This window comes from Candidatus Berkelbacteria bacterium (assembly GCA_016432625.1).
Classification (GTDB): domain Bacteria; phylum Patescibacteriota; class UBA1384; order 2-12-FULL-50-11; family 2-12-FULL-50-11.
In genome coordinates, this window is the sequence record CP066697.1 from 388,757 (window position 1) to 446,292 (window position 57,536).

Consider the following 57,536-nt stretch of genomic DNA (forward strand, 5'->3'; position numbering starts at 1 on the left):
TGCTTAGGATCGATCATGACCGCTTCAAACTTGCCTTTGGAGCCACCACCGCCCGGTACAGCTGAAGTAGCGACGCTGCCGGAACTTAGCCTGACTGTGGCTTGAAGTGTCTCGTCGCCTCGCGAGTCGTGGATAATCTCGCCGACGACGCTTTCAATAGTTGCTTTGTTTGTCCCCTCCATGCTGGTCTTAGAGCTTCCCCAGCTCTTCCTTTAGAAACTTAATCGGCTCAATTGGTGATGGGTCGGCGCCGTAAACGCCGGCCAGATAAAAACTAAGCAAGTCGCCAAAATAGATTAGCAGCCATTGTTCCGCCAAAAGCGAGCCAGATTTTACCGAAAGCGGCACGAAAGGAATATGCTCTTTATCGAACCATTTGTGCAAGATTTTGTGGCGCGCGTTATTACGAGAGAAGCCGTATTTTGACTCCAGGTAGAGAATCATCAACTTTTCTGGCACCGCAAACTCAGTCCCGACAATGGTGTTATGACAAAGCTCCGGCACCACACCCGCAAAAGCAAACGTTTTGCTATTTTCGTTAAGTTGGTTTACCCAGCGCTTTGCCAGAGAAGCGAGAGGGGAATGGGCAAAAATTAGTGGGATCTTATTATTCAAAGAGATGGCGAGCTCTTCGGCTTTGGGCGGAAAGATTTTTTTGTCGACGGTTTTCTTCAACTCATCTAGCGCCTGGAAATAGTTATTTTCTTTTACGCCAACGAGCTCCAGCTTAGCCATAAGCGTTAACAGAGATCCGTACAGCCAACCAATCGCAGCACGCGGCGACGATTCGTAGGTCACGCTAACGATGGGGAAATTGTGAATTTTGCTAAGCTCGGCTAATTTGCCACCACTCGTAATAGCAGCGATGCGACATTTCTTTTCTACGGCAACTTTTACCGCATCAAGCGTTTCTTCGGTATCCCCAGAGAAGCTGCAGGCAATAACAAGAGTGTCTTCGTTAACCCAACCAGGAAGTGAGTAGTCTGACCAGACGTGAATCGGCACAGTTGAGGCCTCACGCGTCAATTCTTGCAAGAGGAGTCCGGAGATGCCGGAGCCACCCATGCCACAGATAATTACGTTAGTTACTCCCTTAATGTTTACGTCGACATCTTTAGTCCATAGCGACGTCCAGGCCTTCTCGAACTGGTTTGGTAGGTCATGAATCTTGCCGAGCATCCCGCCCTCGTCAAGGACTACAATTTGTTCGCTCATGAATTCAGCGTACTACAGATCGGATGTTTGTTAAACGAGTGAAGCCCTTGCAACTTGGCAAGGGCTTCGGTTTTGAGCTGAACTCAGGAGATGAGTAGCAGCTCGTCGAGAATCGCCGTCAATTGCTCTCGCTTATCGACGTGATTCGGGTGAAGGTAGGCGTGAACGAACGGGTACTGCTCGCCGTGCGGCGGTTTGTAGTCGTGCCCGTCAGCGGTCACTATCCGGACGTTCGAGAGGTCCTTGACCCCCTTGTACCGCCCCATATGGATGCAGACATTTTCCGGCTCGATCTTGAGTTCACTGGCAACCCTATCGGCGAAAACCTGCTGGTTCGGTTCGTCGGTGATGATCGAGAGCTGCTCGGCAGTCGGCCAACGAAAGTGTCCCAAATAGACCCGCTCGTAATGCCGGTTGTTCGAAGCGCACTCGGTCAACGACCGTGCCTGTGGACAGCTGCAGCCGAGCAGAAACTGCGCTGCCTCGCTGTCTTTCATGTCGAAGAACGCTCGATCGAGCAGCCCTTCGCAGAAGGCGAAGTGAGCAGCACGAGCCACGAGCACTTCAGGACCCTCGATGTCCACGCTATAGATAAGGTCGAAGATCTGACGACGGGTGTCGCAAGCATTCTTGACTTCCACGGCGAGGTTGTAGGGAACAGTGTCCCGGTCTCGAAGCATCAGGCGCCCGTTATCGTCTTGTTCAACGCAGTAGCTGATGGCCTCCGGGCAGTACGGTCGCCCGTTCCGGTTGTACTGCATCCGGGCGTAGTGAAACGTCCCGGCATTCGAGTCGGAACCGAACATCGAGTGAAGCAAATCGTTTACCATCGGAGTAGGATGTTTCGCCCTAACAGCTTTGGCAGCTTCATCGAAATCCAGCCCGAATTCCCGGGCAATCTCACCAATCTCCTCATCGGCCAGTTTGGCGACAAGTTCTTCGTGATCACCGCCCAGAACCAGCTTTTGAGTCGGTTCGAGGCTGTGGGCAAACGGCGCCTTTTCACTGTCATGCGCCAGATCAATCAGCTGTTGAAGCAGACGATACTGACGCAACTGGGCTGTACGAGTGGTGATGAGACCTTGATAGTAGACCCCCAGCGTATGCTCGTAGACAGATCGTCCGCTGTTGATCGCTGCCATGCCAGTAAAGAGCCCCTGGATAGCAACGTGCCTGGCGCGCTGCATCCTTTCGGTTGAGAGGATCTTGTCGGCAAAATGAGTCACTGGGATTGGGCCGTGATCGTTATCTGGCCAAATCCACGCAATGTCAGAAATCTTCAACCCCAATTCTTTGGGGATGTCGGCGTATTGTGCTTCCGTTACCATTTCCCCTCCGTCGGGTTGTAAAAGTCCAAATGCCGTCCCTAGGGAGCGGCTTAAGGCCAGTTGTAATGTACAAGAAAAGTCCTGTATGTAAAGAAGTTCTAACTGTTAGGACATATTCTATGGCAACTAGTTGAGTATCTTCTGAACTATTTCTTCGCCGATCAACTTGTAGCCCTCGTCATTTGGATGAAAGCCGTCTTGGCCAATATAATCCGTCTCGCCGTGCAGGCGGTTTTGAGAAAAACTATAAAAGTTAAACATTCGCATATTCGAGTAACTATTGGCGATATTGTCGATTTTGTTGTTGTAACTTCTTGTCCGATAGTCAGCGATACTCTGAATACTTTTAGGGACAATCGGAGTATTGGAAAACTGGGGAATGTTTGCCAAGACCACAACATCTGCCTTTGCGGTAAGTATTTTGGCAATAGCGTCGTAATTGGCCTCGAATTTCGAGGGGATAACTAAATGAGTAATATCGTTTGTACCGATGAATATCACCAAGGCCGCGTAATGCTCGCGCTGGAGTTTTGTCAGCTGGTCGTTTAAAACATCTTCGGTCTTTGAGCCCGGGACAGCTTTGTTCTCGGATGTAAACTCGCCGTAACGAGGACGGAGAGAATCGGTGATATAAGTTTCGAGCGTATTGTCGTTCTCAACCGATCCGACGCCCTGCGCAATACTGTCGCCGAGAATCAAAAGATTAAACGGTTGGGATGGACTAGGTGTAACTTGGCGACTTCGCCAGTAAAAATAGCCGCCGGTAATAATTCCGCCTAAAACGATAACCGCCACAAGCCACAACAAAACGCGCTTCATTAGGTTGATTCTACGCTTAATTACAAGGAAAGGTCCTAGCGAGTGTCGCTAGGACCTTAGTAGGAGATCAGCTCCGATGTCGCGACGGTAGTGCATACCTTCGAAACTTATCTTTGCCACTCCTTTATATGCATTTTCCAGGGCTTCCGGCAGTGTGTCGCCAACGGCCGTAACGCCTAAGACACGCCCTCCAGCGGTGCGCAGGCAGTCGTCGCGCCTGGTGCCAGCGTGGAAAACCACGACACCGGGGACTTTTTCCGCATCCTCAATGCCACGGATCTCAAAACCCGTCTGACAGGAAGGATCGGGATAGCCGCCCGACGCGATAACGACGCAAACCGCGTAGCCACGTCGCCAGCTCGTCGCAAAGGACTCAACCCCACCCTCGACCGCCGAGTCGAACAGGTCAAAGAGGTCGCCGTTGTACGATCGAACGTAGGCCTGCGTCTCTGGATCACCGGGCCGGGCGTTACACTCCAAGGTTTTGATGCCGTCCTCAGTGATCATTAGACCGGGGTAAAGACAGCCCACAAAAGGCGCTCCCAGGTCGGCCAGAGCCTTTAGAGCCGGCCCAACAATGCTTGAGCAAATGGGCTCGAGATCGTTGTACTTAAACCCAGGAACTGGGGTAACGCTACCCATGCCGCCGGTGTTTTCGCCACAGCCGCCTTCGTTGATCGTTTTATAGTCTTTCGAAGGTGGGAAAAGAGTCGCGTGTCGACCATCGCAGATGGCATGAATCGAAACTTCCTCACCAATAAGAAAGTCCTCGACAACCACTGTGTCGCCAGCGTCCCCATGGATTCGCTGGATCATGATCTTATTCAACGCGTCCTCGGCCTGAGCTGTTGTATGGCACGGATAAACTCCTTTGCCAAGCGCCAGGCCGCTCGCTTTCACAACCAATGGCCCATTGCACTCACGAATGTATGAGAGCGCTTGATCGAACTGGCGGAAACTTCTGAAAGAGGCGGTTGGTATCCCCGCAGTCTCCATCAATTGCTTCGCGAAGACTTTGGATGATTCGATTGCGGCTGCTCTCTGGGATGGTCCAAAGATCCGTAGGCCGCGACTCATAAAGACGTCAACGATCCCAGCCGCTAACGCATTGTCCGGTCCGACGACTGTCAGGCCGATATTGTTCTTCGCCGCAAAAACTGCAAGTTCGTCGATTGACAGGGCCGAGATCGGCACGTTTTGGGCGATTTGGTCGGTGCCGGCGTTGCCGGGCGACACAAAGACTTGATTGACCTTGGGCGATTGACAGAGTTTCCACGCCAGCGCGTGCTCTCTGCCGCCGCTGCCGACGATTAGGATATTCTGTTTCAAGGCTTCCTCCGTTGTTAAGACTGCAACCCAACAACACAGCAACCTTAACGTATTTGTGGACCTGGCGCGAGAACATTAGACACCTGTTAGCTTGATGCAACGCTCTAGCAGACTGCTTCACTCGCCGACGACTCACTATTATTGCTCAAGTAGGTATTAAGCTCGTTTAGAGTAGAACACACTTTGTTTTTCGGGGCTTGGTTTTGTCCACCAATCGACCAACCTCCTTCCGTACGTTCTATGTGATGCCATAAGACCTCTGCGTTCTTTCTCCACACCAAACAAGTCTGAAGCATAGACCCAACAGTCGGGTCTGGATTCTCGGTTATTTCGAAATATACAGTAGTTGCTAAGCTCCTGCCGAAGCCTCCAGGGTTGTTAACCTCTAGTTTTTCAGCTGGATGCAAACTACTTGCGTCATTTAATGACGCTATCTTATCTCTGTGTATATATGCACCCGAGCCTATAGAATCCCACTTTCGAGCAAGTGTATAGTTAGCTTCAAATTTCGGCGACCGAAGCGTGACTAGAAATGTTTTGGCCATGCCCGGTATACCATTATCGGTAGAGGGGTAGGCCATTAGAATCTGTAAGGATGTGCTGCGTAACTTATCAGGAACGTTCTTTTTCTGCGCCTCCCACACCTCCCTTGCTGTCGAATTCCATTTAACAACATATTCTGGATCCCAGCCGCAACCACTAGGAAGATGAGCAAGATAAAGCTTGAGGCTTTCTATCAGGGAGAATCCCAACAAAACATTTCCAGCAAAACCAGCGACGATACTACCGCTTATTGTATGGAGCTTCTGGAGGCAGTCAAAATAACGACCGTCTCGTAACGAAATGCGTGTATCCGACACACCCACCGTGTATCCATACATAGTCGGAGTTGAAACTATCCATGTCATCTCTCGCGCAAATGTAGCAACTATAATCAGCGATTACTAATCTGAGTGAGCCTTTGGTTTATCAATCGAGCTGCTTACATGACCTTTACGACGTGGTTTATAGCTGATCGACACACAATCAAACGCCGTGTTCTTTTAGCAAATTCTTTAAAAAGCCCAGTGCTTCACTCTCAACTAGCTGCGGAGTGATTTCCTTAAGCGTATACTCGCCCCTTGAACCGGCATGGCCTCCATGTCCTTGTCCAATCGTTGATTCATGGGACCAAATCTTCTTCGTTCTCCTATTAACACGGAAGCCAAAGCTTGGAACATCCCTGAAGCCATAATTTGGATCTCGTGGATCTTGAGCCTTTTTTAGCTCGATTTTCAAAGTAATACTTGGTTCTACGGGTAAGCTCTTAACAGAATCCCAGCCAGGATCGTCCTTTATGATATAGGCCTGGTGACCGCGTCCTTCAAGCTGCGATTTAAACTTATCCAGTGCCGGTTCGATTACTTCGTCTCTCGCTTGGACAAAATCCTGAATGAATTGATCTTCTTCGCTAACTTGAGCCTTGATCTCCTCGGCTCTCTGAGAGGTCTTGTCATCGTATTTGTCTAGTAGCTCGTCAAGTGAAGCATTGGCCATGTGTGAGTTGTATCTGATTCACGAAAAACGGTCAAGGGTGTGTCCTAGTAGCTCGAAACCCAACGAGAATCTCACTCTATGTAGAACGCGCTTAATAGGTTGGAAGTGTTTTCCCTTATTGTGGACCTGAGGGGAGTCGGACCCCTGATCCCTACAACGCGAATGATGAAATGTGGCTGTGGACCAGGCGGGAATTGAACCCGCTACTTCCTCAATGCGAATGAGGCGTTCTACCGATGAACTACTGGCCCTATTAATATGCTCTTCCGGGGCTCGAGCGTTGTAGGTATGCAACAGGCTCTCGCCCGCCGCAAAGGCTCGAACTAAAGCAGTTTAGTTCTCGCTGGCTCTGCGGCCCAGCTGAGCTAACGGCCCTCGTTTCCAGCGCCCCTATCTTAACAGATGTGGGTTTCGAGAGTAAGATTGCTCCGAACAATGTTTGTGCGCAAAATTGACGTTAATTTGCCAGATCAAAGCGTCATTGAGTACGCCGCCAAGTTGATTGATGGCGGCGGCGTTGTGGTTTTCCCAAGCGATTCCTGTTACGGACTGGCCGCTGACGCCACTAACAGATCGGCAGTCGAACGCCTCTACAAGATTAAGCAGCGCCCGTTCGATAAACAAATTAGCTGCATATTCCGTGATCTCGAACAGATTGAGCAGTGGACTGTCGTAGGTAAATCCCAACGAAAAACCCTGGAACGAAACTTACCTGGCCCATTCACCTTCGTCTTGCAGGCCAGAGTGGGCTGTCCGCTAGAAGGGGAGACTGTCGGTGTCAGAATTCCCGATAATTCCATTACCAGGGCCTTAGCGCACACCTTAGGCAAACCGTATACGGCGACGAGCGCGAACATAAGTGGGGAAGAGGTGACCTACGACCTTGACGAGATATTTCGTAATTTTGAGCGACAGATATATCAACCTGACCTTATCCTAGACGCTGGCAAGTTGCCACAATACCCGACTTCAGCAGTAGTCGATATCCGTAAAAACCGCCCGGTCATCATTCGTGAAGGCGTCGCAAAAGTCAGGTAAAGTACCTGAAATTTCTCCATATATCTGATAAAATTTACAAGTGATTTGCCGAAGTGGCGGAACGGTATACGCGGAGGTCTCAAAAACCTCTGGGAGCAATCCCTTGTGGGTTCAAGTCCCACCTTCGGTACAGCATGCCTATTAAACAAGTTACCTTCAACGAGGAAGACATTCGCAAGATTTTCGAATCAGAGACTGCTGGTAAAAAATTCAAGCGCCTTTTTATCCGTACAACGCGCCAGATACTCGCGCTTGGGTTCTTGTTTGTTTTTTTCTTTACCCTTATTAACTTCGGCGCTTTTTGGACCAAACTAAAGTATTCTATTGCCGCCCCAACCGAAACTACGCAGTCCGTACCAATTGAGCCACCAAAACCCGTTGTTAATTACGCTCCGGAGTTAATCATCCCCAGCATCAACATAACTGCTCCGATAGCGTTGAACATCCAGCCTAGCCAGGTTGTAGAGCAATTACGTAACGGAGTCGTCCATTACGCTGACACCGCGCTTCCAGGCGAGATTGGCAATGCGGTTATCATCGGCCACTCATCTGACTACCCATGGAGTGTCGGAAATTATAAGAATATCTTTGCCCTTCTAGACAAACTTGTAATCGGGGACAAAATCACCGTTCCTTACGGCTCACAGCGTTTTGTATACGAGGTAACCGAATCCAAAATCGTTAAGCCATCAGATTTATCGCCGCTTAAGAAAAGTGACGCACCAAAACTGACGCTCATAACCTGCTATCCCGTTGGTACGTCGCAGAAGCGTTTGGTTATTTCCGCCAAGCTCATTGAAGGCGAGCCAACGGGCTATCAACTATCTGAGCCGTTTTTGGAAGAATTACCGCGCGCCCGTTAGATCTGCGGCTTGTCGAGTTCTAACTTGTGAACCACGCCGCCTTCTTCGATGAGTATTTCCCAGGACGACGCTCGAAGCATGATACGCGCCGGCATCTCTTCAGCCAAATTATAAATAAGATAATCCTGCGGTCCTTCGGGGAAAAATAATCGTATTTCGTCTCTGATCTGGTAGATGTAGCCGGGCCCAAAGCGACGAGCTTGCGTTGGTTGGGTGACAAATCGGCTAACAAGTGCGTTGTAATCAAGCAGTTCGCCGCTCTCGCTAAGGCTTAAGCCGGTGTCAAAATACGGCTCCACTGTCATTTCGAAGTCTTCAACGATGGTACCTTTTGGATGAACTGCAACTAGGCGAAAATCTTTTATCAAACCCACCTCCGCTGCTGAGAGTTCAAAGCGCTGCCGCCAATCCTGGAACCCCTCTTTTTGTAGTAGAACCTCGTAGTTACCCGGCAAAACGCCACGTTTTTGATACGGCACTTCGCGGGCAATTAATTCCCCGTTTAGATAAAGTGAGACGCCGATATACTCCTGTTTGCTTTCAACGGCGACGACAACCGTCTGCTCAAATCGCTTGGTTTCGGGGTTAAAGCGTAGGCCGTTGGCCCAGACAACTGCGATCGACGAAAGAATGAAGAATGATGCAACGGCAAGGGCGCCAGCAAGGAAGGTTAGCATCTGACGTCGTTTACGACTCATGGTCTTACAATGATATCGCCAAAAAGGTTGGCGGGCTATGGGCGCGTCGTTGAATAATACTTGGGAATTGCTAAGATACCCGAGAATAGTAATCTCTAGATTCGGAGCAAACTCATAATCCGACGAATTGGCGTGGATCTGGGCACAACCAACATCTTAATCTTCGTGCCTGGCCGTGGCATCGTCATTGATGAACCAGCCGTTGCCGCTATCGACGCTTTTGATAATAAGATTGTCGCGTTCGGTGAAGAAGCCCGCAAAATGCTCGGCAAAACTCCAGATTCGATTATCGCGGCTCGTCCGCTGAAAGACGGAGTAATCGCTAGCTTCAAGATTACCGAGGCAATGTTGCGCTACTTTATTAACCGACTCAGCGGCCGTCTACGTCTATTTCGCCCGGATATTATGGTCGCAGTGCCCGTTGGGGCCACTTCCACAGAGCGTCGAGCAGTAACGGATGCCTGTATCGCCGCCGGTGCTAAGAACGCTTTTTTAATCAAAGAACCGGTTGCCGCGGCCTTGGGCGCCAACGTTCCTATCGCCGCTGCTGAGGGACATCTTATAATCGATATCGGCGGCGGGACAACCGAAGTAGCTGTGATTTCGCTTGGCGATGTCGTCGCGGCGACTTCAGTTAGAGTTGGGGGTAATCGAATTGACGAGGCCATCGCGAGTTTCATCCGTAAAAAGTACTCCTTAATTATCGGCGAGCAGACCGCCGAGGATCTGAAAGTACGTATCGGAACGGCGATGCCGCTCAAAAAAGAAATGACTCATGAGCTCTCCGGTACTAACTCGGTTACTGGTTTGCCGGAATCGGTTTTAGTCAATTCAACAGACGTTATGACCGCGTGCCAAGAGGAACTTAAAGAAATAATCGGTGCTGTTAAAGCCGTTCTGCAGAAGACCCCACCTGAGCTTGCGGCTGATATCATGGATAAAGGAATGATCATGACCGGCGGGGGATCACTACTTCGCAACTTGGACCAGCTATTCACTAAAGTCACTGGTGTGCCGTGCCAGCTTGCTGAAGACCCACGACTCTGCGTCGTCAAAGGCACTGGAATTGCCGTCGAGCACCTAGACGAATTCCGCCGCTCCGTTCTGTGGGCCAAACGCTAACAATAGATGGATCAGGATACTATCGCGGCATACAACGCTCAGGCTTCCCGGTACGACGAGCAGACGGAGGATTTCTGGGAGCGTTTCCCGGTGAACTTCATCGATAAGTTTTCCAAACTAGCGGGGAACAACGTGATAGACATAGGTTGTGGCCCGGGACGGGACGCGTTAATTCTAAAGAAGGCCGGCCGCGACATAATATGTATCGACGCAAGCCAGACTATGGTCAATATCTGCCGCAACAAAGGGTTAACAGCTGTGGTTGCCGATCTCCTGGCTCTCCCTTTTGAAAACGAACAGTTTGATTCTGCTTGGGCATATACTTCGTTCCTCCATCTTCCAAAAACGGAGATACTTAAAGCGCTAAAGGAAATGAAGCGAGTGGTCAAAACCACCGGCGTATTTGCGCTTGGAATGATTGAGGGCGATGGGGAGGGCTACGTGAGCAGCGAAAAAATCACATTGCCGCGTTATTTTGCCTACTATCAGCAGAAGGAATTAGAAGAGATTATAAAAAAAGCTGACTTTAGAATAACCCACCAAGTGGTTTTCGAGCCTAATAAGAGGCGATATCTAAACTACATCCTGAAAAACCCTGATTCTCAAGTATAATATGCCTATGACAATTGGGATTGACGCTTCGCGAGCCGTTAAGCAAATTCGCACTGGCGTGGAGCAGTACTCTTGGGAAGTTATCCAACAGCTTCTAAGGCTCGACAAAACGAACAAATTCATTTTATACGCGCCGCACAATCCAAGAGATCCATTTCCTCTGGGTAGCCGCGCTGAGTGGTGCATTATTAAACAACGTCGTCTATGGTCACAAATTGGCCTGGCGCGGGAGCTAAAAAAGAGCCCACCCGATGTCCTTTTTGTGCCGTCGCATGTTATTCCTTTTGCCAGCCGTGTGCCGGCTGTTGTGACAATTCACGATACGGCATATAAGTACTTTCCTGGTTCATATTCGTACGCCGAGCGTAACTATCTTAACTTCACTACTGCCGTTTCGATTCGACGAGCAAAAAGGGTGATCGTACCATCGACTTCGACTAAGCGTGATGTCATAAAAGAATATCCGGAGAGTCAGAATAAAATCGTTGTCATTCCTCACGGCGTCGACCACGTTACTTTCAATCCGGATATCAAAGCTGACCGTCCAATCAAAGACCCGTACGTATTTTTTGTTGGCCGGATCGAGGATAAGAAAAATGTCAGGTTACTGGTCGAGGCGTTTGCCTTACTTGCCAAGGAGCGCAAGAACATCCGACTCGTACTGGCCGGAAGTAACGGCTACGGATTCGAGCGGGTTCAACAGACCATTCGCGCGCTGCCAAAACCGGTGCGCGACCTGATACTTCAGCCGGGTTATATTCCGCGCTACGACCTAACGCGCTACCTCAAACATGCCCACGCCTTCGCCTTTCCAAGTATTTACGAGGGGTTTGGCATGCCGATGCTGGAGGCGATGGCCATTGGCACTCCCGTTGTTTGCGCTGACGGATCGTCATTGCCTGAAGTAGCGGGTGATGCAGCCGTCCTCTTGCCGCCAAACAACCCGTTAGCCTGGGCCGCCGCCTTGAGCAGGATTATTAACCAACCGAAAGTTGCCGACGAGCTTCGACGCAAAGGTTTTAAGCAGGCAGCAAAATTCACCTGGGAAAAGACCGGACAAGAAACACTTGATACGATCATTGATGTGGCAGCCTGACTTCGTACAAATTCTTGGTGTTCGTGTCGATAATATGACCTGGAAGGCTGTCGACAGTTTCGCCCTAAAAGCCCTTTCTGGGAACGAGCCTAATCAGATTGTTACCGTGAACGGCGAGCATATTCTGGCGGCAAGCAATAATGGGCGACATCGAGACGTTATTAATAATGCCGATGTGGTCGTTCCTGATGCCACAAATGTTGTTCTGGTAAGTAGGCTCAAAGGAAGAGGTTTGCACCAAACTATTCCAGGTGTTGATTTGGTTTTATGGCTTGCCAAGACCGCCGCCGAAACTAACCACACCGTTTTCTTACTTGGGGGCGGCACTGATATTGCGAAAGTTGCAGCGAGCAAATTGCAGAGCATTTTTCCTGGACTTAAAATATCCGGTACCAGTAGCGCCGATCCTGACGAGTTGGAGGTTATTAAGGAAATTCGTGACGCCTCCTCCGATATTGTTTTCGTTGCTTATGGCGCCCCGAAGCAGGAATATTGGATCGCTGAACATAAGGCAGCGACCGGCGCTAAAATTTTGGTCGGAGTTGGCGGGACGTTCGATATGCTATCAGGCGTTTTGCCCCGAGCACCAAAACTAATGCGATCACTGCACTTAGAGTGGTTATGGCGCCTTATCATCCAACCAAGCCGAATTGGTCGAATTTGGAACGCGGTTATTGTCTTTCCCTTTAAAGCCCTTACTACAAAATAGCAATTGCATTACCGCGCTGCTTGCGATAAGATGTATTTACCAGGCTAATCGAGCCTGGGCTTTTTAAAGACAATTACGTTAAACTAAGCATAAGGAGATCAAAAACAGATGGCCATTTCACCCTTCGCTGCAGCAATCAACCAATTAGCCGATGAGCGTGGTTTACCACGTGAAACTGTCGTGGACTCAATTCAGGCCGCTGTCGCTGCTGCTTATCGTAAAGAATACGGTCATCAAGAGCAGGAAGTACGTGCCGAGCTTAACGAGGAATCCGGAAAATTTCACGTATTCCAGCAATTCGAAGTAGTTGAGCCAGGCGAAGAGGGGATCGAGAACATTCACGCCCAGTTGACCGAGGAAGACGCTCAGAAGATTAAGAAAGGCGCCAAAGTCGGTGAAATTGTCGAGATCGAGCTTGAGCCACACGAAGAGTTCGGGCGAATTGCCGCTATGACCGCTAAACAGGTTATCTCTCAACGCCTACGTGAAGCAGAGAAGGAAATTCTCTTTGCCGAATATAAGGATAAGGAAGGCCAACTAATTAACGGTTACGTTCAGCAAGTCGAGGGTCCAAACGTTATTCTTAATATCGGCAAACTAAACGGTCTAATGATCGCGTCCGATCAAATCCCAAATCAAAACTATTTCCCGGGCCAGCGACTTAAAGTTTTGGTCTACACCGTTGAGGAAACCGCCCGCGGACCTCGTGTTCTCGTGACTCGCTCAAGTGCTGATTTCATTAAGAAACTTTTCGAACTAGAGGTTCCAGAGATCGCCGCAGGTTCCGTTGAAATTAAAACCATCGCCCGTGAAGCAGGTACTCGTACTAAAATGGCCGTCATCTCCACTCAACCAGGGCTTGACCCAGTCGGCTCCTGCGTGGGCCAGCGCGGTACTCGTGTCCAAGCAGTATTAAGCGAGCTTGGCGACGAGAAGATCGACATCATCCCATTTATAGATTCTGATGAGGAGATGATTATCAACGCTTTGTCTCCAGCAAAAGTGGAAAAAATCATTTTGAAGAAGAAGGCGAAAATTGCCGCGGTCGTTGTCCCTGAAGATCAGTTGTCGCTAGCCATCGGTAAAAACGGCCAGAACGTCCGTTTAGCCAGTAAGCTGACCGGTTGGGAAATCGACATCGTCAAAACAGACGGGACTAAAGCTAGTGCCAAGAAACCTGTCGAAGACGCGGCAGAGCTAATCGAAAAATCTGAAGAACACACCGAAGAAGAAGCGAAACAACTTGCCGACGCTGCCGTTGATATGCCCCAAGCCGAGACGGCTGAAGTGGTTAGCGAGCCAGAAACAACCATCGCTCCTACTGATGCGCCTGCTGAGACGCCTTCGGAAACGACCGAGGAGCAGAGCGAAACCTCTGCCTCAGACACCGAAGAAAAGTAAACTTTACAAGCCTGTCAAGTTTGCTTTACATTTATTTTGGCCCAACAGGTTAGATTTGGCAGTTCTCACGCCTGACATGGCGGGTGATATCTGCTAGAATGCTATAAAACATGAGCAGAGAATTTAACGCTTTTGACAGACTCAGCGAAACGGCTCAGAAAATAATCCACGACTCTGAGGCGATTGCCCGTTCGATGGATACCGGCATCAATACCGAGCATATTCTCGCGTCGTTGGCGAACAACCCTGGGACAATCTCTTATGATGTCTTGCGAGAGTTGATGATCAGCCCGGAGCGGATTTCTTTCGTACTCCATAACCGCAACGCCAACTTAAAACCATCGTACGGCATGTCGCCCGACATAACTCGTATCCTCAAAACCGCATTTCAAAAAGCGTATTCATACGGGACTGCCTCCGTCGATACTGAGCACCTATTGCTCGCCATGACCCTAACCAAGGACTGTAACGCTTATCAAGTTTTAAGTGAGTTAGATATCGATCCAAAGATCCTACGCGACCAGCTAGAGCAGTATTTCGAACAGCTCCGCGCCGGTGAAGAGCAAGGAGCAAGTGAACATGAAGAAGGCGCTGAGGGAACGACGCCAGAGACTCAACTGCCGCAGTACCCACAAGAACTAACTCGGGGCGGGGGACAGAGCAAGGCGAAAAGTGCCATCGATTACTTTACAACCGACCTAACCAAGATGGCCAAGCAGAACAAGCTTGACCCAACAATTGGCCGCGACAAAGAGATGCGACGGATGATTCAAATATTGATTCGCCGGATGAAAAATAACCCAGTTCTAGTTGGCGAGCCAGGAGTAGGAAAGACCGCGATTGTCGAGGGTTTGGCAACGAGAATCTCCCGAGGCGACGTGCCACAACAGCTCTCTGATAAACGAGTTCTGAGTCTCGACTTAGCCTTACTAATTTCTGGTACGACCTATCGGGGCCAATTTGAGGAGAGAGTTAAGAAGCTTGTTGATGAGATTATTAAAGCCGGCAACGTCATACTCTTCTTAGATGAAATTCATACTATCGTTGGCGCTGGCGCTGCCGAGGGCTCAATGGACCTCGGGACCATCTTTAAACCCGCCTTGGCACGCGGCCAACTACGCTTAATTGGCGCTACAACCCTTGATGAGTATCGTAGATATATCGAGAAAGACCCGGCGCTAGAACGTCGGTTACAACGGGTTGTCGTTGAAGAGCCCTCAGCCGAGGAATCAGTAAGAATACTCGATGGCCTACGCCAAACTTACGAGAAACATCACAGCGTCACGATTGATGCCGACGCAATTGCCGCGGCCGTTGAGCTCGGTAAGCGCTACATCAACGATCGTTTCCTGCCCGATAAAGCCATCGACCTGATTGACGAGGCTGCGGCCGCAACTCAGCTTGAGAGTAATCAGCTGAAAACCTCGAACAAACTCCTTCAACTGGAAGGTGACCGAAAGAAGGCGGTTGATGAGCATAAGCTCGCCGCGGAGAATTTTGATTACAAAAAAGCCGCCGAATGGCGTGTTCTCGAACTGCGCCTAAATAACGAGATTGAAAAACTAAAAGGCAAACTGCCTAAGCGAAGTAAGCCCCGCGTCATTACCCGCGAGGATATTGCTCAAATCGTCTCGATGTGGACTGGTATTCCGGTTACCGCTCTTAACCGAGCCGAGAAAATACGCCTGCATGACCTGGAGAACGCGCTTCGAAAGCATATTATCGGCCAGGATGAGGCGATTCAATCGATAGCTCAAGCGATCAAGCGCTCAGGCGCCGGTGTCGCCGATCCGAACCGTCCACTGGGCTCGTTTATTTTCTTAGGCCCAACTGGGGTAGGGAAGACTGAGCTAGCTAAAGTGCTGGCACGTGAAGTTTACGGTCGCGAAGAGGCGCTCGTCAAAATTGATATGAGCGAGTTCATGGAGCGCCATAACGTTTCACGTCTCGTCGGTGCGCCGCCCGGATACGTCGGCTACGAGGATGCTGGCAAATTAACTGAAACCATCCGTCGCCAGCCATACTCCGTAGTTCTTCTTGATGAGATTGAGAAAGCTCATCCAGATATCTTCAATATGTTGCTACAGATTATGGAAGACGGCTACCTGACCGACGCCAAGGGTCGCCGCGTCAACTTCCGTAACACAATCATTATCATGACCTCGAATATTGGCATGGCTGAACTTAACCGACAGGCAGCAATTGGTTTTAAGGTTGGAAAAGAAGCCGATGTTAACGCCCGGTACGAGGAGATAAAGTCGCAGATTAACGACAAGCTAAAAGAGAACTTCCGTCCTGAATTTCTTAACCGGCTCGACCGAGTCGTGGTCTTCCGACCGCTTTCCAGCGAAGACGTCAGCAAAATAGTTCAAATCCAAATCGACAAGCTTTCCAACCGCTTGCTTCCAGAAGGCATCCAGATAGCTGTTGAGGAGTCGGCTCGTGAGTTCCTAGCCGAGAAGGGTTTCGACCCGCAATTTGGTGCTCGTCACGTTAGAAGGGTTATCACTGAATACATAGAAGATCCGCTTTCCGAGCTGTTACTGAGCGGCAAACTGAACAAAAAGTCGCCGATCCGCGTTTTACGTAAAGGCGCAAAATTGACCCTGGTAAAATAACCGCCAAAAAAATAGCCCACGAAACACGCTTAGTAAAAGCGGCGTCTATACCTTGACTTTCTCGGTTAGACCTGTTAGTGTAGGTGCGAACTGCACAGGAGGTGCATGTACCTATGAAACGGATATCAGACACATTCTTCGTCATCGCAGTCGTGGCGTTTGCCGCCGCTGTTCTCTATGAGTACGGTGAACGGACCCAGCCTTATCTCGCTACTCGCTGGGCAAGCTATGGCCATCAGGCCTGGCTCGTTTTCGCCGTTGCGGTTGGGCTTGGCTGTTTCTTCGCTGCCATCCAGTGGCTCGTCGAGTCGGTCAAACGAAAACGCCAGCACGATGACGAAACGCTCGTGGAAAAGACCCGAATCGCTGTTCTGGCCGAGGAGACTGCAAAACTTCTCGAGACAGAGAGCAAGCGAGCCAAGCTGTTCGCCCAAATGGGCGTAAACGGCGCCGGCCAGGTTATCTCACGACGTTAGCGACTTTATCCCTCGCGACCCTCACCGAGTCCCCCGTCAATTCTGGCGGGGGCTCATTTTTTTATCTAATTTCGGAGTTCGTTCGGTTTTACACTTTTCCACAGTTTCTTGGTTAAGTTTCGGCTTGTGTTTGGGGATAAGCCGCGAGTGAACACAGCGGCGCACCACAGTGAACGGGAAAAGTATAATTACCCCCCCCCTCGACTTTTCACCGTGAACGAGGACTTCCTTATATAACTGCCGCCTTATCAATAAGGTTTGAAAGAGGGCCGCCAGATTGGCGGCCCGTCCATGGGTTACTCACTAACGACATGAGGAGGAATCTGCCAGACAATCATGCCTCTTAGATCAGCCGCCTCGAGCGCTTGCTTGAGCGTGGTCGCGTTGAGCTCGCGATACAGCGCCATACGCCACTTCTCGATCTCCTTTTCTTCAAGGCCGAGGGATTGGGCGATTGCCTTGTCGCTTTGGCCGTTGAAGATCGCCGCGTCAATTACTCGATTTTCGTTCATATACCACCTCCGTGTGGTCAACCTATTTTAACAGATTAGCCGCCTCAAGAGGCGGCTATCGTGGGTAGGCTCGGCGTTGAGCCATTTGCGCGTCATCCTCGACACGCGGTACGTGATCTAGCGGGCGAACGGTTCGAACGGGATTAAACCCAACCGAGTCGCTGCTCGGAAGGCTTGAACCCTGTTGTGCACCTGAAGCTTGTCGTAGATATTCGCCAAGTGGAAATCTACGGTTCGCTTAGATACATAGAGAGCATCGGCAGCCTCCTTGCTGCTATTGCCCTGAGCGATTAGGCTCAGAACTTCGATCTCCCGTCTGGTCAGCCTGACACCTCTTCTGCAAGGGTCAGGCTTGGAGACGAAAGGGCTTTCACCCTCGTCCCTCTGGAACGAGCCGTTTTGGCTAGGAACACGATTCCCGGCAGGCGCAAAGCCAACCGGACGAGCTTGAAGTGCAGTAATCAAACAATCCCTCCTGGGTATTCTCCGCGGCATCTAGCACACGGATTCTCTAGTTTATAGCAACTAACCATTAGTGTCCAGTAGCCAAATCCCCACATTTTTGCCGTGGCTTAAAAGCGAACAACCCTTTGCAGGAACTTTTCGGAGGATGCCAGCATGGTCTGTGAGCGAAGCTCACAGTGGCATCCGAGAATAAAAGCTACGAGTCCGCTGGGACGAGGAGCGGTTCCGAAAAGGTTGTTGTGAGCGCACCTTGACTGTTCGGTTTTTGTTCGCCATATTAAGAAAAAGGAGGGTAGTATGGAAGAAGTTAAAACGACTCTGGGGGAACCAGTTAAAGTTATCGCCAGTTTCTCGCCGCATAAGTTCAAGATTCACTTTTTCAACTGGAAGGAACGAACTTATCCAGTCGAGTCGATGAATTTATTCCATATTGAGCGTGATGGCAGTAAGAAGCTTTATCATTTTGCCGTTAGCAGCCGCGGCAATTCTTATGAACTGGTTTTCGATCCAGTAACTCTCGACTGGGTTTTGGCTGATATGGTCCAAGTATAAAACTGTGCCCGGCGAAAACGCCGGGCACTTTGACCAGGAGGAAGGGGCGGTTATTAGCCGACCGCGACCCTCTCTGGTGGGGGAGGAAGCACCTCAGGATGAAGACGGGCCAACTCCTGGAAGAAATTCTGGCGCATACGCGCCAAGGTGTCCTTGAGGGCGTAACGCTCCAGACGCTTGAGGGCATGGAGAAGCTCATCAGCCTCCACCCGGCCGTGCTGCTTCATTAGCAGCTGTCCGGAACCAAGGAGTAAGGCGCCATGAACATCATCGTGATAGATGCGTTCTTTGACTCGGTGGAACGCGTTTTGCGCCATACCGACCATCAACTTACTCCAGAGCTCACTTGTGACTTCCTGCTTGATCACGTTGTTGAGCGCCCGTATTGAGGTTTCTGCTGTTTTGAGTAGGGTGTTGCCGATCTCGCCATTGCGGACCACCAGCACCTGGATACCGCCGCTAAAGGCGACCTCAGGTTCGGCGATCCTGACGGTACGGCCACGTCCGTTCCCCTTAAGGAAGTCGTAGATCTTGGCCGCCTCTGGATGAAGCTTGTGAGTTTCACCACCAATCGAGTGGATGCCGTAGATCGGGTACAGACTATTGTAAGCCGCCCGGTGATAGCTGCCGCAGAGCAGTGCCCCTATGGCAACCTGAAACCAACCGATCTCGGCGTGCGCCCCGGCATCGTTCAAGATGAAGTGCTTACCCTTCTCCACGGTCGGTAGCACCGCCGCCAGCGGCGAGAGCAAACGCTCTTGCTTACCGGTTTCAGGATTGATCAGCCAGATCGGCTCGATACCGCGGGCAATGGCGACCAAGTCGCCGCTTGTTGCCGCTGATAAAGCGCCAGAGGCGTTTTTGGGGTCGTGACGCGGCAGCAATAGCCGCCGTTTGATCTCCGGCAGGGATTCAACACCCTCGACGTTCATTCCTTCCTTGACTGCCAGCTCCACGGCGGCTTTGGCAGTAGTAGGGATATGGGTGTCGTGGCCAGAACCCTTAGTGTGGACGAGTAGTTTTGGTCTCATAATTGCTGTCTCCGGTTTCCAGAACTGGAAAGTACGTTGGACAATTATACAACGAATCTTGTCCGAGATTAAGATTTCCGCCTCTTGTTTTTCGGTTTTTGTTCGCCTTAGATAGAAGTATGCGCAAGATACTTCACGTCGACATGAACAGTTACTTTGCGACGATGGAGCAGCAAGCTTACCCCAATTTGCGAGGGCTACCGATCGGCGTGGCTGGCAAGGGTAGGGGAGAGCGAACAGTCGTAACCGGCGCCTCGATTGAGGCTAAGCGTTACGGCGTTAAATCAGGTATGTCCACGTGGGAAGCCTTGAGGCTTTGTCCCGGGCTAATAATCGTTCCAGCGTGTTATGACCGCTACATTTTCTCCTCAAAACGGATTTTCGCTCTGCTCGAACGTCTCAGCCCAACAATTGATGTTTTCTCGATCGACGAAGCGTTTGCGGACCTGGGGGAGGATATAACCTGGGAAGAAGCTGCCAAACTTGCCCAGCAGTTTAAAGCACTAATAAAAAGCCATATCGGGTCGTGGGTAACCTGTTCGATCGGTATCTCTTACGGTAAAACACTCGCCAAACTCGCCTCGGAGCTAAAAAAACCTGACGGCCTGACCCTTGTCCGTCCTGAAGATTTTGCGGCTATCGCCGAAAAGACTGCCATTGAGGAGCTCTGCGGTATCGGCTATCGTTTGCGGCCTAGATTGAATCAGATGGGTATTTTCACGATCAAAGAGCTGGGGGATATGCCAAAAAATATGCTACTAGAAGCTTTCGGAGAGTTTACCGGCACTTGGCTGCATAATATTGGCAACGGCATCGACAACAATCTTTTGCGTTCGTTTCGCTCCTTGCCTCAGGAAAAATCAGTCGGCCACTCTTACACCTTGCCACAAGACGTTCATACCTTAGGAGAAGCTAAAAAGGTTTTATTGCTGCTCAGCGAGCGAGTCGGCGTCCGTTTGCGCCGCAAAGGCTTGATCGCCCGGGGTGTGGCGGTTTATCTGCGTTTTTACGACCGAAGCGGTTGGTCTAAAAGTGCCTTGCAAAAAAGCTTTTTTAATGACGGACGAGAGATCTACCAAGCCGCCGAGCAATTGCTCGAAATATTCAACAACTCCATCAAACCGGTTCGCCTCGTCGCCGTGACGGCCACAAACCTGGTACAACAGACCGAAATAACCCAGTCTTTATTCACGGAGGATAAGGAGTACGAGGAGTTAATTCGAGCCGTAGATAAGGTTAACAACCGCTACGGCGAGTTTACGGTGTTCCGGAGCAGCTTAGCGACAATCAAACGGAGGATTTTCAACTTGCCCGACGGTCGTAATAAACGGATCTACTTGCCACAAATAACTGAAGTGAATCCGTTTACTAAACGGATCTAACCGACTACCACACCCTTTCCAAGCCACTAATTGCGCGGTATGCTACCCCCTGCCTGAAAAGGAGTTCCTTCTATGCCGACTGATACTGAACTTGCTCGTCCATCAGATTCCGCCAAGGTTTTGAAGATCGTGCGGAACACGCCCGGTCAAAAGTACCTCATTGGCGAAGTTAACAACCTGTTTGTTGCGGCAGCGGTTCGCGAGAGCGACGGCCAGCTGCTCATCTGCCAGATGCCACACGAGGCCAACAACAACTTGCGAGGTGCCCCGGTGCTGCCAGCTGTACGCACCGACACACCCGCACTGAACGGCGCCGCACTGCTCGCGGCACACCTCAACGACTCTTTCGGTCTTGAGGCATTTCCGATCCAACCGATCGGACACCACATCAGAACTGGCCAATGCCGGTTCCACCCTGAGGGCCCGCGCGACGTCTTTCACACCTTCTGGATCTGCGTGATCGAGGGGGACCAGGACATCCGAAGGCTCTACGGCTACCAGTGGGCGAACTTTTGCCGTCCAAAAGACTTTCGAACGCTCGTGCACGCCGGTGGTGTTCCAACAGAGGGCATTCTCGACCAGATCGAGTTCAACAACCTTGGCGTCTCCGCCGACCGTCACCCCTTCGACGTTCTAAGCAACATCGCCAAATACGCCGAATCCATCCACGACGGCGAGCTACTCAAGTCTATCTTGTAGGGCTCGTCCCAACTTCACGAAAGCCGCCTGGAATTATCCAAGCGGCTTTCTCCGCATTCAGATCGCCAACAGATACTTGTTGTCGAGGTACATGTAAGTGCTATTGACACGTTCGGTTTTTGTTCGCTACGTTAGTACTAACATGTTAACACCAAAGCAAAAGCAGATCTTAGATTTTATTGAGAGTTTTATTGATGAGAACGGGTACTCACCAAGTTATCGAGAGATCGCTGAACATTTCGGCTTCTCTTCGGTCGCGACCGTCGCTGAACATGTCGAGAATTTACGATTAAAAGGCTACTTGTCCAGCGAAGCCGGTTATCGTTCACTCCAGGTAAAAGAAGTCGCCGTTGAGCCAGACTCAGGTTTTGACGTTTTGAATATTCCGCTTATGGGCGCGATTCAAGCCGGAAAGCCGATTGAGGCGATCCGGACCAGCGAAACTCTAGAGATTCCCCGCGATATGATGGCACGAAACGTTTTTGCCCTGAGGGTAAAAGGTGACTCGATGATCGATGATGGTATTTTAGACGGTGACTATGTTGTAGTTGAGCCGTGCCAGAGCCCCAAAAATGGTGACATCATTGTCGCCTTGATAGATAAAGACGATGTAACGCTAAAGCGCTTTTATCGGGAAAAGGATCACATACGTTTGCAGCCAGCCAACAAGAAGTACCAGCCAATTCGAGTTAAAAAAGTAACGATTCAAGGTAAGGTGCGAGGTGTCATTCGAAAATTTCGCGGTTAAATAAGTTTTTAGCGAGTACAGCTCAGAGATTTAGGGAATAGAAAAAGGGCCGCTCCGAGGAGCGGCCCTGCCAGTCAACCTGTCCTGGCTTGCCCGTGCTGCATCCGAATCAGCTTGGTTTTACCCCGTAGTCCAGCTCAACCTAACGGGGTGAGGGTAGGAAAGAAACCGTGGGGGTCGCGCAACACCTGGAAATTCCTACAAGAGGAACCCCCGAAGCGTATATAGCGACCCAGCCTCGGGCCAGAGACCCCCTATGAAGAGGGCGTATGTATGAGGGGGTCTGGCTGAGCTAGCTGGCCTTGACTCGTAAGCCAAGTACTCCTTTGACCGCAATAGAGTTTTACCGGCTGCTCACATCGAGATTTTGCCTTGGTTGGCATGTTTTCGGATGTTTGTATAAGGAACGAAGCCAAGCCTGCTGGAATTGCTGAAGGCCTGACGCGACTCGCTATGATTGCTTGGCAACACAGCTAGGCAATAGTATGGCGGATGCTCGTCGACAAGTCAAGTAGCGTACTGTCGATAATTTTCGGAATTGAATACTTAAACGGCGCTGTGGTATATGTCAAAGGTGAATGGCACGCAAAGGCGAACGAAAATTGTTTTTGTTTGGTAGATACTCCTTGGCCCTCCTACTACCTAAACGCTGGCTTACAGAGCTTGGTGCCAAAGCAGGTACGATCGTCTCACTAGAAATGGACAGGGCGCGTAAACGAATTGTCGTGCGCTTTGGCGCGGAGCAACCAAGTATAAAATCGAGGAAGTCAGCAGATCATAAAAGTAGCGACGAACCAGACTGGGAACCGATCAAGGAACTTTGAGACTCACGACAACTTTCCCTAGGGACATTAAGTCCCGGCGGGTATACTGAATCCATGGCACGCGACATGGATTTTCGAAGACCAACGCGGTCGGTGGTAAATACTGCCCCCACCACACACGGAAAAAAACCTCGCCGCACGACGTGGCCAATGCTGATGCTAGTGGTCGGGCTCGGCCTTGCTGCCGTTGGTCTTTTTGCTAGTTATTACAACAGCTCCTCCGACTCCGTTAAGCCGACGACTACAACGGACACACCCGTAACCTCGGATGAACCTAGCGGTAATTCAGCCGATGTATTTTCAAATAAAAATACTGCTTTCGAAGTCAAGATCTACGACTCGGGTGCCGGCGACGAAGCGGTAGACTCTACCACGGCACTACTAACTGAAAAAGGATACACGGTTAAAAAGCTGGGCAAATCACAGTTTGTTTACGACAAGACTTACATTTGGCACATTCAAACTAGGCTGTCCGAGGCTCAAACAATCGGCGCTTTATTGCAGGGTAGGGAAGTCAGTTATAAAGAATCGCAGAACTCAGGTGGCTTCGAATTGTTAATTTACCTGGGCAAACAATAGCTTTTTAAGGTAAACTGAATACATGTTAGGTCTAACTCCACCAACAAGTTACGCCAACCAACGAGTCGGCGTTTTCACTGCGAGCAAACCTTCGCGAGAAGAAAAACGCTGCAACGAGTCAAGAGGGAATAAATGCTCGGTTTGACACCTCCGACAAGTTACGCGAATCAACGCGTCGGCGTTTTTATCGATATCCAGAACATGTACTACAGCGCCCGGGCGATGTATGACAGCCACGTCAACTTCGGCAAAATACTTGAGCACGCCGTTAACAAGAGGCAACTTATTCGCGCTATTGCTTACGTCGTTCGTTCAGACGCGCCGAAGGAGCAAACTTTCTTTGACGCTTTGGAGAAAGTCGGCCTAGAGATCCGTTCTAAAGACATCCAGATTTTTCCCGGTGGTGAAAAGAAAGGCGACTGGGACGTTGGCGTTGCCGTTGATGCAATTAAAATTGCTGACCGTCTCGACGTGGTTGTTTTGGTCACCGGCGACGGAGATTTCTTACCGCTGGTCACATATCTCAAGGAGAATAAAGGGTGCCGCGTTGAAGGCATCGCGTTCGGTCGTAGTACTTCTTCCCGGCTAATCGAGGCTCTCGATCACTTTTACGACCTGGACGCAAACGCTAAAGATTATTTGATCAAAACGAAACACTAAAAAATGCGGGGGGACAGATGCTTAAGGCACGAGAATTAACTGTTTTTGATAAGGCGATTCCTGTTCTCACGAACATAAACTTAGAGATAAAACGTGGCGAAGTAGCGGCGTTTATCGGCCCAAACAACGCTGGCAAGTCGGCACTTCTTCGGGCACTAGCCGGTGGTTTCGAGCACTACGACGGAGAAATTCGAGTTGGCAGCTACTCTTTGAAGAACAGTGAGAAGGCAAAAACGCAGCTCGGCTACCTGTCATCTCCAGTTGCCTTCGAGAACTATTTGACTGGACTCGAATGGCTGGAAGTAGTAAGCGCCGCTTATCATTTAGCGCCGCCTAAACGAATCGAGGCAATTCTAAATTTGGCCGATAAGTTGAACTGCAAAGATAGTCTTTACACCATCTTAGATAGCGCTGATGAGTCAACTAAACAAAAGGTTGGACTGATCGCCTCGCTCTTGCATCAGCCGTCAGTTGTACTCTGGGACGAGCCAATAAACAGCCTTGATCCAACGTCCCAACAGGAGGTTTCCGAGTTGGCGCGGCGGGTGTCGAGTGATGGCGCTGCCGTTTTAATTGCCACCAACAACTTGCCTTGGGCCGAGCGTGTTGCCGAGAGATTTTTCATTATGGATCAGGGTGAAATTCTATCTGACGGCACTTTATCGCAGCTAAAAAGCCTTTCCCGTGCTGAAGATCGAGATTTATTGACAATTTATAACAGCGTTCTACATGGGCAGTGAGAAGATCTTGTGGCGCCTGCACGCTCGTCGGTTTCTACGGAGTTTCAACGAAGAGCCTTTCCCTAGGTTTGTTCTACTTATACTGGTAGCTGCAGCGGCAGCATTGGTAATGGCGGGATTTTACTATATCGGTGCTTCGGCCGTGGGAGAGGGCAGCACCGCCTTCTTGAGCGTTAACCTGGCGCTACTAATAACGATCGGCTTCTTTGTTGGTATTACGCCTCTAAGAACCTCGATGGCCATAACGCAGCTCCCTATTAGTCGCCGAGCAATTCAGTGGGACGGCATTATCGGATTGATGCGGCTGCCTTTAGTAATCACTTTAGTAATGACAGTCCCATTTTATGTCGGCAGGTCCTCAAACGGTTATTACTCTTTTGTGGAAATTTTACTGTTAATTTTAAGTATCCTGGTGGTGGCGTTGTCGTGTTATATCGCTGCGAACAGCGCCTCTCAGCTACTAAAAGCCTTAACACACAACAGTTTCGTTCGTTTTATGGCGATGATAAGTGTTCTAATCCTGATGTTGGAGTTTTTTTCCAGGTCGAACCAAGCCGTGAGCGCCTTAGAGCGGACTTTCAACTCGATTAGCTCGGGGGAAGCTTTGCTCGTCATACTGGCTTCGGTTGGAATAATCGGCGCTGCTGTTACGGCAATTGAAGCTAGCGAACCAGTAATTACCAAACATCGTCGTTCGCCATTTTGGAGTCTTATGACCCACCATCGAAACTTTAACAATATTCCTAGTCTAGGTGAGTCCGTATTTATTAGAGAACTGCTATTTTTCCTTAGAAACGTTACAACCCATTTAATAATCGCCGTGATTCTTGTGTTGTTTCTACTCACCCAGGCTTTGGGCGCTAGCTTGTTTAACTCCCCTGTGCTTGGATTCTTGATCTTGGGTGTGGCGTTAGGTTTGATTAGCTACTTCGTCAGTTTTCCTAGTGGTAGGAGGTTCTATGCGTCAGGGGTGAGGCTATCTCACTTGCCACTTAATCGTCGGCAGACCTACTGGGGCAGTTTCGCTGCAAGCGGCTTAATTACCGTCCTTCTGGGAGGCGTATTGGCACAACTGGCACTAGAGCAGCTAGAAATGGCTGGGCCGCTAACTCTGCTCGTACTTGTCTCAATACCGCTGTCACTGCATTGTTTGGCCTTTAACTCTGGAGTAAGAGTCGGAGACCGCAACGACGAACTGACACTACTCGACGAAGGGTTAGGGATAATTCTTATTTTTGCATCGATCGCGTTTGCGCTTGTGTTATTTAGCTTCCTTAACGGCGCTAAGCCCTCAGAAGCCATCGCTATCAGTGTCGTTTGGGCGCTAGTTTACTCCTTCGGCGGGTTACTTTTGCTTAAAAACTCTCGAGCTTAAGGGTAGGCTTAGCTACAATTAAGATAATGAGAATAGTTATTTGGCTAATTATCGCCTTGTTTATTATTAGCTCTGTCATCATCTTCTTCTAATGATTAGCGCCCCAGTGTGGCTCGGGGAATTGATTAAGGCATTTCATAGTAAAGGCCATACTGCTTATGTAGTTGGTGGGGCTGTTCGTGACGAGTTGCTCGATAAGACGGTTCAGGAATGGGACATCGCGACCGACATGACCCCCGACGAGACCGAAAAATTGCTTCACGATATAAGAGCAAAGAGTATTGGCACCGTCGGTAAGCGCTTCGGCACAATCACGGCACAATTTCACGGTGAAACAGTAGAAATAACGACGTTCAGAACCGAGCAGTACGAGGTTTCCTCGCGCAAGCCCGAAACGAAATTTGGTAATGATCTCAAAGACGATTTATCGCGAAGAGATTTTACGATTAACGCTATAGCTTACGACCCAATTAAACTTGAGTTGATCGATCCATTTGGCGGCCAGGATGATCTGAAGAAAAAGATTGTCCGCGCCGTTGGCAGCCCGAACCAGCGCTTCGGCGAAGATCCGCTCCGAATGCTTCGGGCAATACGCTTTGCCGCGCAGTTAGATTTCGAGATTGAACCGGAAACAATGCAGGCGATCATCGATGAACGAGAGCACTTTGGTATCTTATCGGCAGAACGCATTAGCCAAGAAATCGATAAGATTCTTCTCAGCCCCCGACCTAGCTTGGGAATTACGCTTCTAGTTGAGAGTCGTCTGATTGAATATATCCTGCCCGAATTATTGCCATCGATTAATTTAGAGTTTGAGGCACACGAGCATAAGGATATTTACCACCATATTCTACAAGTACTCGATCAAACACCGCCTAAACTGCCCTTGCGCTGGTGCGCCCTACTACACGACATTGCTAAGCCGTTAACCCGGCAAAAAATTGACGGTGAATTTCACTTTTTGGGTCATGAGAATCTCGGCGGCAAAATGGCGCGTACAATTCTTACCCGTTTGAAATACCCTAACGATTTCATTAAGTACCTGGTGCACATAGTACGTCAGCATCAACGTATTCCTGGCTACGACGGCGCTTGGTCCGATGGGGGAGTGCGACGTTTTGTCCGTGACGCCGGTGAGGCGCTAGACGACCTGTTTACCTTTGCCGAGGCCGACCAGAGCGGCAAGAACGAGAAAAAATTAGCGCTTTATCGCTCTCGACGCGCCGAACTAAAAGAACGGATCGACAAGCTCGAGAAAGAAGCCGAGATAGCCAAGATCAAAAGCCCGCTAGACGGTGCGGAACTTATGGAGATATTCAAGCGACCTGCCGGGCCGTGGATTAAACCAATCAAAGAGCATCTACTTGCCCTCGTGTTGGACGGTAAGTTAGGCGAAAAAGACAAGAAAGAAGCAACAGATATAGCCCGTATGCTAATAAAAAACCTTTCCTCACAGTAGGCTTGGCAGCACCTCGAGAATTCGTTACCCTACTAAAGAGATGGAAGGGGATTTTGTTATTAAGCCGCCCGTTACTCCGCAGAAGTCGCCAAAGAGATTCAAGGCTTGGCTTGTTAGCCATAAAAAAATAGTGATTATCGCCGTAATTGCCCTGCTTGTTTTAGTGCTATCAGCTTTTACTTGGTTTGGACGAGACGAAGGACCGGTGGAGGCGTCTAAAGTTCAGCCCACCAGCGAGCCGAAAGAGCTTCCGAGTCTTATAAACGGTGTTGTTGTTGATAGGAGTATTTACAATCGCCACCCAGTGGCGGTGATGATCGAGAATTCGCCGGCGGCGCGGCCGCAAACAGGGCTGACAAGCGCTGATGTTGTCTACGAGGCGGTCACCGAGGGCGGCATAACGCGTTTCATGGCGCTTTATTCTATTAACCTTCCGACAAAGGTTGGCCCCGTCCGTTCAGCTCGAAGCTACTTTATTGACTACCTGAGCGAATATGACGCCTTTTACGCTCACGCCGGCGGCTCCCCAACGGCCCTGTCGCGCATTGGGGAATATAAAATCAAAGATTATCCCCATTCTAACGACGCTTACTGGCGAGAGCCACGTAAGGGCGTAGCAAGCGAGCACACATTGTTCGCTGACGTGTCGAAGATATTCAATTTGGGCGTCGAGAAAAAAGGCTGGAGCGCCACTGCGGATTTCAAGAGCTGGTTATTTAAAGACGCTTCCGCTACGCCTGCCCCGGCGGCGGCCGTAAATATTAAATTCTCCTCAGCACAGTTCAATGTAGTGTGGAATTTCGATCCAGTTACCAAGCTCTATAGCCGATCGATGGGTGGGGCTGTCCACAAGGATGCCACTAGCGGCGAGCAAATCACCGCAGCGGCCGTTCTGGCTCTTAAGGTGTCGCATTCTGCCAATCCAGCCTACAAGGGCACTGGTAAGGAATCTGAATGGAATATGAGCACTATCGGCGAGGGCGAAGCTATGTTATTTCAAGACGGGACTGCCGTCAATGCGACGTGGAAAAAGCCCGCGCGAACTGAGAGAACACGTCTCTACGACAAGGCCACCGGCGCTGAGCTTAAGATCAACCGCGGTCGGATTTGGGTTGAGATCGTGCCCCAAGAGGGTAGTTATAGTCAAGGCTAAAAGAACTGCACACAAAAGGACCTCCTTGCGGAGGTCCTTTTGCTAACCAGTCGGCTTATAAGCCGGCCATTTTCAAGACCTGGTTTACATAGGTCGTTGAATGGTTGTAGGCGAACAGCGCTCGACGATAGTCACCACTTGAAGCACCGTTACGGGCTAAAAGCTTTGAGCTACCGTAGAGACAGTCGCGAGCATCGTTGATGTTCTTGACGCCGTCGCCGTTACCGTCCTCTTGATATGATCGCCAGGTGCCGGGCATAAACTGACACGGTCCACGAGCACCGACAGTGGAGCCGCCTTCGAAATACATTCGTTGGCCAGACTCAACTTTCCAAACCGCGAACAGAAGACTTGCAGGAATGCCGTATTTGGCAGCTGCTTGGCTTGCCAGGGCAAACTTGTCGTTATCTCCTAGTTCGGCCGGTTTAGACACCGTCGATTTAGACTGCGAGGCTTTTTTGGCCTCTCGCGCGACGCGAACACGGCGTTGATACTCAGATTCCTTAAGCTCAATCTGGACAGTTTTAACCGGAACATCAACGACTTTGTCGTTAAGGGCCAAGGTTAACTCAGACTCAAATTGAACGATCTCCGTTACCGGAGTTGGAACTTCTGTTGAGTAGGCAGCGGTCACAGCACCGACTGGAATAACCAGAGGTATTGTTAACGCCATCAACATTACGTTCTTAGCGCGCTGCAGTTTTTTAACGTTCTTTCGTACGACTTTCTTAACCCTCCCTATTTGCCGCACCGATTGACGGTGAAGCTGGGTTAAGTTCATCACTTCGTCCTAGCTACCCGAAAGCAACTAGAACTTTTATTTTCACTCCTTTACTTATGCCCACTTGGGGCGTACCTCCGGGTTACGCCTTTGCGCCAGTTACCTGACTTCTTATCCTTAAATAGGATAATAAAAAGGCTTCCCACAGAAGCGTCAACTATGATAACAGGTGTGAGTTTTTCAGTCAACCCTTTAGGGCGGTATTTGCTACAATCAACGCATGAACGATTGTTTGTTCTGCAAGATCATCCGCGAAGAGCTGGAGAGCAAAAAAGTGCTCGAAACTAGCCACTACGTGGCGTTCCACGATATTCACCCCAAAGCCCCAGTTCATGTATTAATTGTCCCCAAGCGTCACGTCGAGCGACCGGAAGAGCTTCGTGCTGACGAGATCCACGATATGTTAGTTGGTAGCGAGGAAGTCGCCCAAATCACAGGAGTCAAAGAATCGGGCTATCGTTTGTTATTCAATGTCGGCCAACACGCCGGACAAGAAATTGACCACGTTCATATGCACCTCATTGGTGGTACGGTTTCTAAAGCGTTGTATTAAGGAAAACCCCCCGCGGCCGCAGCGTTGGGGGGTGTCGTTTAATCCGTGATGTAGTCGCTCATGGCACGGTCCTGTGTAGAGCAACTCCCTTCGACACTCCGGGTGTGCCCAACCGCTTGAGGTGAGTTGGGGAACCTGTTCGAGTACTCTCGGATCTCCTACGAACATTGGTGGATCCAAAGTATCTTTAGCGCTCGGCCCAGTAGGGTATTGCTTCCTGCTTACCAAAGAACACGACAACTCTACCTTAAATCAGACAGAAAGTCAAGGTTCTAAGGGTGAAAAATGTAGTCGAAAAACCGCGAGCCATGCACCTGTGATGACAGGATCAGCGAGCGGTGTTTCCCCAGCCGCTGGGGCAGCGTGCAGGGGGTGGAGTGAAGAGGTAGGGGGACAGCTTCGCAACTCGGTCCCCCTACCTCTTCAAAGAGTCCGAGGTTACGCTTAACTTAAAGCAAATTTATTGCTACAATAATTCCTACATATGGAAGATCGTTACGAGCGCCGTTCGCGCGGTGAAGGTTCATCAAGTGGCCCGATGTCTGTCGAAGTAATGCTTCGCCGCTTTTTCCGTGACGTCCAACAGTCGGAGATCATGACCGAGATCAAAAAACGCCGATTCTTCGAGAAGAAAACATCCCGCAATAAACGTCGCGCCGTTGCTCAAGTGCGCGCCGTCCGCCGCAAAACCAAACGCGGCTACTAACTATGATCGAACGCATTGAAGCAGAACTGCTTGAAGCCATGAAGAGCGGGGATACATCTAAGCGCGAGACATTGCGCATGCTCAAATCTTCTTTGAAAAACGCCGAGATCGAAAAGGGGACTGAGCTTGGCGACGAAGAGGTTATTTCTGTTATTCAAAAGGAGGTTAAGCGACGTAAAGAAGCCTTCCAGTCTTATCAGGACGCCGGCCGGCCAGAACAGGCCAAACTCGAAGAGGAAGAAGCGACGATTCTTGGCGCCTACTTGCCAGAACAGATGTCGGAAAGTGATCTTCGAGCCTTGATAAGCGAGTACTTAGCTAAAAACCCTGTTGCCCCCAACGAAATCGGCAAAGCCATGGGAGCTTTGAGCGCTGAACTTAAGGGCAAGGCTGACATGGGCCTGGTTTCACGATTGGTTCGAGAACTTGTTACCGGTACCGGCACAGCGTAAGGTAAGCCCATGGGGCAAGCAGCCGAGTTTACATTTACTAACGAGACCGGCGCTACTATCAACGAGGCAGAAATTCGAAACCATCTTCAGTTAATCTTGCGGCGATTAGATTACCCTGTTAAATTTAAAGCTGAAGTAGTATTTGTGGGGGACGAGAAAATAACAACGCTTAACGCCAAGTTTCGAGAACAAAATAACGCAACAGACGTTTTGAGTTTTGCTGATCCGGAAGGCTCAGAATCACTCGGTTCTATTGTGATCAGTCTCGAGACCGCAGATCGCCAGGCCAAAGAAGCCGCCGTACCGCTTGAAACAGAAGTCAAAACCCTCGCCGGCCATGGGCTGCTACATCTACTGGGTTACGATCATAAATAACCATGAAACGAGGGGGAATGCCTGAACAGGTAGGGGAGCGATGACACGGGACAACTTAATCGTTGGCGTTGACATTGGCACCTCTAAAATAGCCGTCTGTGTTGGCACGATGAACGAAGGCGTCATGCATATCGTCGGCGTCGCTTCTGTTAACCATAACGGTCTGCGTAAAGGCGTAGTTACCGATATTGAAGAAACGGTCTCGGCCCTGTCACATGCCTTAGAAGAAGCAGAACGGATGGCTGGTTCAAGTTTGGCACATGCCTACATCGGCGTCAGCGGTAACCATATCGAAACAATGCCCGCCAAGGGCGTGGTAGCTGTTTCCAAACCTAACGGCGAGATCGACGCTAGCGATGTGGCGCGAGTTATTGATGCCGCTAAAACTGTTGCCCTGCCGCAAAATCGTGAACTGATTCACGTTTTTCCACATCACTTTGTCGTTGATGGCCACGAAGACGTTCGTGACCCGATCGGTATGAACGGCATCAGGCTTGAAGTGGAAGCGCTAATAATCAGTAGCTCCGCCTCTGCTTTACGTAACTTGATTAAAACTGTTGATCAAGCCGGACTAGAAATTGACGGCGTCATTTTCGCGCCGCTTGCGACCGCCAAAGCCATCACCACTAAATCGCAGCGTGAGACGGGCGTTGTGGTAATCGATCTTGGCGCTGGCTCAACTAATATGGCTGTTTTTGAGGAGGGCGAGCTGCTCCACGCCGCGAGTCTCCCGATCGGCTCTAAACATATCACTAATGATATTGCGATCGGTTTACGTAAGAATCTGGACGTCGCTGAGGCGATCAAGCTTAAATACGGCTCGTGCATCCCAGAGAATATCCGCGAGACCGAAACAATCAACCTTTCGGTGCTTGATCCAGCTGAAGATGAGAAAGTTTCTCGCCGTCACGTCGCCGAAATTATCGAGGCACGTATTAGTGAGATTTTCCAAATGGTTAAAGAAGAGCTGCAAAGAATTGGCAAAGACGGTTTATTGCCAGCCGGCGCTGTATTTACAGGTGCGGGCGCTAGTCTTGAAGACCTCTGCGAACAGGCTCGAAAACAGCTACGTCTTCCCGCTGAATTAGGGTTTCCGACAGCTCAAATGAGCGGCATGATTGACAAAATTGACAATCCAATCTACGCTACCAGCGTTGGACTGGTTCTCTGGGGAATGGATGAGGGGCAGGGAGCGACTCCTAGAACATTGCTAGACTTTGGAAAATTAGGAGGGGTGTTAGATAGGTTCCGAGGAATACTTCGGAACTTTACGAATTGACCGAAGTACGCTACAAATCTCTTAATTTAACCTATGGATAAAGAAAGCTTAGACACTCTTGCAAATATTAAAGTCTGCGGTGTTGGTGGTTCCGGCGGAAATGCAGTCGCCCGAATGATCGCCGCTCGAGTTCGTGGTGTCGAATTTATTGCGATCAATACTGACGCCCAAGCGCTAATCAATAACCCAGCGCCGACCAAGGTTCAGATCGGCAAAGAAACCACTCGTGGCTTAGGTGCCGGTGCTGATATTGAAATTGGACGCAAGAGCGCCGAAGAGAATAAAGATGAGATTTACGAGGTCCTAAAAGGGGCCGATATGGTTTTCGTTACTTACGGAGCCGGTGGCGGTACTGGTACGGGCGCAGCGCCGTTGGTTGCTCAAATCGCTAAAGAATTAGGCGCGTTGACTGTCGGCGTTGTCACCAAACCGTTCAGTTTTGAGGGATTGCGCCGCAAGAAAATGGCCGAGATCGGCATCGAAGAGTTGCGCGACAAGGTTGATACGCTAATCACTATCCCTAACGACCGCTTGCTGCAGGTCATCGACAAGAAAACCTCGCTCCCTGACGCCTTTGGAATCGTCGACGATATCCTTCGCCAAGGTGTTCAGGGTATTTCAGATCTTATTATCGTGCCGGGTATTATTAACGTCGACTTTGCTGACGTTCGTACTATCATGCATGACGCCGGCTCCGCCCTCATGGGTATCGGCCGCGCTTCAGGAGAGAACCGAGCGATTGAGGCTGCGCGCCAAGCCATCGACTCACCGCTGCTTGAGCTTTCAATCGACGGCGCTATGGGTATCCTTTATAACATCACCGGCGGCCCTGATATGACGATGTATGAGGTCGAGGAAGCCTCAAAAGCCATTACTGAAGCCGCTCACCCTGAAGCCAACATTATCTTCGGAGCAATTGTTGACGACGCGATGTCTGGTGAGATCAAGATCACGGTCATCGCCACAGGTTTTGAATCTGAAATGGCTAAACAGCCGCCTAAACGCCGCACTATTGATGAAGGAATGGGCATGGGCATTAGGCCAGCAGCGCCGACTCAGGGAACTGGCGGCTTCACATCGGTGCCGTTCTTTGGATCCTCAAACCAACCGACGAACACCCCGAGCTCACCGATGGATTACGAGCCTATGATCGATACCAGGCCGACCAATCGCCCGGAGCGCGACACTCGCTCACCGTTTGGCAACCGCCAGGAACCTAAAGCCGAACCAGATCGAACAGAAGCGCCGCCTCCAAAAGATAAAGACTCAGATGACGAGTTCGACGTCCCCGCGTTCATCAGGAGAAAATTACGTTAGTAATTTCGAGTGATCGAGCGAACGCGAGAATCAGACGCAAACTTCGCTAACTCCCGAACTTAAGCCGTACAATATCCGAACAAACGCTAAAATTGAACCATATGTAGCTATTGCCCTTGACAGCCGTACGTTTAGACGTCAAAAGTGGAAGAGTCGGCACTAAAGATGCCCGCAAGGGGGCGAACAATTTTGTTTTAAAGGGGGAAGATGGCCAAACAGAAAGACAAGTTTCATGATATTGCGCTGAAGCCAGTGGAGATTTCGGTTGATCTGTCAGACAGAGAGGGTAAGCCAAGCAAAGGCCTCAAACTTAACCGCCACTTTACCAAGAAGGGTAAAGATATATACGCCGACATTACCTGGGATAAGCGGACTTCCATCATTACTGACGAAAAGGGTAACCTAATCTCCCAGATTAACGACCTCGAGACACCAAGCACCTGGAGTCAACTCGCGACCGACATCTTAGCTTATAAGTATTTACGCAAAGCCGGCGTGCCTACTCCCGAGGGCCGCGAAACCAGCGCCAAGCAGGCCGTTTACCGCATAGCACACAGCTTTGCCGATTTCGGCGAGAAGTTTGGTTATTTCGCTTCCAAAGACGACCGTATGACTTTTGAGGAAGAGTTGAGTTATCTGTTAATCACTCAGCGAGCCGCCTTTAACTCTCCTGTGTGGTTCAATGTCGGCCTGCATCATCAATACGGCATTCAAGGGCAGGGTGGGGGATTCTATTGGAATTTCGCCGAAGAGAAAGTGCTCGAAACTGAAACCGCTTATCGCAACCCTCAATGTTCGGCCTGCTTTATCTTGGCCGTTAGAGACTCCTTACCAGACATTTTTGAACTGATTAAGACCGAATCGCATATCTTTAAGTATGGTTCCGGCTCCGGTGCCAACTTCGCCCCTTTACGCAGCCGCTTCGAGAAGCTCTCCGGCGGCGGTAAATCATCCGGCATGATGAGTTTCCTCAAGGTCTTCGACCGAGCGGCCGACTCTGTTAAGAGTGGCGGTACGACTCGCCGTGCAGCCAAGATGGTTGTTGTCGATCTGGATCACCCAGAGATTGAGGACTTCATTAACTGGAAGGTTCGTGAGGAACGCAAAGTCCAAGCAATGATTGAGGCCGGTTATCCATCTGATTTTAACGGTGAGGCCTACGGCACTGTTTCTGGCCAAAATTCTAATAACTCAGTGCGCGTGACGGATGAGTTTATGAAAGCCGTCGAAAATGATGGTGAGTGGTCAACTCGCACTCGCACTAACGGCGACATCTACAAAACCTACAAGGCCCGTGAACTAATGGATATGATCGCTAAAGCCGCTTGGCAGTGCGCCGATCCAGGAATGCAGTTCGACACTACCGTTAATGAGTGGCATACCTGCCCCAATACTAACCGTATTAACGCCTCAAACCCGTGTAGTGAGTATATGTTCCTCGATGACTCGGCCTGTAACCTAGCTTCAATTAACGTTGCGAAATTTGTTGATGAAGCTGGTAATTTCGACATTGCCGGTTATCGTCACGCCTGCCGCACGGTCTTTATCGGTCAAGAAATTGCCGTTGATTTCTCGGCGTACCCAACTAAAGCCATTGCCCAAAATAGTCACGACTACCGCCCGCTAGGACTAGGCTATGCCAACCTCGGCACCCTACTGATGCTACGAGGCGTCCCGTACGACTCTGAACAAGGCCGAGCTATCGCTGGGGCCTTAACGGCTATAATGTGCGGCCACGCCTACAAAACTAGCGCCGAGATCGCCGCCGTCAAAGGGCCGTTCAACGGTTACGCAAAAAATCGTGCCCCAATGTTAAACGTTATGCGTAAACACCGGGCAGCTGCTTACCGGCTTGACGAAAAAGCTTGTCCAAACGATATCTTAGAAGCCGCCAGGCAAGATTGGGACGAAGCCGTGGCGCTTGGCGAGCAATTCGGCTACCGCAACGCCCAAGCTACAGTCATCGCGCCGACGGGAACAATCGGCCTACTAATGGACTGCGATACTACCGGCATCGAACCCGACTTCGCCCTAGTTAAATATAAAAAGCTCGCCGGCGGTGGCGGTATGAAAATTGTTAACAACGCCGTAACTCGCGCTTTGGCAAATCTTGGTTACACGCCCGAGCAACAGAAAGACATCCTGACTTACGCTCTCGGCAACGGCACCCTAAACAGCGAGACGCCGATTAATCGTTCGTCCCTGCTCGCTAAAGGATTAACTGAGGACGAAATTGCTGCTGTGGAGCGTAATTTGCCAGCTGCTTTTGATATCCGACACTCTTTCAACCGCTACGTTGTTGGAGACGCAGCAATGGAGCGCCTTGGCGTTACCAGTGAAGATGAGGCTGATCCAGGATTTTCTCTTCTAAATAAACTTGGTTTCAGCGAGATTGAGATCGAGCAAACAAACCAAGTTATCTGTGGCACACAGATGCTTGAAGGTGCGCCCCATCTTAAAGAAGAGCATTATCAAGTGTTCGACTGCGCCAATAAATGCGGCGCTCACGGTACTCGTTTCTTGAGCCCAATGTCACACGTTAAGATGATGGCCGCTGTTCAGCCGTTTATTTCCGGTGCCATCTCTAAAACCATCAACATGCCGCATGAAGCCACCGTGGAGGAAGTGAAGGACGTTTACATGCAATCGTGGAAGCTCGGCGTCAAGGCCATGGCCCTGTACCGCGACGGCTCTAAACTTAGCCAGCCGCTGAACGTTCAAAAGAAAAAAGACGAGGACAAGCCCGAGGCAGTTGAGACGCCCGCGGCTGGTATCTTTGTGCCACGGCGCCGCCGTTTGCCTGACGAGCGCAAAGCCGTGACACATAAATTCAACGTTGGTGGCCACGAAGGCTATCTAACGCTCGGATTCTTCGAGGACGGCACCCTGGGCGAGATCTTCATTACCATGTCCAAACAAGGCAGCCTTATCTCCGGGCTGATGGATGCCTGGGCCGCAACGCTATCCGTGGCGATGCAGTACGGAGTACCAGCCTCAACTTGGGTGCGTAAGTTCATGAACGCCCGGTTTGAGCCGTCTGGCTTCACTAAGAACCCTCAAATCAGGATTGCGAAGTCGATCATTGATTATGTCGCGCGTTACATTGGCTTGAAATGTTTGACGCCAGAGGAGCAGTACGAACTTGGCCTAATTAACGAAGCGCCTAATCTTGTAAGTGACAGCGCTCCCAGCGTCAACACTACCGCACCCGTAGTGGAACAGGTTACTCAAGAGGAAGCCGCACCAACCAGCGAGCCCCTAATCTCACCGGTATCAGCTCCGAGTAATCAAGCCGAGCTGCCGATCGTGGATGGGGAAAAATCTAAATCAAGTGACGCACCAATTTGTGCGAAATGTGGCAGCTTAATGCGGATGAAAACCGGCTCTTGCTACACCTGCACTAACTGCGGCAATACTTCCGGCGGCTGCGGATAGGGGATACGAAGGAAGCTCACTGGACCAAACAGTGAGCTTCAGATCAGGTTGTAGTTGTCCGGAAACTCTACGGGAGAATTTAGGTCTCCATCCCATTGAATTTGGCTCCGAACAACGAGATCTGTGACGAGAGGCTGAAACACCAGCTCTGTTTCATTGACCCGCTTCTGGAGAGTTTCTGCCGTGTCAGTAGGCAGAATCTCAACCGGAATCCGGCAAATGGCAGGACCTTCGTCGTACCTGGGCGTGACGAAGTGCATCGTCACGGCGGATTTAGTCAGGCGATGAGCCTTGTACGCCTCAATGACAGCCTCATGAACGTGGTGCCCATACATTCCCTTACCACCAAATTCAGGAAGTGGCCCAGGATGAATATTGAGCGTTCGACTGGGGGCAAAACCTCCAAAGGGCTTGAGCCACCCAGAGAGCGCCACCCAATCTGGATCAAAATGGCGCAGAACCGATCCGTAGCCCTCGTCGTCGTAAGGTCCAGCAAAGTGTCGAAACTCAACTCCGAGCCGGTGCGCTCGCTCGAAGACACCGCCATGAGCGTGATTAGAGACAACGCCGACAATCCCAGCCGACAGCTTCCCTGACCGGGAGGCAACGACCAGATTCTCAAAACCGCTGCCGCCAGACACGGCAGTACCACTGGCGAAAACCAACAATTTCACGGAACACCTCCTAAAGCTTAGTAACAATAACGTTGATAGTTAGCAACTAGCTTGGTAATAAAAGATACAACTGTTAAAAATAAGTAATGAAGATCTACACGCGAGCAGGCGACGGGGGAGAGACGGGCTTGCCGGGCGGCAGGCGACTTAAGAAAACCGACGAGGTATTCAAATGCCTCGGAGATTTGGACGAGGCTAACGCAGGTCTGGGTTTGGCCATTAGCCAAATAGACGCCGAAAATCTGAAATTTCCCGTCCAACAGCTGTACGAACTTCAGTCTAATTTACTGTCGATTGGCGCCTTGATCGCCTCAGACGACCCATTACGAAGCCCAATATTAAAGCGTCTAGACAAGTTAACCGACAAGCTAGAATCGCAGATTGACGATTGGGATAAAAGGCTACCGCCGCTGAAGAATTTTATTTTGCCCGGCGGCTCACAATCGGGCGCTAGTCTACACTTCTGCCGCACTTTAATTCGCCGCGCTGAGCGTTCGTATCAAGCGTTAACGGACGAAAAAGTAAAGATTATTGTCGTTGGTCGTTATTTAAACCGCCTTAGTGACTACTTATTCCAAGCGGCTCGCTTCGCCAATCATCTAGCAAATTATCGTGAACAAATCTGGCAGCAATAGCTGTAAGATTCGCCATTAAAACCCTTGACTCTAATAATCAGGTTTGGTACTATGCCAGCGTAAATTAAAAGGTCTGAAATCTTCCTGTGTCGCTGGAAGTATCGGTTAAGTTTGCCGAGATAGCCCCCTCCCGTCTCGACAGCTTGCCGGTACTTTTAGCAACACAGCCTAAAAAGACCTCCCTCGCGGAGGTCTTTTTAGTTGGGGGAAGGATGCTTGTGATTTTTTAGCGAGTCGGTATGCTGGAAACTACATGTCTGCGACTACTCAACTCGGAAAACCATCGGCGCTAGCGCTTATTGTAATATCAGTTATTGGCCGTCTGATTCCGCACCCAGCCAACTTTACGCCGCTCGGCGCCACAGCACTTTTTGGCGGCTCCAAACTGGAGCGCCCCTGGAATTATTTGGCACCACTTTTCGTGCTGTTCGTAACAGACCTAATCATCGGACTGCACGGCACAATGCCCTACGTGTACGGCGCATTCGTCTTAAACGTTTGGTTAGGCGAGAGGCTTCTTAGTAAACGTCCTAAAATGTTGCGGGTAGCCGGAGTTGGCCTAACGGGAGCGGTGATGTTTTTCATCATCAGCAATTTCGGAGTCTGGATGGAGGGAGTGCTCTACCCGAAAACTTTGCTCGGCCTTATCGATTGTTATATTGCCGCCCTGCCTTTCTTCACTAACACATTAGCCGGTGATTTAATCTTTGCAGTTAGCTTCTTTGCCCTGTATCAATTTGCCGAAAATCGCTCGCTGACACAAAAATTTGACAAAACTGTTGTCGAATGGCTAGTTGTAAATAGATGAGTATGGTCAAACTTCTAGATTTTTGGGCAGCTTGGTGTGGTCCGTGTAAGATAATGAACCCGATTATTGAAGAGATCGAGAAAGAGTTTGTTGGCAAGATCGTTATCGAAAAAGTTGATGTGGATGCAGCCGAGAATCAACAGAAAGTGCAGGATTACCAAGTCGGGGCAATGCCTACCTACATCATTGAGGCTAACGGGGAAGTAGTTGAACAATTCATCGGGGCGCAACCAAAATCCACTTTAGTTAAAGCTCTGAATCACGCGCTCGAAAACAACTAGGATAATTCTGAGAAGATTTCACAGAGTTCGCAGCCTTGGTCAAACGAATCGCGAGCGTGGATAAATGTGTCAGCGGCAAGGATCTTTTCGTAAGTTTCTTTGACGTCTTTGGCAAGGCTGTCAATTTCGTCGTTTGTGATTCGAAAGGGTTCTTCACGGAAAGTGTGCTTGTCGTCCAGAAACTTTAGAGCGAACTCAGCGGCGTGATACGGGAAATGCCGATCTTCGCGAGCGAGTAACGCATAAAATACTAACTGCTCTTTCAACTTGCCGTCTGATGACTTCGTCTGTCCCTCAATTTGAGAACGAGTTTTCGCCTGAGCGCCAGTCTTATAGTCGACGACCTTAACTGTTCGAGCAAGCGGATCGATAATATCAAGTCGGTCGTACTTACCGCTAACCCAAATCGAATCTAACATCACGTGGTGACTCGCAAAACTATACTCTACGCCGACAGGTGGTAATTCGTCTTTTGTTTTAACGTGGAGGTAGTACTCCTCAAGAAGATTTTTAGCCTGAGTAATAATTGCCGTCTTGCCGCGGAAGAACTCAAAATGCCGCGAAGCTTGTTCACAATAATTTAGTAGAGCAGTTTTAGTTGGAAGGGTTTTACGCGTTCGAAATTGTTTATAGAACAGCTCCAGAGCGCGATGCAGAATATCGCCGTAAATTAAACGCGGGTCGGGGCGGCTCGGAAAGCGTAGGACAGATTTTAATAGATATTGTTTAGGACAGGTTTTATATGTCTCATAATCCGTGAACGTAAATGGTTTTTCTCGAATTAATTCGCGGATAACTTTCTTCTCTTCATTACGAACGAAAACCGCTTGGTTAGGAGTAATTGCGGTAGTAAGAATTTCATTAGCCTGCGAGACGCTTGGCTCATACGACTCTCTTTCTAGGTGCGACTCAACTTCGGAGACGAACTGACTCGGTAGGACCTCACGACCCTCCTCATCGTATTTAGAGTAGCTTAAGTACAATTGATTCTTGGCGCGGGTCATCGCCACATAGAAAAGTCGGCGCTCGTCTTCAATCGGCGATTCATCCCAATCGTCTAGATTAACAATTGATCCTGGAAGCTTGATGAGCTCTCGTTTGCCGCGATCGTTCCAAGATTTCGTACTAACGTTTGGCAGAAAAACCGTGTCAAATTCTAAGCCTTTAGCGCCATGAACGGTATTCACAAAAACCCCTTCAACTTTAGGCCCGAGGCGGTGAACTGGTAGCCGGACACGATATTGACGCAGCAAGTCTATGTAGTCCAAAAACTCTTCCAGCCCACTTCCTGGGTTTTGAATACTGAAACGTTTCGCTTCGTTGATAAATGCTTTAATGATTTCCAGGCGCTCTAAAGCGTCTCTTTGTTGACTTACTTCTTTTAGGATTCTCGAAGACGAAATGATCTCCTCAAAGAATTCCGGCAGGCTTAGCATTCGCACCCGTTGCTGATAGTTGCCTAGCGTCTCGAGTGCTGCGCGCAACGTCTTGTTTTCTTTAGCACTAAGCGCGAGAAAATCGATAGCCTTCTGCCACGACTTAGTTTCGTGGAAAGCACGTGCCAGACGGGCCAGAACGATAGGGGAGAGTGTGGTGATTAAATTCAGCGCTGGGGCAACGTAGATTGGGTCACTCATATCATTAATGGCCCTTAGCAGACCAACGATCTGACGTACATCTGGCTCGTTCATTAAATTAGTGCTTTCAACGCCAGCTACTGAGATGCCACTTTTTGCCGCAAATTCGCGGAAACTCTTTACTTCGTCGTTACGCCTAAGGAGTACAGCGACTTCTTGAGGGGGCAGATTTTTATCGAAGCGCTTTTTAATTTGCGCTACTATCCACGCGTATTGCGCTTCCGCCGAGGCAGTATTTATAAGTTTCAGTTCAGACTTATCGTTACTACGTGTTGGTGAAAGTATCGTCTTAAGTTCTGGCAAGAACCTAGTTAGTTGATAATTATTACGGTTAATTAACGCCGTGGACGCATCTAGGATTCGTTTAGCGCTACGATAATTTTCCGTTAGGCTGATAACTTTTAGCGCTGGGTATTTCCTAACAAAGCGAAGCATGTTGGCAACGGAAGCGCCCTGAAATCGATAGATAGCTTGCTTGTCATCGCCGACAACACAAAGGTTGGGGTTGGGGAAAAATTCGGCTAGTGATTCGACGAGTGAATTTTGGGCGTTGTTAGTATCTTGATACTCATCAACCAAAAAGTACTGAAATCGTTCCTGGTAGTACGCTATGACGTCCGCTTCCTCCTGCAGGCCCTGTACGGCAAAGATTATCATATCCTCATAGTCATAGAGGTTTCGTCTTTTTAATTCCTTCTGATAGGCAGCGTAAACTCGTGATAGCTCAACGTTCAATGCTTCAGCGCGCTTTATAGCCTGACGCTGCAATTCAGTGATTCTCTTCGCGGTTAACTTACTCTTAGCTTCCTTGCGGGCAAGTTGAGCAAGTGTTTCAGGTAAAACGTTTTCTTGTTTGGCCTTACGGATTGCTTCGGCGATGCTCGGAACGTGAAAGGTCGGTGCCCGAACTGGTCGAAGGGCAATTAGCGAGGTATCGTGCTCAACAATACGGTGGATAATCTGCAGGCGTTCCAATTCGCCGACCTGCATCGCTTCAACGGCAAAACCGAAGACGTAGGGGAATGTGGTGATGACTTCATTCGCAAACCCATGGAAGGTCGCCACCGTGACTTGGTAAGCGTCTGAACCAATAATCTTTTCTAACCGACTCCTTAAGGCCGTGACGCCCGCTTCAGTAAAGGTGAGCGCTAGGATATTGCGGGCATTAAGTTGGGTCTGGTTAAGAATCTCAGCAATACGCATTGCCACGACCTGGGTTTTGCCGGTTCCCGGGCCGGCCACGACCATAACCGGGCCTTCGATCGTCCGAACGGCTTTTTTTTGCGCCGGATTAAGACGGGCGAATTCGCGTTCGAAAACCTGGTTCTTTTTTGCTGTATTCATCAGGGTCAGACTACCGAGTTTGCCTAGTAATGCCAAGTGAAATAAGCGGGCGGCCTCGTAGGCTTGGCAGAAGACCCAAGGGATGGTAAGATTGCTCTTACAACGTTAAGGTTGTGGCTTTCTTCCTTCGGGAAGGGCGCAGCACCTGACAGTTCGGATCGATCATAGGCAAGGAGTGCAGCTCTCTCTTGACCCGTACTCGCCTCGAAAGAGATGGAGATTAGGTTGGCAACTGCACACTTCCCTTTATGGCGGTTTAGCGCTTCAAGCGCTCTCGACGGTAGCTTCGGATTGGCCGACTGCTGTTTCAGTTAGGGCAGGCGAAAGCTTCCCTTCAACCGCCCGCTATGGCGCCGTGCTTCTCCTGTTGCGGGAAGGGGCCTCCAAAGGCGCTACCAACGAAACCGCTGCCTCCTGGGCAAACGAAGCCGTTGGACTTGAATCGATCATCGATCCGCCGCGTCCGAGTGGGACTGGGCAACCGTCGGCCTGTCCGACACTTAGCCCCTCCCCTCGACGCGGGACCGCTCCCAAGACCCTGACGGCCTGGACCCTTCAACCACGAAGAGCCCAACGCCGTCGGGGCTTCTTCATATAATTAGGGTAAAATGCACCTATGAAACCCGCCATAATCGCCGAAACAAACGACTACCTCGTCATTAATAAGCCAGCCGGTATGGCGACTGAGCCGCCATCTGACAGACCCACGCTACGCGATTGGCTAATTGAGGCGGGGCAGATAAGAGCAGGGGAGTGGGCGGAAGATAAAAGATGCGGCGTTGTTCACCGGCTCGACACCGACACCTCAGGCGTAATTCTGTGGGCCAAAAGCGAATCGGCACAAGCATCCTTGCAACAGCTGTGGCAGGGGAGACAGGTTAAAAAGACTTATCTTGCCCTCGTGGCTGGCCGTAGCGAGCAAACGGGCGTCATTGAGGCCGCCATAGAACGTGACAACCGTAACGATCGACAACGCGTTACACATTTACCGACCACTAAAAGCCGAAGCGCTATTACAGAATATAAAACGCTGGGACACGCAAAAGTGGGGGAGAGGGAAGTGAGCTTAATATCCGCTCACCCGATTACCGGGCGAACTCATCAAATACGTGTCCACCTAAAATCGATCGGCCACCCAATAATTGGTGACAAACTCTACGGCGAGAAGTCTTCAGACGAAATTTCTAGAACCTTGGGTTTAAAACGGCAATTCCTTCATGCCTTTAGTCTCGAATTACCAGATAACAAAACCTATCAAGCGAATTTGCCGTCGGAACTCACAGAACCTTTGAGAGTACTCGACCTTCTTGGTAAAATATAACTCACCACTAAACCTACTAAGGAGAACATGGCATATCACGCAGTAATCATGGCGGGCGGTACCGGCACTCGTCTTTGGCCACTCAGCCGCAAGGATTCACCGAAACAATTCCAGAAGTTTATCGGCGACAAAACTCTGATCCAACAAACCTACGATCGCATTATTCAGTGTATCCCGGCCGAAAATATCTGGGTGATGACCGGAGAGCAGTACGTTGACCTCGTGAAAGCCCAGTTGCCGGAAGTTGACGTATCGCGAATTATCACCGAGCCAGTTGGTCGCAATACAGCGCCAGCAACTGGATTAGCAATGCTTCGTATTGCCGAGATTGATCCACAGGCAATTGTCTTTGGCTTGTTGCCAGCCGACCACTACGTCGGCAAGATTGAGGTTTTTACCGCTGCTGTGAAGTCGATTTTAAGCTTCTTGGAAAATCACCGCGAGTTTGTCGTGACAATTGGCATCAACCCAACCGAACCAAATACAGGGCTGGGATATATCGAGATGGGCGAGCAGCTAGAAAAAATTGGCGATAACAAGATTTTTAAAGTCGAGTCCTTCCAAGAAAAGCCAGATTTAGAAACTGCCCAGAAATACGTCGAGCAGTGGGAGTACCTTTGGAACGGCGGCTACTATCTGTTTAGCGTGCGGGAGATGATCGAACATTATCGTCGTTTAGCGCCGGAGATCCTGGAAAAGCTCGAAAAATTTGTCGAGAACCCTAGCGACACAGAATTATATAAAACCATCCCCGCCGAACCGATAGACAAAGCAATCGCCGAGAAACTCGACAGCCTAGCCGTTGTGCCTGTGGACATGGACTGGAGCGATATCGGCAATTGGGCAACACTTCAGGAGATCCTCGGTGGAAATGGAGCCTTAAAACAAGTGATTTTAGGGCATCACATCGGAATAAACACCGACCGTTCGTTTGTCTTCGGTAACAAAAAACTGATTGCAACCGTTGGGCTAGAGGACATAGTTGTGATAGAAACTGAGGATGCAATCCTGGTTGCTCACCGCGACGCTGTACAGGACGTAAAGAAAGTTGTAGAACAACTTCAGGAACAAGAAAAGCACGAGTATCTGTAGAGGGAGATATGTTAAGACACAAATTCTGGATCGGCCTCGTATTCATCCTAGCTATTATCGGCCTCGGCGCTCACACTAGTTTGCCATCTACAGAAAACTTGTTTGGCCGGCCGGTAAAAATAAGCCAAGGTTTGGATCTGCAGGGTGGAGTACGCCTTGTATACGAGCTCGATTACTCCAAAACAACGAATGAAGACCGAACTGAGGCCATAAATTCGACGGTCAAGGTTATTGAACGAAGGGTAAATAGTACCGGCGTTGCTGAGCCAACGATTCAGCCAGGAAAATTGGGCAAGAGTGATGTCGTTACTGTAGAGCTGCCGGGAATAGAGGACGTCAACAAGGCTATCGACCTGATTGGTAAGACTGCCCAGCTAGAGTTTAGAGAGGCGGGGAGTGAAGAGAACCAAGAGTGGCTGCCAACAGGACTGAGTGGCAAGCAACTTGATAAAGCTACGGTGACTTTCGATCAAACAACCAATCGGCCGCAAGTCAGCATGAAATTCAACAGCGAAGGCACCAGGCTCTTTAGTGAAATTACGGAGCGTAATATCGGTAAACCGGTTGCTATTTTCCTTGATGACGAGATAATTTCCGCCCCAACGGTGCAGCAAAAGATCGTTGAGGGGGAGGCGGTGATCACTGGTGACTTTACCTTAGATGAAGTTAAAGACTTGACCAATCTGCTGAACGCCGGCGCCTTAGACGTGCCTATTAAACTAGTCGAACAGCGAACTGTAGGCGCGACGCTTGGCGAAGAGTCGGTCAAAAAAAGTCTTGTTGCTGGCTTGATTGGTCTTAGTTTAGTAGTCCTATTTATGCTTCTAAATTACCGTTTAGCAGGATTAATTGCCGTCCTGGCATTAAGCGGATATGCCATTATTACTTTCGCCATCTTTAAATATATTCCTGTAACCCTAACGTTGGCTGGACTCGCAGGATTTATTCTCTCTATCGGTATGGCGGTTGATGCCAATATCTTAATCTTTGAGCGTTTACGCGAGGAGCTTGCTGCCGGCAGAGACTTGAAAGTCGGCTTAAGCGAGGCGTTTCGTCGAGCCTGGCCGTCGGTGAGGGATTCAAACATGGCAACGCTTATTACTTGCGCCATTTTATTCTTTACCACTACCGGTTCGATCAAAGGGTTTGCCTTAACGCTGGCTATCGGCGTGCTGATTTCAATGTTCAGTTCGATTACTGCGAGCCGTAGTTTCTTGCGGTTATTTGCCAAGTTACCGGTATTTGCTAGAGGGTTGGAGAAAATATGAGGACAAAAAACAGCAACGATCTTAGGCCGCGTCAAAAGCCTGCTGACTTTTGCGCTCCCGCTCGACTACGCGTCTGCGCGAAGCCTAAGACCATTTCTGTTTTTCTTATCAGAAAAGAAGGGGGCGAATGATTTACCGATTTCTGGGAAAGAAAAAACTTTTTTGGTTCGCCTTATCCGTAGCCTTAATGATTCCCGGAATTATTGCGCTAAGCGTCTGGAAATTGCCATTTGGCATTGACTTCCGAGGCGGGGCAGTAATTGAGCTCGCCTTTGAGAAGCCAGTAGCAGAAGGGGAGTTGCGCACAAAAATAACAGGTATGCAACAGGTTCAGGGAGCTCAGATCGCCAGCACAGGGGAGAACACTTACTTAATTAAGACCTTGCCAATCGAACAGAGTAATTATCGTTCTTTAGTCGAGGAATTAGGGAAAAGTTATGGGAAAGTGACCGAGAAACAATTTCAAAACGTCGGACCGTCCGTTAGCAAGGATTTAACCCGGAAAGCCGTTATCGCCGTAGTTCTGGCATCGCTACTAATCGTCATGTACCTCGCCTATTCCTTCCGCGGCGTTACGTACCCCGTCTCCTCGTGGAGATTTGGTGTTGTAGCGGTCGTCGCCTTGCTACACGACCTTGTCATTGCTACAGGAGTTTTCTCGATCTTAGCGCACTTCTTTCACTTTGAAGTTGACGCGTCGTTTATCACCGCCCTTCTAACAATCATGGGCTTTTCGGTTCACGACACAATTGTTGTTTTCGATAGAATCAGAGAGAACCTTAGTAGTCACAGGGATGCTGGCGGCCAAAATTTCGAGTTGATCGCTGATGAGTCCCTGTCCCAAACCCTAAATCGATCACTGGCAACCAGCTTAACGGTGATCTTTACCTTAACGGCACTGACCGTACTTGGTGGCGAAAGTATTCGTGCCTTCGTCGTCACACTTCTAGTTGGAATAGCGATCGGAACCTACTCGTCCATTTTTACCGCGACACCGCTTTTAGTTGTTTGGCAAAACCGCGTATTGCGCCGCACGTCAGCGACAAAAATTTAACGCGGCTGACAATTTCACCGTGCGATTTTGGATTGCGGACGGACATTGAGTCGTCTAAAAATAAAAAACGCGTCCTAGGCCAAATTTGACCTAAAGTTATATTTTACAGGTATAAAACATATACTTATCAACGACCGGGCGCGTCAGAACAGGTGATTACCGATAAGGGCAATATGCTAACGGGGTTGCTGTTGGGATAGCGATAGCGACAACAAGCCCCGACAGCACGATGAGAATTACAACAGAAGAAATGTCGCACAATGTATCTTGTGCGACATAAAGTAGCAAAATATCATTTATTGGCTTTTCGAGAGACCCTTCAAATAAGGGCTTAATTCAGGTGAACGAGCAGCCGGTATCCAAGAGTACCGGGGAGGGTTTCCGGAAACTTTACAAAAATTATTTCACTCATATCCCCTCCCTCCTCTGCCGCGAAAAGGGGAGGGGGACTTAAAAAGAAATTTATTAGTTATAATTCGTCAATTGGCTGCAGGCCTGAATCAGTTGGTTTAGATGTCGCTTTACTCTCGTTCGTCAGGCCTAGGGTCTCGGCTTGATCCCAGGTTATTAAGCGATCTTGGGCACTTTGTTCGATGTCTCCCCTACTCCAATCATCGCCGCCAGCTTTTTTCTGCTCGCTCTCCCCTATTTCCTGGGCGATGTGCTTCTCGATAATTGGGGCTGTTTCTTCAGCAATAACGCCTTCGCGAACAGGCGGAGTAACCACAACGTCCCGCACCTGTTCAACTGGTGAGGGGTCGACGTCGTTTTCAACCTGTCCATCAGGTTCATTTTTTAGCTCACCGCTGCCAGTGACGGCGTACCAATTGCGACTGAAACGGTCTTTTAGAATCTCAATCTTCGAGCCTTTTGGTAGTGACGGCGTCGTCTCTTGCTCGGGCTTTTTGGCGACATTAGTTGGTTCTGCGTTAGCAAAACCCTTGTCCTGAGGTGTCACATTACCCGGACCGGCCAACGTCACGGTACTACCTTCCCCGGCCGCCTTGCCAGCTTCAACCGCGCTCAAGTCAATCGGCGCTGACCACTCGGCGATATAATCTTCAACGTCTGTTTTAGACATACTGAATTGCTCGCGGCTGGATTCTACCACCTGGCTCACTACGTCCGTTTTATCCGCCGGCGGCGGTAAAGTGTTGGCGGAAAATGCCGGCGCCGTAACGCCGTCGATCGCCATCTTAATATAGATCTGCCTATTTGGTAGATTAACTAAATCGTTGACGTCAAATACCGGCTCAAACTCACTCTTCATTGCCTCGGCGTCGTTCGATCCGACACGGAACGAGACCATTGTTCCGACGTTGCCAAAAACCGCATCGCGCACTGTCTCCGGCATCTGAGCGATATATTGGTTGACCATGACAAGATTGAGGCGATACTTGCGCGCTTCACTGAGGATTGTGGCGAAAGAATCCGTGGCAAAGTTCTGAAACTCATCAACATACAAATAGAAGTCTCGCCGATCGGCCTCGGCAATACGTGTTCGTCCCATCGCCGCTAACTGAATCTTTGTTACTAACATCGAACCAAGCAAGGCCGAGTTATCCTCGCCGATTTTTCCGGTCGACAAATCCGCCAGTAAAATCTTGCCGTTATTCATGACTTCATCCATACGCATTGTTGATTTCGGTTGACCAACAATATTACGGATGGTTGAGCTTGAGAGAAATTGACCGACTTTATTTTGAATCGGCGCAATCGCTTCTTGGCGGAATTTTGGTTCGTATTTTTCGTACTCATTAACAAAGAAGTCGCGAATCACCGGGTCCTTCACTTCATTAATAACTAAGCGGCGGTAAGAATTATCCGTTAGGATCCGCATCACGCTAAGTAGCGTCGAGTTGGGATACTCGAGCACTGCGAGAATTGAGTTGCGCAGGATGTATTCAAGACGCGGCCCCCAAGATTCGCCGAAGATTTTTTTGAAGATACCGACGACGCCGGAAGCGATGACGTTCTTCATTTCTGGGTTGTTGTCGAAGTTCTCCAGGACGTTAAAGCCGACCGGAAACTCGTGATCAGCCGGGTTAAAGTAAACCACGTCGGGGATTCTATCGGCGGGCAAGAAGGCTAATACGTGATCAATAAGCTCGCCGTGCGGATCAACAACCGCCACGCCTCGCCCTTCCCGGATATCATCGTAAATCATATTCTCGATAAATGTGGATTTTCCTGTACCCGTTTTACCGATAATGTAAGCATGCAGCCTCCGGTCATGTCGTTTAATGCCGAATTTTGTGATGTTATTACGGAAATTAGTCTGGGCAAGCACTGTTAAGTCGTCGGCTGGCACGCTACCGAGAACAGGCAAGTTAGAGGGCGGTTCCCCTTTCTTCGCTCCAGCCCAAGCAATGGTTGGCGTCGATACAGTTTCAGAAGGAAAGTGATAAAGCGTTGCGAGCTCCGTAATGTTGAGAATAATGTCCCTATCCCCCATCGCCCGGTGTTTAAATAGGTCCAGGACGCTGCGGTCGGTAACCATGTCTTTAACGATGAAGGCGTTTAGATTGAGCGTATTGAACTGCTTATAGGCCCCGACGACTTGTTCTAGCTTGGCTTTAGCAACATGTTCTTCACTAGCCGCGGCAAGAATACGGACATTAGCCTCGAACCCAAGCTTGGTGATTTTTTCCTCAATCGCTTTTATCGCCTGCTGCTCTGGCCCGCCGAGTTCGTTGTCCTTCTTGTCTTCCTTCTTTTCCTCCCCGCCCCCCTCGGGCGAGATGATTTGCTTAAAGAAGCCGACAAATAATTCTTTGCTTTCATTTACGAGTAGCTCAGTGACACCCTTTGGTTTTTTAGGTGGTTCTTTGAGGTTCTTCACTTCATCACGCCCTAAGTCCTGCCAGTCATCATCAGCAGGACGAACAATGGTTTGGATCCAAACTTCTTCATCACCCGTTAAGCTGCTTAAGACTCCCGTGGTCGTAGCGAGCGGATCAACTTCGAAGTTAAGAAACGTTTTAATTGGGAAAGCTGTCGGCCGCTTTAAAGTTAACTCAGTGGCAACGAACCGCTTCTCTTCCGGCAGAGTAACGTAGTCTTCCTCCGGCCCGATTTCTTTGATTTCAATATTAGGGTATTGGGCAAAGATCTGACTAACAACAAAATCTTTTAGATTAGCCGGAACGTAGACAAAGAATGTAATGCTCTGCCGGCGCGAGACAATCTCCAGGCTGATACGTGGTTGCTCGGTAGCACCCTCCCTAAAAATTCCGTGTAGGGCAGCAAAGAATTGCTCTGCCGCCTCAGGCTTAGCAGTGTTATTCTTAGGTACCGAAAGTGAGAGTAAGGTATATTCATCGAGACCGCCAGGCCAGCTTTCCTTGGAGCTGCTGCCTTTACTTGTCCGTTTCCAAAGCCATACGGCTCCAACAATCAGTAAAGCGCTGAAGACAAGATTAATCACCACAAACGTCATCGTGTAGAAAGCGCTCTTGAGGCCGTACCCACACTCTGACTTTCAAAAACTACTGGGGATTTGGCAAAAGTTGAGCGAGTATTATTGCGGATCCAATCGGCCATTTGTTTACTGCCTTCGTTAGGACTTTTGACACCGTTCATACTAAAGGGTTTGGTTGGTGCCAAATCAACCAAAAGCTTAACATATGCCTGGAAACGATCAAGGTTGGTAAGGTCTTCTGCGGTGACTCCGGGCAATTCATGCGACAGGAACTCAGCATCATCGGCACCAATTCGATAGCTAATCAGGGTGCCGACGTTCCCGATCACAGCGTTACGAATTTGCTCAGTTAGTTGGGCGAAATATTGGTTGGTAATATTTAAATTAAGTCGGTATTTGCGAGCCTCGGCCAGAATAGTTGCAAATGAGTCGGTCGTGAAATTTTGAAATTCATCAACGTATAAATAGAAGTCTCGTCTTTGATCCTCTGGCACATCAGCTCTACCGAATGCCGCAACCTGTAATTTAGAGACCAAAATCAGCCCCAGTAAATTAGAGTTAATTTCACCAATTTTGCCCTTGGCTAAGTTCACAAATAGAATCTTGCCAGAGTCCATCATCTCGCGGAAATTAAATGACGACTCTTTCTGGCCGATGATGTTGCGCATCAGTTCGTTCGTCATGAACCGACCGAATTTGGAGATAAAGTAGTTATACATTTCCGACTTATGAAAATCGGCCGTTTTGGCTAGTTGCTGTTCCCAGAATGCTTTGACGACAGGGTCGGTCACTTGCGAGACAGCGTAACTTCGAAAGGCGTCGTCGGTAAACAGCCTAGGAATATCGATTAGTGTTCCGCCGCCGGGCAGGCTCATGACGGTTAAGGCGGCGTTACGTGCCCAGTGTTCCCATTGTGGTCCAACGATTCCGGTGCGATTTGGGTCGAATAATTTGTAGAAGATTTCGATTACTTCTTGAATTAGAAAATCCTTTTCTTCGGGACGTGAGTATTCAAGTAGGTTTAGGCCTAACGGATAAGACGTATCAGACGGGTCGAAAAGTACAACGTCTTTCGCTCGTTCGGTCGGTACTTTTTTGATCAGTTGCTCAATCGCATCACCCAGCGGGTCAATAAAACATAACCCCTTACCTTGGTACATATCCTGCTCAATCATACTTTCAAACAAGGTTGTTTTACCGACGCCGGTTTTACCAATCATAAACACGTGGCGCCGCCGATCGTCTTCTTTCAAATGAACCATAGTGGTCGCCCCGCGATAGTTCGTTTCACCAATTACCACGCCATCACTGGGCAAATCTGCTGGCGGCGGCAGACTTCGCGAGAGTTGCCATTTGACCCCGGGCGTTTCGAGCGCTCTCGTTGGCAGATGGAAGATACTGGAGAGCTCCTCGGCGTTTAGAATCATTTTTGGAGCGTTGGAAAACATTCGAAATAAATAATCGCGTCCCAGACGATTCGGCGCGATAATGCGGTACTTCAAGGAGTTAAATTCCGCCGCATGGAATTGGGAGAATGCAGCAATTATGACTTTTAGATTGCTCTCAGCAGACGATTCGTCCTCAGCGGTAGTCAGCACTCGCAGTATCGCTTCGAAGCCAACCTTAGCGCCCTTTTCCTGCAAGGCCTTAATTAGCTCTTCTTGCTGAGATGAGAGGTGGATCTTCTCCCTAACGTCGCCTTGCGGTTTAGCCTGATCGAAGACTAAGCCAATCGCACGGCCGATGCGACTTCGCCCAACAAGATGAGCCCGATTCTGTAGAACTTCCTGTCCAGCCATGTGTGTATGGTGACGCCAGCGCTCGTTAGTTGGGCGGATCAGGAGTTGGATGCTTGCCGTTTCATCACTCTTCATTTTCGTTAGGGCGTTTGTCAGCGCCGAAAGCGGATCGGTTTCTAGGTATTGATAGGTCTTTAGCGGCAAGACGAAACTTTTTGACTGTTCAAATACGGCACCCGCCACGGCTTTAGCGTGTGGCCCAAAAAGCTTAGGCGGCTTGTTCGAACTTACTTCAGCGTGCGGAAAATAGCTGTGCAGTTGTCGCTCGACTATATTCTTTATTCGCTTTGGGCAAACGATCGAAAAATGGATAACACCACCGACCGCTGTTACTTCAAAAGAGATATGCGCCGGTGTACTGAAAAGCCAGTCAACAAAATTACGTTGATGGATGATTGTGGTCAACGACGAGTAAAACTGCTCCATTGGGGCGATAAGATCTTTGAAATCTTTTACTGGCTCGCCAGAAACAGGTTGAGTGGCATCTCGCGGCAACGAGACAGTTAGGCACACCAAAGAATTAACATCTCTAACCATCTCTTGTTTTTGGGCACGTAATAGGTAGAACATCAAGCCAATCGGTAGCCCGACAACAATAATTCCGATTGCCCAGACCAAGTAGTTACCTAGGAACTCCATATTAGGCACCGGTATCCATGACCTGCCCAACGCGATCCTCTAAATCAGACAGGCTTGCTACTGCAATATTGGCGTCGATTTCGTTTTCCAAAAATGGGGTAACAGCCTCAGTATTAACCGTCGGCTCAGGTCCGTCCTTATATTCCACACTCCTGGGAGCAGGTCCAACTTCAGCCGGTACGTAACCACTAACAGCTTCAGGCGGCTTTGCTTCGGACACAACAGGCTTAACCTCACCAGGTGAGAATGATTCATTAGACGTTCTTAACTCAAAGCGTTCCCCCTCGCGCTGCATTAGGTTTAATATATCAGAAAGTAACCTAACGCGGGGCGTTTAAGACGCTCTGAAACTCCACATCGAAGTTTCCTTCCTTGATGCAAGATCGTACACGCTCCATTAACCGTAGAATTACCCATAAGTTGTGATAACTTAACGCCCTGCCTGCCAGAGTCTCGCCGGTGGCATAAAGGTGGCGAAGGTAGTCGCGAGTAAAGGTCTTACACATTCGACAGCCGCACTCAGTGTCCAACGGGCTGCGGTCGTTGCGGAAGGATGAGTTCATAATATTAAATTGCCCTAGTGCTTCGGTCCAAAAAACGCCGTGACGCGCCAGACGGGTTGGCAAGACGCAATCAAACATGTCGAAGCCACGCGCCACCATGCGGATTATATCCTCTGGATAACCAATGCCCATCAAGTAATGCGGTCGAGACGGATCTAAATGGTTGGCGACGTAATCAACTGCTTTGTTAATTTTATCTTTGCCTTCACTGGCTATCGCCACACCGCCAACTGCAATGCCATCGAACGGCAGGTCTTGGATCTCTCTCGTAGATTGCAACCGCAAGTCCTCAAACAGGCCACCCTGAATTATGCCGAATAATCCCCTCCCCGACTCCCCCATTTTTTGCTGTTGCCAATAGTCTGTCGAGCGCCTGGCCCAGTTGGTGGTCCGTATAACTGCTGACTGAACGCGCTTTTCGGTGGCCTCAATTGGCGGACAGTCATCAAGCGGCATGACTATATCGCTGCCCAGTTTTCTTTGAATGTCTAACACTGACTCCGGTGTAAACTCATGTTTGCCACCATCAAGATGCGAGTAAAAACGCACTCCATCGTTTGTAGTCTTGGCGGTTTTTGCCCTGGTTGCCCCTAAGGAATAGGCTTGATACCCACCTGAGTCGGTCAAAACCGGCCCGTTCCACTGAGTCCATTTGGCAAAACCTCCAGCCTCGGCTATATGCCCAGCCCCGGGACGCAAGTGCAGATGGTAAGTATTCCCCAAAATGATTTCAGCTCCCAACTCTTGAACCTCCCAAGGGAATAAAGTTTTAACCGCGCCCGAAGTGGCAACGGGCATAAAGACAGGGGTCTGAATAATACCGTGTGGCGTTACGAGCTCGCCAGTTCGGGCAAGGGAATTTTTCTGTTTATGTAAAACTTTAAAAAACATTTCTATTACGCAGGGGCCAGGGGCCTAATTGCGAGGCGGCCCCTAGGCCCCTAGAACCCCTACCCTGCACGCTACCCACAGGGGTGCGGTGAAAAACCGGCTCGTAACCTGCTTTTGGGTTAGACTCGCCGGTTTTTCGATTCATTGATATTACAAGCTCGCCGCAGGCGTCAATTTCTGACACTCAACAAGCTTATGACCAGCAAAAACCAACCGGTACATCTCGGCTTCGAGGCACGGAAAGTCCTTCTCTTCGTCAGTTAAGTCAAAGGCTTCCAGTCCGCCTTGAATAACATCCTGATGCGTCGTGCAGACAATGTGGCAACCGGCGTGTTTCGTAATTAGCTCATCGAAAAACTTCGGAATGATATTCTCTAAGGCCTGGTAATCTCCGGGGCTATAAATTTCATACAGTTCTTGTTTCTGCTCAATTTCCCGCGGGATCTTTGCCACTTCCTCAATTACTTCAGCTGTCTGAATCGTCCGAAGTCTTGGGCTTGAGTAAATAGCAACTGGAGCAAAATTAGCGATATACTCCCCTACCTTTTTAATTTGGTCTCTCCCCTCTTGCGTCAGTACCCGTTCACCGTCAATCGTTGGGTCTAGCAAATAAGTCCGGTCGGTCTCGCCGTGACGCACCAGGAAGATAATGGTTTGAAATTTTTCGTCCATATATAGATTTTACAGGAGAAGTCACGCTTTAGGGAGGGTGAAAGCAACAGGGCCTGTCTTGCGACAGGCCCTGGGGCACGGATGTTGGAAGCGCTACTTGCGTAGGAAAATGCGATTGCCGATGGCCCCACGGCCCGACGGCAGAACAATCTCCACTTCGCAGTACTTGCCCCACATGGTTTTACCGACCATGGGGTAGCGGAGCTGGCATTGCGACCGCAGGACACGACTCACAAACAGAGCGGTCACGACTAGGTTGCTGATCATCTCATCCTGCCACCACTCAGCGTAGTACGACTCGATGGTTGTTGAGACCTCGATGTTATCAAACACACCTTCGTAATGCTTGACGACATCTTTCATGGCGAACTTGCCCGCTTCGACTACTGTGTCGAAACTGACAGCAAAGCCATAGTCAGCCCGTACCACCTCGGCAACAAGTTGCCGGGCAGTGTTTAGTCCGGTCTCGACCAGCGCGCCCAACGGCGCGTTACCCTCTACTGGAGCTTTGGCGTAGTTCAGCGCTGCCGTCTGAGTCTGGCGATTAGCCCAGACGGCATTAAGGTGCTCGTCTGGCACCGATCGACATGATTCTTCAGACATTTCCACATTTCACCAATAAGTGCGAGATTTCGCGGGTTTTACGTCGCGATGAACGAATTTTACGCTGATATTGAAGGTTAATCAATGAGGTAGTCCCGTATATTTTACTCAGTAAATATGAGAGAATGCGCCTACAGTTGCAGCGCAACTTACATTAGGAGGTTAGGCCAATGACTGGCACGACAACAATCATCGCCACAGGCGAAGCCACTCCAAGGCCAGCCGAGATGGTGTGTAATCTCGAAGTAATGGATATCCTCGCCGAAAACGGCGTGGAGATCCCGCCGAAACGGCGGGAAAACTACGACAAGGATTTCCATGGGATAAAATCGCGGTGGTTAACTCCACCTTGCGTTTCGTCCTACGACTTGGCTCTTGAGGCCGGTATCAACGCCTTCCGTCAAGCCGCTAACGTAGATCCTGACTTCAGCCCTTCAAAGGTGATGGCTGTCCACAGCGGTGGCTCATCACCTCACTCGCTCTACTCAGGGGTCTCGAATAAGCTCCAATACAGCTTGTTCGTTCCGCCCTGCTTCGCTGAAGCTCGAGACGATTCACTGGCATGCACGAGTGCTGTTGACGCCTTGTTGCTGCTTGACTCCCGTTTGCGGCATCTTGCTGTCATGGAGGAAATTGAGGAACCGATCTATGGTTGCGTCGTAATTGGCGAAGCTATTGGGACGGTTTCCAACCAGCCGGACAGCACCAACTATATACTTTGGGGTTGTGGCGGCTCGGCACTCGTCGTCAAACACGATCCTAGGGATGGGCGGAAGGTCGGTATCAGGCGTTCGCGTAACATCTCCGACGGTCAGTTTGCGCATTGGTTTGAAGCCGTGGGCATCGGTACCGATCCGAGATACCTAGGCGTTCGACCCAACGCTACGATGGGCGAAA

At 49.7% G+C, this 57,536-nt stretch carries 54 protein-coding genes and 2 tRNA genes (2 of these 56 running past the window's edge); 36 read left to right on the forward strand and 20 right to left on the reverse strand.

Going from position 1 to position 57,536, the window contains the following annotated elements:
* The 7 genes from eno to HY845_02340 all read right to left on the reverse strand — a co-directional run.
* Positions 1-182: the start of a phosphopyruvate hydratase gene (gene eno, locus HY845_02310; GenBank protein QQG51379.1), read on the reverse strand. It extends 1,051 nt beyond the left edge of the window; the window shows 182 of its 1,233 coding nt (coding positions 1-182); its start codon is at positions 180-182; the stop codon falls past the left edge of the window.
* Positions 183-189: 7 nt separating this feature from the next.
* On the reverse strand, positions 190-1,215 hold the full coding sequence (locus tag HY845_02315) for a bifunctional phosphoglucose/phosphomannose isomerase (GenBank protein ID QQG51380.1): 1,026 nt from the start codon (positions 1,213-1,215) through the stop codon (positions 190-192).
* A gap of 83 nt (positions 1,216-1,298) precedes the next feature.
* A complete protein-coding gene (locus HY845_02320; GenBank protein QQG51381.1) occupies positions 1,299-2,543 on the reverse strand; it encodes a hypothetical protein in 1,245 nt (414 codons plus the stop codon).
* Between the two features lie 126 nt (positions 2,544-2,669).
* Positions 2,670-3,362, reverse strand: a complete 693-nt coding sequence (locus HY845_02325; protein ID QQG51382.1) for an SGNH/GDSL hydrolase family protein — start codon at positions 3,360-3,362, stop codon at positions 2,670-2,672.
* A 48-nt stretch (positions 3,363-3,410) separates the two neighbouring features.
* The gene (gene purD, locus HY845_02330; protein QQG52152.1) at positions 3,411-4,679 is read right to left on the reverse strand and encodes a phosphoribosylamine--glycine ligase; all 1,269 of its coding nucleotides are present in this window, start codon (positions 4,677-4,679) and stop codon (positions 3,411-3,413) included.
* A 1,038-nt stretch (positions 4,680-5,717) separates the two neighbouring features.
* Positions 5,718-6,227, reverse strand: a complete 510-nt coding sequence (locus HY845_02335) for a hypothetical protein (GenBank protein QQG51383.1) — start codon at positions 6,225-6,227, stop codon at positions 5,718-5,720.
* A 179-nt stretch (positions 6,228-6,406) separates the two neighbouring features.
* Positions 6,407-6,478, reverse strand: a tRNA-Ala gene (locus HY845_02340).
* A gap of 184 nt (positions 6,479-6,662) precedes the next feature.
* On the opposite strand from HY845_02340, the gene HY845_02345 reads away from it, so the two are divergent.
* The 3 genes from HY845_02345 (at position 6,663) to HY845_02355 (ending at position 8,128) form a co-directional block, all read left to right on the forward strand.
* Complete coding sequence (locus tag HY845_02345) at positions 6,663-7,265, forward strand: threonylcarbamoyl-AMP synthase (protein ID QQG51384.1); 603 nt, start codon at positions 6,663-6,665, stop codon at positions 7,263-7,265.
* Positions 7,266-7,312: 47 nt separating this feature from the next.
* A tRNA-Leu gene (locus HY845_02350) sits at positions 7,313-7,395 on the forward strand.
* 4 nt (positions 7,396-7,399) lie between these two features.
* Positions 7,400-8,128, forward strand: coding sequence for a class D sortase (locus HY845_02355; protein ID QQG51385.1), 729 nt, complete (start codon positions 7,400-7,402; stop codon positions 8,126-8,128).
* Here HY845_02355 and HY845_02360 read toward each other — a convergent pair.
* Positions 8,125-8,826, reverse strand: a complete 702-nt coding sequence (locus HY845_02360; protein ID QQG51386.1) for a PEGA domain-containing protein — start codon at positions 8,824-8,826, stop codon at positions 8,125-8,127. The two genes, HY845_02355 and HY845_02360, sit on opposite strands and share 4 nt — an antisense overlap.
* Positions 8,827-8,940: 114 nt before the next feature.
* Between HY845_02360 and HY845_02365 the strand changes: the two genes are divergently transcribed.
* From HY845_02365 to HY845_02395, 7 genes are all read left to right on the forward strand, one after another.
* Positions 8,941-9,948, forward strand: a complete 1,008-nt coding sequence (locus HY845_02365; GenBank protein ID QQG52153.1) for a rod shape-determining protein — start codon at positions 8,941-8,943, stop codon at positions 9,946-9,948.
* Between the two features lie 6 nt (positions 9,949-9,954).
* Complete coding sequence (locus tag HY845_02370) at positions 9,955-10,560, forward strand: class I SAM-dependent methyltransferase (protein QQG51387.1); 606 nt, start codon at positions 9,955-9,957, stop codon at positions 10,558-10,560.
* Between the two features lie 7 nt (positions 10,561-10,567).
* Positions 10,568-11,656: a glycosyltransferase family 4 protein gene (locus HY845_02375; protein QQG51388.1), complete on the forward strand. Its 1,089-nt coding sequence runs from the start codon at positions 10,568-10,570 to the stop codon at positions 11,654-11,656.
* Positions 11,643-12,365, forward strand: coding sequence for a WecB/TagA/CpsF family glycosyltransferase (locus tag HY845_02380; protein ID QQG51389.1), 723 nt, complete (start codon positions 11,643-11,645; stop codon positions 12,363-12,365). The genes HY845_02375 and HY845_02380 overlap by 14 nt, the downstream gene beginning before the upstream one ends.
* A 108-nt stretch (positions 12,366-12,473) precedes the next feature.
* Entirely contained in the window at positions 12,474-13,766 is a 1,293-nt protein-coding gene (nusA, locus tag HY845_02385; protein QQG51390.1) for a transcription termination/antitermination protein NusA, read from the forward strand.
* Positions 13,767-13,876: 110 nt separating this feature from the next.
* On the forward strand, positions 13,877-16,384 hold the full coding sequence (locus HY845_02390; protein QQG51391.1) for an ATP-dependent Clp protease ATP-binding subunit: 2,508 nt from the start codon (positions 13,877-13,879) through the stop codon (positions 16,382-16,384).
* Positions 16,385-16,497: 113 nt separating this feature from the next.
* Positions 16,498-16,860, forward strand: coding sequence for a hypothetical protein (locus HY845_02395; protein ID QQG51392.1), 363 nt, complete (start codon positions 16,498-16,500; stop codon positions 16,858-16,860).
* 296 nt (positions 16,861-17,156) lie between these two features.
* Here HY845_02395 and HY845_02400 read toward each other — a convergent pair whose 3' ends face one another.
* Entirely contained in the window at positions 17,157-17,372 is a 216-nt protein-coding gene (locus tag HY845_02400) for a hypothetical protein (protein QQG51393.1), read from the reverse strand.
* 117 nt (positions 17,373-17,489) lie between these two features.
* Positions 17,490-17,837: a response regulator transcription factor gene (locus HY845_02405; GenBank protein ID QQG51394.1), complete on the reverse strand. Its 348-nt coding sequence runs from the start codon at positions 17,835-17,837 to the stop codon at positions 17,490-17,492.
* A 297-nt stretch (positions 17,838-18,134) separates the two neighbouring features.
* Between HY845_02405 and HY845_02410 the strand changes: the two genes are divergently transcribed.
* Positions 18,135-18,389, forward strand: a complete 255-nt coding sequence (locus tag HY845_02410) for a hypothetical protein (GenBank protein QQG51395.1) — start codon at positions 18,135-18,137, stop codon at positions 18,387-18,389.
* A 53-nt stretch (positions 18,390-18,442) separates the two neighbouring features.
* On the opposite strand, the gene HY845_02415 is transcribed toward HY845_02410, so the two are convergent.
* Positions 18,443-19,420 (reverse strand): hypothetical protein, encoded by a 978-nt coding sequence (locus tag HY845_02415; GenBank protein ID QQG51396.1) that lies wholly within the window; start codon positions 19,418-19,420, stop codon positions 18,443-18,445.
* A 119-nt stretch (positions 19,421-19,539) separates the two neighbouring features.
* Between HY845_02415 and HY845_02420 the strand changes: the two genes are divergently transcribed.
* From HY845_02420 to HY845_02465, 10 genes are all read left to right on the forward strand, one after another.
* Positions 19,540-20,802 carry a DNA polymerase IV gene (locus HY845_02420; protein ID QQG51397.1) on the forward strand — a complete coding sequence of 421 codons (1,263 nt, stop codon included), beginning with the start codon at positions 19,540-19,542 and terminating at the stop codon, positions 20,800-20,802.
* Between the two features lie 72 nt (positions 20,803-20,874).
* Complete coding sequence (locus HY845_02425; GenBank protein ID QQG51398.1) at positions 20,875-21,501, forward strand: hypothetical protein; 627 nt, start codon at positions 20,875-20,877, stop codon at positions 21,499-21,501.
* 142 nt (positions 21,502-21,643) lie between these two features.
* The gene (gene lexA / locus HY845_02430; protein QQG51399.1) at positions 21,644-22,249 is read left to right on the forward strand and encodes a transcriptional repressor LexA; all 606 of its coding nucleotides are present in this window, start codon (positions 21,644-21,646) and stop codon (positions 22,247-22,249) included.
* Between the two features lie 578 nt (positions 22,250-22,827).
* Positions 22,828-23,073 (forward strand): hypothetical protein, encoded by a 246-nt coding sequence (locus tag HY845_02435; protein ID QQG51400.1) that lies wholly within the window; start codon positions 22,828-22,830, stop codon positions 23,071-23,073.
* A 150-nt stretch (positions 23,074-23,223) separates the two neighbouring features.
* Positions 23,224-23,652 carry a LytR C-terminal domain-containing protein gene (locus HY845_02440; protein QQG51401.1) on the forward strand — a complete coding sequence of 143 codons (429 nt, stop codon included), beginning with the start codon at positions 23,224-23,226 and terminating at the stop codon, positions 23,650-23,652.
* Positions 23,653-23,784: 132 nt separating this feature from the next.
* Positions 23,785-24,312, forward strand: coding sequence for an NYN domain-containing protein (locus tag HY845_02445; protein ID QQG51402.1), 528 nt, complete (start codon positions 23,785-23,787; stop codon positions 24,310-24,312).
* 17 nt (positions 24,313-24,329) lie between these two features.
* Positions 24,330-25,052: an ABC transporter ATP-binding protein gene (locus HY845_02450; protein QQG51403.1), complete on the forward strand. Its 723-nt coding sequence runs from the start codon at positions 24,330-24,332 to the stop codon at positions 25,050-25,052.
* Between the two features lie 109 nt (positions 25,053-25,161).
* A complete protein-coding gene (locus HY845_02455) occupies positions 25,162-26,427 on the forward strand; it encodes a hypothetical protein (GenBank protein QQG51404.1) in 1,266 nt (421 codons plus the stop codon).
* Between the two features lie 91 nt (positions 26,428-26,518).
* Positions 26,519-27,886 carry an HD domain-containing protein gene (locus tag HY845_02460; protein ID QQG51405.1) on the forward strand — a complete coding sequence of 456 codons (1,368 nt, stop codon included), beginning with the start codon at positions 26,519-26,521 and terminating at the stop codon, positions 27,884-27,886.
* Positions 27,887-27,926: 40 nt separating this feature from the next.
* Complete coding sequence (locus tag HY845_02465; protein ID QQG51406.1) at positions 27,927-29,039, forward strand: DUF3048 domain-containing protein; 1,113 nt, start codon at positions 27,927-27,929, stop codon at positions 29,037-29,039.
* A gap of 55 nt (positions 29,040-29,094) precedes the next feature.
* Here HY845_02465 and HY845_02470 read toward each other — a convergent pair whose 3' ends face one another.
* Positions 29,095-29,820, reverse strand: coding sequence for a lytic transglycosylase domain-containing protein (locus HY845_02470; GenBank protein QQG51407.1), 726 nt, complete (start codon positions 29,818-29,820; stop codon positions 29,095-29,097).
* A 220-nt stretch (positions 29,821-30,040) separates the two neighbouring features.
* On the opposite strand from HY845_02470, the gene HY845_02475 reads away from it, so the two are divergent.
* From HY845_02475 to HY845_02505, 7 genes are all read left to right on the forward strand, one after another.
* On the forward strand, positions 30,041-30,373 hold the full coding sequence (locus tag HY845_02475) for an HIT domain-containing protein (protein ID QQG51408.1): 333 nt from the start codon (positions 30,041-30,043) through the stop codon (positions 30,371-30,373).
* Positions 30,374-30,857: 484 nt separating this feature from the next.
* Positions 30,858-31,079, forward strand: coding sequence for a 30S ribosomal protein S21 (gene rpsU / locus HY845_02480; GenBank protein ID QQG51409.1), 222 nt, complete (start codon positions 30,858-30,860; stop codon positions 31,077-31,079).
* A 2-nt stretch (positions 31,080-31,081) separates the two neighbouring features.
* Entirely contained in the window at positions 31,082-31,531 is a 450-nt protein-coding gene (locus HY845_02485; protein QQG51410.1) for a GatB/YqeY domain-containing protein, read from the forward strand.
* A gap of 9 nt (positions 31,532-31,540) precedes the next feature.
* The gene (gene ybeY, locus HY845_02490) at positions 31,541-31,906 is read left to right on the forward strand and encodes an rRNA maturation RNase YbeY (protein ID QQG51411.1); all 366 of its coding nucleotides are present in this window, start codon (positions 31,541-31,543) and stop codon (positions 31,904-31,906) included.
* Positions 31,907-31,946: 40 nt separating this feature from the next.
* Positions 31,947-33,185: a cell division protein FtsA gene (gene ftsA / locus HY845_02495; GenBank protein QQG51412.1), complete on the forward strand. Its 1,239-nt coding sequence runs from the start codon at positions 31,947-31,949 to the stop codon at positions 33,183-33,185.
* A gap of 33 nt (positions 33,186-33,218) precedes the next feature.
* Complete coding sequence (gene ftsZ, locus HY845_02500) at positions 33,219-34,502, forward strand: cell division protein FtsZ (protein QQG51413.1); 1,284 nt, start codon at positions 33,219-33,221, stop codon at positions 34,500-34,502.
* Between the two features lie 207 nt (positions 34,503-34,709).
* The gene (locus HY845_02505; GenBank protein QQG51414.1) at positions 34,710-37,937 is read left to right on the forward strand and encodes a vitamin B12-dependent ribonucleotide reductase; all 3,228 of its coding nucleotides are present in this window, start codon (positions 34,710-34,712) and stop codon (positions 37,935-37,937) included.
* Between the two features lie 38 nt (positions 37,938-37,975).
* Here the strand turns inward: HY845_02505 and HY845_02510 are convergent, their stop codons facing one another.
* Complete coding sequence (locus HY845_02510) at positions 37,976-38,611, reverse strand: phosphoribosylglycinamide formyltransferase (GenBank protein QQG51415.1); 636 nt, start codon at positions 38,609-38,611, stop codon at positions 37,976-37,978.
* Positions 38,612-38,697: 86 nt separating this feature from the next.
* Here HY845_02510 and HY845_02515 point away from each other — a divergent pair, with 86 nt between their 5' ends.
* From HY845_02515 to HY845_02525, 3 genes are all read left to right on the forward strand, one after another.
* The gene (locus HY845_02515; GenBank protein ID QQG51416.1) at positions 38,698-39,246 is read left to right on the forward strand and encodes a cob(I)yrinic acid a,c-diamide adenosyltransferase; all 549 of its coding nucleotides are present in this window, start codon (positions 38,698-38,700) and stop codon (positions 39,244-39,246) included.
* A gap of 253 nt (positions 39,247-39,499) precedes the next feature.
* Positions 39,500-40,054 (forward strand): hypothetical protein, encoded by a 555-nt coding sequence (locus tag HY845_02520; protein QQG51417.1) that lies wholly within the window; start codon positions 39,500-39,502, stop codon positions 40,052-40,054.
* A 2-nt stretch (positions 40,055-40,056) separates the two neighbouring features.
* Positions 40,057-40,335, forward strand: coding sequence for a thioredoxin (locus HY845_02525; protein ID QQG51418.1), 279 nt, complete (start codon positions 40,057-40,059; stop codon positions 40,333-40,335).
* Here the strand turns inward: HY845_02525 and HY845_02530 are convergent.
* A complete protein-coding gene (locus tag HY845_02530; GenBank protein ID QQG51419.1) occupies positions 40,332-43,316 on the reverse strand; it encodes an ATP-dependent helicase in 2,985 nt (994 codons plus the stop codon). The two genes, HY845_02525 and HY845_02530, sit on opposite strands and share 4 nt — an antisense overlap.
* 616 nt (positions 43,317-43,932) lie before the next feature.
* On the opposite strand from HY845_02530, the gene HY845_02535 reads away from it, so the two are divergent.
* The 4 genes from HY845_02535 to secF all read left to right on the forward strand — a co-directional run bounded on the left by HY845_02535 (position 43,933) and on the right by secF (position 48,051).
* On the forward strand, positions 43,933-44,637 hold the full coding sequence (locus tag HY845_02535) for an RNA pseudouridine synthase (protein ID QQG51420.1): 705 nt from the start codon (positions 43,933-43,935) through the stop codon (positions 44,635-44,637).
* A 27-nt stretch (positions 44,638-44,664) separates the two neighbouring features.
* Positions 44,665-45,729, forward strand: coding sequence for a mannose-1-phosphate guanylyltransferase (locus HY845_02540; protein QQG51421.1), 1,065 nt, complete (start codon positions 44,665-44,667; stop codon positions 45,727-45,729).
* A gap of 8 nt (positions 45,730-45,737) precedes the next feature.
* Positions 45,738-46,997, forward strand: coding sequence for a protein translocase subunit SecD (gene secD, locus HY845_02545; GenBank protein ID QQG51422.1), 1,260 nt, complete (start codon positions 45,738-45,740; stop codon positions 46,995-46,997).
* Positions 46,998-47,124: 127 nt separating this feature from the next.
* The gene (secF, locus tag HY845_02550; GenBank protein ID QQG51423.1) at positions 47,125-48,051 is read left to right on the forward strand and encodes a protein translocase subunit SecF; all 927 of its coding nucleotides are present in this window, start codon (positions 47,125-47,127) and stop codon (positions 48,049-48,051) included.
* 469 nt (positions 48,052-48,520) lie between these two features.
* On the opposite strand, the gene HY845_02555 is transcribed toward secF, so the two are convergent.
* From HY845_02555 to HY845_02580, 6 genes are all read right to left on the reverse strand, one after another.
* Positions 48,521-51,490, reverse strand: a complete 2,970-nt coding sequence (locus HY845_02555) for a type IV secretion system DNA-binding domain-containing protein (GenBank protein ID QQG51424.1) — start codon at positions 51,488-51,490, stop codon at positions 48,521-48,523.
* Positions 51,487-53,910, reverse strand: coding sequence for a type IV secretion system DNA-binding domain-containing protein (locus HY845_02560; GenBank protein ID QQG51425.1), 2,424 nt, complete (start codon positions 53,908-53,910; stop codon positions 51,487-51,489). The genes HY845_02555 and HY845_02560 overlap by 4 nt, the downstream gene beginning before the upstream one ends.
* Position 53,911: 1 nt before the next feature.
* On the reverse strand, positions 53,912-54,205 hold the full coding sequence (locus tag HY845_02565; protein ID QQG51426.1) for a hypothetical protein: 294 nt from the start codon (positions 54,203-54,205) through the stop codon (positions 53,912-53,914).
* Positions 54,206-54,230: 25 nt separating this feature from the next.
* Positions 54,231-55,364: a tRNA guanosine(34) transglycosylase Tgt gene (tgt, locus tag HY845_02570; protein QQG51427.1), complete on the reverse strand. Its 1,134-nt coding sequence runs from the start codon at positions 55,362-55,364 to the stop codon at positions 54,231-54,233.
* A 150-nt stretch (positions 55,365-55,514) separates the two neighbouring features.
* Positions 55,515-56,036 carry a histidine phosphatase family protein gene (locus HY845_02575; protein QQG51428.1) on the reverse strand — a complete coding sequence of 174 codons (522 nt, stop codon included), beginning with the start codon at positions 56,034-56,036 and terminating at the stop codon, positions 55,515-55,517.
* 93 nt (positions 56,037-56,129) lie between these two features.
* Positions 56,130-56,639 (reverse strand): hypothetical protein, encoded by a 510-nt coding sequence (locus HY845_02580; GenBank protein ID QQG51429.1) that lies wholly within the window; start codon positions 56,637-56,639, stop codon positions 56,130-56,132.
* Between the two features lie 170 nt (positions 56,640-56,809).
* Between HY845_02580 and HY845_02585 the strand changes: the two genes are divergently transcribed.
* Positions 56,810-57,536: the 5' portion of a hypothetical protein gene (locus HY845_02585; protein QQG51430.1), read on the forward strand. The gene runs 347 nt beyond the window's last position; only the first 727 of its 1,074 coding nucleotides appear in the window; its start codon is at positions 56,810-56,812; its stop codon lies beyond the right edge, outside the window.

What these genes read in the sequence shown, in the direction of transcription:
- HY845_02315 (QQG51380.1), bottom strand. Translation starts at nt 1,215, where the DNA reads ATGAGCGAACAAATTGTAGTCCTTGACGAGGGCGGGATGCTCGGCAAG.
- HY845_02320 (QQG51381.1), bottom strand. Translation starts at nt 2,543, where the DNA reads ATGGTAACGGAAGCACAATACGCCGACATCCCCAAAGAATTGGGGTTG.
- HY845_02325 (QQG51382.1), bottom strand. Translation starts at nt 3,362, where the DNA reads ATGAAGCGCGTTTTGTTGTGGCTTGTGGCGGTTATCGTTTTAGGCGGA.
- HY845_02335 (QQG51383.1), bottom strand. Translation starts at nt 6,227, where the DNA reads ATGGCCAATGCTTCACTTGACGAGCTACTAGACAAATACGATGACAAG.
- HY845_02345 (QQG51384.1), top strand. Translation starts at nt 6,663, where the DNA reads ATGTTTGTGCGCAAAATTGACGTTAATTTGCCAGATCAAAGCGTCATT.
- HY845_02355 (QQG51385.1), top strand. Translation starts at nt 7,400, where the DNA reads ATGCCTATTAAACAAGTTACCTTCAACGAGGAAGACATTCGCAAGATT.
- HY845_02360 (QQG51386.1), bottom strand. Translation starts at nt 8,826, where the DNA reads ATGAGTCGTAAACGACGTCAGATGCTAACCTTCCTTGCTGGCGCCCTT.
- HY845_02370 (QQG51387.1), top strand. Translation starts at nt 9,955, where the DNA reads ATGGATCAGGATACTATCGCGGCATACAACGCTCAGGCTTCCCGGTAC.
- HY845_02375 (QQG51388.1), top strand. Translation starts at nt 10,568, where the DNA reads ATGACAATTGGGATTGACGCTTCGCGAGCCGTTAAGCAAATTCGCACT.
- HY845_02380 (QQG51389.1), top strand. Translation starts at nt 11,643, where the DNA reads ATGTGGCAGCCTGACTTCGTACAAATTCTTGGTGTTCGTGTCGATAAT.
- nusA (QQG51390.1), top strand. Translation starts at nt 12,474, where the DNA reads ATGGCCATTTCACCCTTCGCTGCAGCAATCAACCAATTAGCCGATGAG.
- HY845_02390 (QQG51391.1), top strand. Translation starts at nt 13,877, where the DNA reads ATGAGCAGAGAATTTAACGCTTTTGACAGACTCAGCGAAACGGCTCAG.
- HY845_02395 (QQG51392.1), top strand. Translation starts at nt 16,498, where the DNA reads ATGAAACGGATATCAGACACATTCTTCGTCATCGCAGTCGTGGCGTTT.
- HY845_02400 (QQG51393.1), bottom strand. Translation starts at nt 17,372, where the DNA reads ATGAACGAAAATCGAGTAATTGACGCGGCGATCTTCAACGGCCAAAGC.
- HY845_02410 (QQG51395.1), top strand. Translation starts at nt 18,135, where the DNA reads ATGGAAGAAGTTAAAACGACTCTGGGGGAACCAGTTAAAGTTATCGCC.
- HY845_02415 (QQG51396.1), bottom strand. Translation starts at nt 19,420, where the DNA reads ATGAGACCAAAACTACTCGTCCACACTAAGGGTTCTGGCCACGACACC.
- HY845_02420 (QQG51397.1), top strand. Translation starts at nt 19,540, where the DNA reads ATGCGCAAGATACTTCACGTCGACATGAACAGTTACTTTGCGACGATG.
- HY845_02425 (QQG51398.1), top strand. Translation starts at nt 20,875, where the DNA reads ATGCCGACTGATACTGAACTTGCTCGTCCATCAGATTCCGCCAAGGTT.
- lexA (QQG51399.1), top strand. Translation starts at nt 21,644, where the DNA reads ATGTTAACACCAAAGCAAAAGCAGATCTTAGATTTTATTGAGAGTTTT.
- HY845_02435 (QQG51400.1), top strand. Translation starts at nt 22,828, where the DNA reads ATGGCACGCAAAGGCGAACGAAAATTGTTTTTGTTTGGTAGATACTCC.
- HY845_02440 (QQG51401.1), top strand. Translation starts at nt 23,224, where the DNA reads ATGCTGATGCTAGTGGTCGGGCTCGGCCTTGCTGCCGTTGGTCTTTTT.
- HY845_02445 (QQG51402.1), top strand. Translation starts at nt 23,785, where the DNA reads ATGCTCGGTTTGACACCTCCGACAAGTTACGCGAATCAACGCGTCGGC.
- HY845_02450 (QQG51403.1), top strand. Translation starts at nt 24,330, where the DNA reads ATGCTTAAGGCACGAGAATTAACTGTTTTTGATAAGGCGATTCCTGTT.
- HY845_02455 (QQG51404.1), top strand. Translation starts at nt 25,162, where the DNA reads ATGGCGGGATTTTACTATATCGGTGCTTCGGCCGTGGGAGAGGGCAGC.
- HY845_02460 (QQG51405.1), top strand. Translation starts at nt 26,519, where the DNA reads ATGATTAGCGCCCCAGTGTGGCTCGGGGAATTGATTAAGGCATTTCAT.
- HY845_02465 (QQG51406.1), top strand. Translation starts at nt 27,927, where the DNA reads ATGGAAGGGGATTTTGTTATTAAGCCGCCCGTTACTCCGCAGAAGTCG.
- HY845_02470 (QQG51407.1), bottom strand. Translation starts at nt 29,820, where the DNA reads ATGAACTTAACCCAGCTTCACCGTCAATCGGTGCGGCAAATAGGGAGG.
- HY845_02475 (QQG51408.1), top strand. Translation starts at nt 30,041, where the DNA reads ATGAACGATTGTTTGTTCTGCAAGATCATCCGCGAAGAGCTGGAGAGC.
- rpsU (QQG51409.1), top strand. Translation starts at nt 30,858, where the DNA reads ATGGAAGATCGTTACGAGCGCCGTTCGCGCGGTGAAGGTTCATCAAGT.
- HY845_02485 (QQG51410.1), top strand. Translation starts at nt 31,082, where the DNA reads ATGATCGAACGCATTGAAGCAGAACTGCTTGAAGCCATGAAGAGCGGG.
- ybeY (QQG51411.1), top strand. Translation starts at nt 31,541, where the DNA reads ATGGGGCAAGCAGCCGAGTTTACATTTACTAACGAGACCGGCGCTACT.
- ftsA (QQG51412.1), top strand. Translation starts at nt 31,947, where the DNA reads ATGACACGGGACAACTTAATCGTTGGCGTTGACATTGGCACCTCTAAA.
- ftsZ (QQG51413.1), top strand. Translation starts at nt 33,219, where the DNA reads ATGGATAAAGAAAGCTTAGACACTCTTGCAAATATTAAAGTCTGCGGT.
- HY845_02505 (QQG51414.1), top strand. Translation starts at nt 34,710, where the DNA reads ATGGCCAAACAGAAAGACAAGTTTCATGATATTGCGCTGAAGCCAGTG.
- HY845_02515 (QQG51416.1), top strand. Translation starts at nt 38,698, where the DNA reads ATGAAGATCTACACGCGAGCAGGCGACGGGGGAGAGACGGGCTTGCCG.
- HY845_02520 (QQG51417.1), top strand. Translation starts at nt 39,500, where the DNA reads ATGTCTGCGACTACTCAACTCGGAAAACCATCGGCGCTAGCGCTTATT.
- HY845_02525 (QQG51418.1), top strand. Translation starts at nt 40,057, where the DNA reads ATGGTCAAACTTCTAGATTTTTGGGCAGCTTGGTGTGGTCCGTGTAAG.
- HY845_02530 (QQG51419.1), bottom strand. Translation starts at nt 43,316, where the DNA reads ATGAATACAGCAAAAAAGAACCAGGTTTTCGAACGCGAATTCGCCCGT.
- HY845_02535 (QQG51420.1), top strand. Translation starts at nt 43,933, where the DNA reads ATGAAACCCGCCATAATCGCCGAAACAAACGACTACCTCGTCATTAAT.
- HY845_02540 (QQG51421.1), top strand. Translation starts at nt 44,665, where the DNA reads ATGGCATATCACGCAGTAATCATGGCGGGCGGTACCGGCACTCGTCTT.
- secD (QQG51422.1), top strand. Translation starts at nt 45,738, where the DNA reads ATGTTAAGACACAAATTCTGGATCGGCCTCGTATTCATCCTAGCTATT.
- secF (QQG51423.1), top strand. Translation starts at nt 47,125, where the DNA reads ATGATTTACCGATTTCTGGGAAAGAAAAAACTTTTTTGGTTCGCCTTA.
- HY845_02555 (QQG51424.1), bottom strand. Translation starts at nt 51,490, where the DNA reads ATGACGTTTGTGGTGATTAATCTTGTCTTCAGCGCTTTACTGATTGTT.
- HY845_02560 (QQG51425.1), bottom strand. Translation starts at nt 53,910, where the DNA reads ATGGAGTTCCTAGGTAACTACTTGGTCTGGGCAATCGGAATTATTGTT.
- HY845_02565 (QQG51426.1), bottom strand. Translation starts at nt 54,205, where the DNA reads ATGCAGCGCGAGGGGGAACGCTTTGAGTTAAGAACGTCTAATGAATCA.
- tgt (QQG51427.1), bottom strand. Translation starts at nt 55,364, where the DNA reads ATGTTTTTTAAAGTTTTACATAAACAGAAAAATTCCCTTGCCCGAACT.
- HY845_02575 (QQG51428.1), bottom strand. Translation starts at nt 56,036, where the DNA reads ATGGACGAAAAATTTCAAACCATTATCTTCCTGGTGCGTCACGGCGAG.
- HY845_02580 (QQG51429.1), bottom strand. Translation starts at nt 56,639, where the DNA reads ATGTCTGAAGAATCATGTCGATCGGTGCCAGACGAGCACCTTAATGCC.